Source organism: Lyngbya confervoides BDU141951 (assembly GCF_000817775.3).
GTDB lineage: Bacteria > Cyanobacteriota > Cyanobacteriia > Thermosynechococcales > Thermosynechococcaceae > Lyngbya > Lyngbya confervoides.
Genome location: NZ_JTHE03000009.1, coordinates 1 through 57,022, shown reverse-complemented (window position 1 = coordinate 57,022; position 57,022 = coordinate 1). Strand labels below are relative to the sequence as shown.

The following is a 57,022-nucleotide window of genomic DNA, read 5'->3' as shown; positions in this document are numbered from 1 at the left end:
AAATTGCCGGGTGCTTCCTTTGAATTCTGGATGTAAAATCATTGTTCTAATTGAGGTTAAATGTGGGTTAATTATGTCCCCAGTAAAAATTAGACCGGATCACTTCTTTGCAATTCTTTATCTATTAGCACTAAGGAGCCCAGAGTGCTAGCAGTAAGCTATTTTCGATGGGATTAAAAATACTTTAAACGTTCATGATGAACATTAATTCTGATTGAATTAAGGGGTTGCATGGATGGAGTCTTTTGGAGGCAAATCCCCCTAAAATTCTTGAACTATCTTGTTAGGCTGACATAGGGGCGAAAGGTCCAGTTAATCCGAGGACCGCAGGGTCGAGCGGTTTTGGGTACCGTATGAATCCAGTTGCGCTGACATCCAGGCTGCATGAGCAGTAAATCTCCATGGTGTAGGGCAATCCCCCAAGATTTTGCCCCTTTTTTCCGGCGTTTGAGGCGAAACGTGCGGGTGGCACCTAAGCTCACCGAGGCGATCGCGGGATCTTCTCCCAGTTCCGGCTCGTCATCGGCATGGTAGCCATTGGAGTCGTTGCCGTCGCGGTACAGATTTCCCATCCCCACCTGGTAGGCATAACCGGTGACCACCTCTACCTGCGATCGCAGATCTGCCAAAAAATCTGGCCAGGGTGCAGCCTGCCAGCTGACGGAGTTGGAATAGCCATAGTGATACGCTGTGGAATCACCAAAATAGGATTCAAGCCGAGGTACAGGTCTTTGTTTTCCAAAGATTGTGATTTGCTGCTGCTGCCAGGGCAGATCCAAACTTAGGGTCAGTAGCCGGTCGGCCTGGGCTTTGGGCAAAAAGCCGGGCCAATAGACCAGGGGGGGGACATCCTCTGCCTCAAGGATGGCCGGACTGAACGCCTTGCCTTGAGACAGGGCGAAAAACTCCTCCGGGGTGACGCGGGCTTGGATGCCGGGTTCCCTCAGATCCTCAGAAGAATAATTCTGCCTTCCGGGTCTATCGTTCACTCTCGAATCCAGCTCGTTACCCCACCTGGCTGATCAATGAGTTGAATGCCCTGAGCCTTGAGCTCATCGCGGATTTGGTCGGCGGTGGCAAAATCTTTGCTCTCCCGAGCCGACTGACGTCGGGTAATGAGGGCCTCAATCTCCTCTGCGGAGGGACCCGTCTGGGGCTGCACAGAGGGGATCTCAGGCGGAGCCACCAGTCCCAACACTCCGGCTAACTCCCTCAGGCACAGCCACGTTTGGTACAGATTCTCTGAGGGGGTATCGGTCTGGCCCCCATGCTTGAGAATATTGCCGTTGCGCTTGAGGGTTTTGGCCAACTCGAACAGTACAGCTAATCCCTCGGGGGTATTGAAATCATCGTCCATGGCTCGCCGGAACTGATCGATGGCCTCAGACTCCGCGGGTGCCTTGGGAAGGTCTGGGGGCAGATCGGGCCAGTTCAACTGTGGTCCATGGTTCCAGCCAAAGAGCAGTCCCTCCCGGATCGTGACCCAACTGTGCTGGGCTGCCTGAATTGCTTCATCAGTAAAGTCGAGGGGTTTACGATATTGCGCCTGTAGCACAAATAGACGCAGCGCCATGGGATCAAAGGTCGTGTCGTTCAGAATGGGCAGTGGATTATCCAAAAGCTGACGAATTGTTGTGAAGTTTCCCAGAGATTTAGACATCTTTTCGCCATCCACGTTGACCATCCCGTTATGCATCCAGTAACGGGACAGGGGCTTACCGGTGACGGCCTCTGACTGGGCAATTTCGTTTTCATGGTGGGGAAAGACTAAATCTGCCCCCCCGGTATGGATATCAATGCTGTCCCCAAAGCGATCGCGAACCATGGCTGAACATTCAATATGCCAGCCTGGGCGGCCTTTTCCCCAATCGGATTCCCAGGCAGGTTCATCGGGCTTGGCCGCTTTCCAAAGGGCAAAGTCGAAGGGATCTTGCTTCTTCGACGCCTCCGGGTCGGAGGACTCCACCCGACCGCTGGCTCCAGCTTGCATCTCCTCTAGCTTCCGACCCGAGAGCTTGCCGTAGTCTGTAAACTTGCGCACTGAGTAGTAAACGTCTCCTGCCGCTGCATAGGCCATGCCTTGCTGCTCCAGTTCATGGATCAACCGCTTAATCCCGTCCAAGGTATGGGTGGCGCGCGGATATTCATCGGCCGGAAGAATATTCAGGCGGGCCATGTCCTCGAAGTAGGCCTGAATGTACTTTTCACTGACGGCCTCCATGGTGGAGTGCTCTTCCCTGGCTCGGCGGAGAATCTTATCGTCAATATCGGTAAAATTTTGCACGTAGCGCACCTTATACCCGCGCCACATTAAGTAGCGGCGCACCACATCCCAAACAATGTAGGAGCGGGCATGCCCCAGATGGCAGTAGTCGTACACCGTCACGCCGCAGCAGTACATTTTGACGATGTTGGGCTCTGCGGTGACAAGGGGTTCTTTTTGACGAGACAGAGAATTATAGAGGCGAAGAGACATGGATTCGTCAACGGAGGGGGCAGGAATAGGGTCAGGAACAGGGGCAGCAACAGGGGCAGGAGGGGTTGTATGCAAGTAATCATTTAGGATTTCAACCTGGGCAAGGGCCTTAGGCTGACTTTTATCCGTGGTAAGGAGAATGGTTTTTCCGTTGTTCAGGCGCAGCTGAATCTCAACGGACTTTTTCATCGAGGGGTGCCGAGGCGAATCTAGCTCCGAGGGCGCCCCCGAGCCTAACACCGCCTGGAAATCCTCCAATTGGTCCAGGGACCGACGGCGTTGCCAGAGGGGCAGGATAAAAAAATGATGACTCACAATGGCCTGATAGGAAAGGCGATCGAGCGTCAGCCGCATGGAACGCCCCATCCAGATCATCAGGAAGCAGCCCAGGGCCACCATCAGTGTTGCCGTGGGTAAGGTGTCAGAAACATTACGATAGGTGAGATTGAGGGTTTGAATCCTGGGGTTCCCAAAGTAATTGCGCAAGGTCTGATCGAGGGTATCTAGATCGGAGGTTGTGGTCATGCGGTCGTGCCAGATGCGCACTGCGCGATCGCGCAGCAACAGCCCTACGTTCCGGGCACTGCGTCGCACAGCCTCCACCTGATCGACTTCAAAGGAATCTGACTGGGGGCGCAAAAGCCGAACTTTTACGAGCTCACATTGATTTTGAGCGCGATCGCATCGCAGGGCAACCCGGTCAAAACTTGCCAGGATCCCCCATAGCCCAGGGGCCAAAATCGGTAAGCCGACCAGCCAGAATACCCAACGGTAATTGGGTTTCATCCAGGCCGTAAGTTGATTTTGATTGAGTTCAAAACGGTGAAGAGGCATGGACGCGCAAGGAAAAAGGGTGAGGGAGCGCCTGGGGCTGAGCCTGGGACTGAGCACAAACATCCCCGACCGCAGATGCTCTGGACCTCCAATCCTAACTCAAGCTGATCACAACACGGGATCGCGAAACTCTAGGCCATAATATGATCGGCTCATCATCCTGACATAGGATAGATGGACAATTTTGTTGTTGAGCTTACAGACACCTTTGACTATGACGTCAGCGCCGAGCGCCAGTATGGAAACGGTGAAGCATGGCCTACCGGTCACCATCATTACGGGCTTTTTAGGAAGTGGAAAGACAACGCTCTTGAACCACATTCTCACCAACCAGGAGGGGCTGAAAACAGCCGTTCTAGTGAATGAATTCGGGGAGATTGGCATTGACAATGACCTGTTGATCACCACCGAGGACGACAACATGGTGGAGCTGAGCAATGGCTGCATCTGCTGCACGATCAATAACGATCTGGTGGAGGCGGTGTATAAGGTTTTAGAGCGGGCCGAAAAAATTGACTATCTCGTGGTGGAAACCACAGGACTTGCTGACCCGCTGCCGGTGGCTTTGACCTTCTTGGGAACGGATTTGCGGGATGTGACTCGCTTGGATTCCATCATTACTATGGTCGATGCCGAAAACTTCAGCCTGGATTTATTTAATTCCGAAGCGGCCCAGAGTCAAATTGCCTACGGCGACATTATTCTGCTCAACAAAGCTGATCTGGTCGATACAGCGGATCTGGATTTACTGGAAGTGCGCCTGCGCGAGATGCGCGAGGGGGCCAGAATCATGCGCACGGTGAAGGGGCAGGTTCCGTTGCCCCTGCTGCTCAGTGTGGGGCTGTTTGAGTCGGATCGCTATTTTGCCTCTGCATCGGAGGGCGATCGCCAGGATCACAGCGATTGCGATCATGACCACGGGCACTGCCTGCACGATCACGGTGCAGAGGAGGGCGAGCATCATGATCATGGGCCCGATCATGGGCACAAGCATGAGCATAGCCATGGCCACGGGCACAAGCATGAACAGGTCCATTCCGATCACCTCGCCATTGATGGGTTTACTTCCCTTTCTTTTCAGAGCGATCGCCCCTTTTCCGTGCGCAAATTTCAGCATTTCCTCGATAATCAACTTCCCATTAATGTCTTTCGGGCTAAGGGAATTCTCTGGTTCGATGAAAGTCCGAAGCGCCATGTGTTCCACCTGAGCGGCAAGCGTTTTTCCTTGGAGGACGAGGCCTGGAAGGGAGATCCTAAGAATCAGCTGGTGCTGATCGGCCAAAACCTAGACCATGACAAACTCCGGGCCCAGCTCGATAGCTGCCTGACCCTGCCTAGCAGCAGTCGTGGCCAGGGGTTTGGCGCCTAGCTTGGGCCCCTAGATCTAACCCCTAGCCTGGCCCAAGCTTATGGTTGGGCTCTTTCTCCCGTCTGGCTGCGATGGAACCAAAGGGTAATGCCATCGGCTAGGGCCTTTCCTAGCTGGGTTTGGGCCTTGGAATCGCTAATCCATTCAAACTCCTCGGGATTAATCATGAAGCCCAGCTCCAGCAAAACCGAGGGGGACACCGTCGGGCGCGTCAGGGCTAAATTGTTCCAAAAGACACCGTAGGACTTGCGCCCTAGGCGGTTCACCAGATAGTCATGGATAAACACAGAAAAGTCGTAGGCCTGGGGATGATACCAAAAGGCCCCAATGCCTTGGGTCTTCAGGGCATCTCCATTGTCGGGCAAGGCATTAAAGTGCAGGCTCACCGCTAGATGCGGCTCTCTCTGCTCAATCACGGCCACGCGATCCTGGGGATATAGATCTTCCTCTGCTAGTCGCGTCATGATCACCTCTGCCCCCCGATTTTCTAGCTCCCGCTGCAGCACCTGGGTGACAAAGAGATTTGCGTCTTTTTCTGGGTAGCCGTTGGGACCTCTCGCCCCAAGATCGTTCTCGCTGCCGTGGCCAGCATCTAGCAAAATTTTTGCGCCTTGCAACGATCTGCGATCGCGGCTTAGTTGCGGAGGGTGGCGCAGAGAGAGAATTAAGCTTGTGCCTTCGTAACGAAGCTTATAGCCCCACGCCTGTTCAGCCTTAAGCTGGAAACGATAGGTGGCTTGTTGAGGACTGGGCTGCGACCAGTCTAGACGCTCTATGACCGCATCCGGGGGGACAAAAATGGTATCGGTTTGTGCGGTGGTATTGTGTAGCGTCAGCCTTAGGAATCGATCGCCCTGCTCCACTGAGATGGGAACCGGCGTTTGCAGCGGAAAAACCACCTCGGTCCAGTCTCCTGCGGAGCGAGACTTCAGACTGCGAATGATTGATTGGGTCGGCCCTTGACGGGGAATGGTTTGGGTTTCCGCCTTCTTAATCCAGGCTCCATAGTCCAAACGCCACCAATCTCCTTCTGCCCCTGTGATTCTGGCCTGGGTTCCCTGGGGCAGGGGGGTAAGGCGCGAGTGGTTCGTACTCGGTCCAGTGCGAGCAACGCCCTGGCTTGCCGTGACCTCAACCATCTCGATATTGGCGGGATCAAGAATGGTGATAGATCCATCGCTGACCTGGGCAACCCGATCACCCGTTGCACGGGTCACTTGGAATTGGGGGCTTCCCAGGAATCCTGGATCAGCAAACCCTGTACAGTTTTGGTAAACTCCATTAGCCCTCTGGGGCTGGGGCTGATTGTTGAGGGTCAATACGGCTGAGTTGGGGGGCAACTCCACCGATTCTCCCACCGGCAATAGCTTGATCTGCTGGGATCCAACGGTGACCAGCACCTGGGAGTTGGGCGTAGCGATCGCGCGAAAACAGATGGGTTCATGGGGCATGCGCGCTAGATCCACCGCTGGCTGTAGCGAGTTGTCTAAAAATCCAAACTGTGAGGGAAGCGGGGGGTCGCTGGGCGATCGCGTAATCCGAAGGGTGAGTTGTTGCCCCTGGGCGTCCAGGGTGACGACATTTTCCCCCACCGCCAGAGGAATGCTGGGGGCGAAATGCCCTGAAACACTTCGGTCTTGAATCACGGTCCCGTTCAGCCGCACTGGGCTATCCGGTGGGGCCGTTCCAATGATAAAAATCCGATCGGCGGCCGTTTGATGGTCAGCAGGAGGGTAGACCACCTGCAGCGCATCGTTGGCGTAGGCGGGTAAGCTGGTTAAGGCTGTCAGGGTGAACAGGGCACTGGGGACAACTTTTTTCATGGGCAGACCGAAAACTGAACCTGAAGGGGGGCAAAAGCTAGGATGATTCTAGAAGAATCTGCAGTGGTTTGATCTAGCATCCTTGCGCAAAGACCTCAACCGACCCTAGGGCGATTTCATTCCCCAGGCACCTCCCAGAGAGGCTTTTGATGTCAATGTTTTTGATGTTTCCTGGTTTTGATGTTTCCTGGTTTTGATGTCCACTGTCAGCTCTGGTACCCATCCCCGGTGCCCATGTTGCTTGCAGGACTGGCGATTGCCGCGCAGGAGGTGAATGTCCAGGGAGATCGATCCGCGGTCAACCTGGTGCTTGAGCCCCATCCCCACACCTGGGGGATTTATCGAACTCCCCTTGCTCTTCAGCTTCCTCAGGTTGACCCTGCTGTCCTTTTGGTCGCCTTTCAGTCCTGGATCCAGGCACAGATTCCTGACCAGGCTGCGCAAATCCAGAGTCGAGTAGACAGGGCCAGCGGCTGGATTGACATTCGCGTGGCCGATGTTCTGCAGGAATTTTGCCTGAATCAAGCCCTGCAGCATCCACCTCGTTTGCAGCACTTGACCCTAGCCAGTACTCTCCCCGCCGGGAGGAGCCTCAAGGCAGACCCTTTTTGGGGATTTGAATGGGCCTACGCCCATGCTCGCTGCTGCTCACTCCTGCGCTTGGCTCAGGATCATGAACTGTTCCATCGATGGAGTCGATCGGTTTGCTTCCCCCCGGCGATGAGGGCGCAACCGGACTGCGCAGAGGGACAGATCCTGCGATCGCTGTGCTCCTTCCCCTTACAGTTCCAGCGAACCTACTGTGCCAGCCAGCTGCGGCTTGTTCCCTCCACTGCCTTTTGGCAGCAGCCCCTCGTATTGCCTTGGCCCATTTCGCGCGCCCGTGCCCTAAGCCAAACCTGGCTCAGACTCTTCCAGCAGTTCTATGGCCAATGCCGTCTGTTTGGTCTGTCTGAGCGCGAAACCGAAGATTGGCTCGATTGCCGTATCACCCTGCTTCATCTGCTCCAGCAGGTGCTGAGAGTGATCTTGGTCGATCTACAGCAGCAGCAGGCTCCCGAAATTTTGTAACTGAACCGTTACGATTCATAAATGTTTAGGTCTGAAGCAAGGGCCGGGTTTCGGAATCGTAGTAGTGTGTAGCTATTATGCGTTCGTTCAAAAATTCAGCGATTTAGATCTATGGTTCAACGCGGTTCTAAGGTACGGATCCTTCGTCCGGAGTCCTACTGGTATAACGAAATTGGCACCGTTGCCTCTGTGGATAAAAGCGGGATTAAATATCCAGTGATTGTTCGTTTTGACAAGGTGAACTACAACGGCTACAGCGGGAATGCCGGTGGCGTTAGCACGAACAACTTTGGCTTACATGAGTTGGTCGAAGTTGAAGCGCCGCCAGCGAAAAAATCCTAGCCTCTAGACGGGTTTGCCGATCCGCTTCTGCGGTGCATTTTTACTGTGCAATTGAAAGGTCCCTGCGCTATTAAACGAGCTTTATTGGGGGTTGGCTACGGATAAAAATGATTCGCAGCTTCTAACGTTACTCATTGATTTTAAATTTAGCGTCAATTGCTCTTTGCTCACCCTTGTAAAGAGCAATTGATGTTTTTTATGGACGTTTTTTATGATTGAGGGCCATATCCCCAGGACTCTAACCTTTCATGCCTGAGTTGCCGGAGGTGGAAACGGTTCGCCGTGGCTTGGAAACCGTGACTTTACACCACCCTATTCTTGAAGTGGTTGTTCTTTATCCCCGTTCGATTGGACATCCCACGCCTCAACAGTTTGTTCAGGCGCTCCCCCAAGCTCAAATTCAGCACTGGGATCGCCGGGGAAAGTATCTGCTAGCCCACCTGATTGGGCCAGAGCAAACGCCCCTCGGAGTTCTGGGTGCTCATCTGCGGATGAGTGGGCAGCTGCTTTGGCTGGCTCAAGATGAGCCGCTGCATAAGCACACCCGGGTTCGCTTTCTGATGACTCAGGGACAAGAGCTGAGGTTTGTGGACCAGCGCACCTTTGGTCAACTGTGGTGGGTTCCAAGCCCTTGCCCTCCGGAGTCAATTATCACCGGACTCCAGGGACTCGGACCCGAGCCGTTTTCCGCAGACTTTTCCCTGGATTATCTGTGCCAAGCTCTGTGCGATCGCAGCCGACCCATTAAAACGGCTCTGCTGGATCAAAGGCTAGTGGCTGGGGTTGGTAATATCTATGCTGATGAAGCCTTATTCCACAGCGGAATTCACCCGGCGACCCGCTGTGCTCACCTCCAAAAACAGCAAATCCGGCAACTCTGGAAATCAGTCCGCCATGTTCTTCAGGCTGGGATTAAGGCGGGCGGAACCAGCTTTAGTACCTTTACGGGTGTGACAGGGATCAACGGTAACTATGGCGGAGAAGCCTGGGTGTATGGGCGTAAGGCCCACCCCTGTAAAGTCTGTCACACCCCCATAGAGCAGATTAAGCTGGCGGGGCGCTCGGCTCACTTTTGCCCCACCTGTCAGCGGCAACAGGACCCTTGAAACCTTGCATCTCCAGAGCGGGGGGATCCTTCGGGACAGCTGGGGAGCAAGTGTTCATAAATCTAGTGTTCATAAATCTTAAGTGTATTGACTTGCTGCCCCAACATTGACCACAAGCTGGGACCTTTGCGGAAAAGGGGAAGTTTACGGCCTCGTCATCCTGGGCCAGGTGTCCTAGGATCGGCGGCGGCCATCGCAGGACCCTTGATTTTTAGGGCATCCTGTCCCTGATCCGGCAGACTAACCCTGGAGTATGACTATACTAATGAGGGTGAAAACTAAAGGGGGTGGAAGCACTGCTTTGGTGAAACCAGCCCCCGTTAACCCAATTTGACTACAGAATGACCTCAACCTACGCTCCCGCCCATCAAGATGCCTTAGTGAGTGGCTTTCATGCGCTCTCTGACCCGATTCGTATGCAGATCTTGGAGCATCTGCGACATCAGGAGTTTTGTGTGGGAGAGCTTTGTGAAGAGCTGAACGTGACTCAGTCCAAGCTATCGTTCCACCTGAAGGTTCTCAAGGATGCCGACTTAGTCTATACCCGCCACGAAGGTCGTTGGATTTACTACAGTTTAAATCTGGCACAACTCATCCATCTGGAAGAATATATCGCAGATTTCCGCCGCCATGCCCAAATTTTCCCTCCGCCAAACTCTGAACATTCTGCCTAGGGATGGGGTTTCGGGCCTTCGTGATCCTGAAAATACTGAACTAACGCCTGGGTGAGGCTATCAAGGGTATATTCTTTGGGCTCAACATCGACCCGGCCCAGAAGATCTCGGCAAGTTTTAGAGGTCTGAGGACCGATGGAGGCAATACAGGTGGACTTAAGCCAATCCTGGGCCGACTGATTCCAAACCTGATGGGTCAGGGAATTGAGAAGCTGAACGGTGTGCCGAACCGTTTTGGAGCTGGCAAAGGTGATGGCATCCAAGGGGGTGGTTTGAAGCGAGTCAACCACCGTTGGCGGAATGTGCGTGGGGCATTGTGACTGGTAAGCGGCCACCTCCGTCACCTGGGCACCTTGTGCCTGAAGGGACTGTACCAAAAGATCGCGGCCGCCACTTTCCACCCTGGGGAGCAAAATAGAGTATGCCGAGAGATCTGGTCCGCCTGGAAAATTTGCCGCTAGATCATCTGCAATGAAATTCGGAGGAATGTAGTCTGGGCGAATTCCAAACTGTGTCAGTTGATCGGCTGTTTTGCGTCCCACGACCGCCACTTTCACCTGACCCAAGGCGCGGCTATCGAGCTGCCAATGGGAAAGGCGATGGAAGAAAAACTGCACCGCGTTTGCCGAGGTCAAGATCAGCCAGTGGTAGGTGGCGAGGGCCTCAATGGCCTGATCGAGATCCTCCCAACGAGTGGGAGCCACAATTTCCAGGGCTGGCATTTCGGTGACCTGGGCACCGAGGTTTGTAAGCTGATCTCGAAAGGAACTTGATTGGCCCGCCGCGCGGGTTACCAGGATGTGTCGCCCACGCAGGATCTGGCTGCGCGGGGATGCATCTAAGCAATTGGAAAGCCTTAGCTGCCTGCGCTTTTCTACCACCTTCCCCACCACAATAACGGCGGGGGCAAGGGGGTCTGCGGGAGGAGTGAGGGTGTCCAGGGTTCCGATCCAGCATTCTTGGTGGGGCCAGCTACACCCGCGTATAACTGCCACAGGGGTCTGGGGCGACTTGCCGGCGTTGAGCAATGCCGTGCGCAGGTCTGGCAAGGTTCGCATTCCCATGAGAATAATCTGGGTATCGCTGGCGGCGATCGCCTGCCAGTTCAGTGTAGCTGGGGCGTGGCCGCTCACCAGGGTCACCACCTGACTGGTGTCTGGATCCGTTACCGGAATACCGGCCAATAGGGGAGCCGCCAGCACCGAAGAAATACCAGGCCATACGTAGACAGGGCAGTTTACTGCGTTCAGGGCCTCCACCTCAGTGGCCGTGCGGCCAAAGACAAAGGGATCGCCACTCTTCAGCCGAACCACCCGTTTTCCCTGTTGCGCAATCTCCACCAGCAGACGATTAATGTCAGCCTGTTTCCAGCTAGGCTGTCCTCCCCGTTTCCCCACCCGATGCCGTTGACAATTTTCCTTGGTGAACGTTAATAAAAACGGGTCAACCAGGGCATCATAAATGAGAACTTCAGCCTGCGCGAGAAGTTCTTGACCAACAAGGGTGAGTAATCCTGGGTCTCCAGGGCCAGCCCCCAGAATGTCAACCCTACCGTGAACCTGAGACATAAAACCTGAAACATGGTGTTTGGTGGACATCAGTCAGAGAATAACGCGATTGTGCTCACGCTCAAACGGCTTGTGCATCATCACTCTCGTCGTTTCCCAGAATTAAGGCTATTTTAGTAATTGAAGTCGAGGTGGATAAAAATGCAAGTAAACGTGCGGAAATTGGGTGTGGGGCTACTCCTGGGATTTCTGTCTTTGAGTTTAGGCAGTTGTGAGCTGATCAGTCGGGATAAAGAGTCGGGGGCAACCCCCACCTCCTCCACAATTCCACAGGGGGAAATCCCCGCCGCTGAGGTTACCCAATCTCCCCAGCCCTCCGCGAAAACCACGGCCTTGATTGCTGCCAGTCCCCTGACTCGTCCCACTGACCCCGATGCTCGCGTCAAGGTCATCCAAAAAGGGCGCAGTAACCCCTTTGCCCAGTTGCGGCCTCCGGCCTCGCCCCAGACAGCTCTGGGGGGACGGTCATCCACGTCATTTTCTCAAAACGCCCAGCCGAACGATTCTAACGCGGGTCGCACTGTCAAAGCCCCCACTGGGGGATCAACTTCTAATCAACGCTCCAGGGTGACGTCCCTGCCCAGTCTCTCCGCTCCATCAACCTCTGGAGACAAAAGCACCCTGGTCAAGCTGCCCGATCAGGTCACCCTGCCGCCTCTACCGGAGCCCACTTTGGCCAAGCAAGTTCAGGTCAAAGGGATCATGATGCTGAGTGGACAGCCTAGGGTTATCTTGAAAGCACCCGATGAAAACGTGGTGAGAACGGTGCAAGTGGGCGATCGGCTCTCGAATGGGCAAATTCTGATTACCCATATCGACATGAGCAACCCCCAAGATCCCACCGTGATTTTGCGGGAAGCGGGCCGCACGGTAACCGTTGGGGTTGGAAAAGATCCGGTGGTTCTGGCCTCTGCCCTTGGCTTTTAGCCCGTTCCCCTTGCGAGATTGGTCAGCAGCCTCCATAATCACATCTATCGTGATTGGTGAGATAGGTGCGGCCGTTGGACGCGAGATTTAAAAAAGCGGAAAAACTCAAAAATCTGGGGTTTATTAGTTATTGGCGGGATGGTTTGAGTCGTAGGACTCCGCTACACTTCTTAAGTCTGTTTTGCATTTTTTTGCTTCTGGCGGTTGGTTGTGGTCGGCCCTCTGGTCCAGCTAGTTCTCCCAGCCCCTCCGTCCTGGCCCCAGAGCAGTTGGTCATTGGCATTAACACCTCACGGATTCGAACCCTGGATCCTGCCGATGCCTATGAAATCGTCTCTGGCAATTTACTGTATAACCTGGGCGATCGCCTCTATACCTATGAGCCGGAATCAGGGGAACTTGTGCCGCAATTAGCCAGTGCCCTGCCGACCATTAGTGAGGATGGCTTGATCTATACCATCCCCTTGCGTCAAGGGGTCAAGTTTCACGATGGAGAGCCCTTCAATGCTGAGGCCATGGCGTTTTCCCTCAATCGTTTCATCCAAAACACCGGTAAGCCTTCATTTTTGCTCAGCGATATCATCTTTCAAGATGAGGCAACCCAGGAGTATGGGATTCGAGCAACTGGAGATTATGAGCTAACCCTGGAGCTAAAGCAGCCCTTTGCCGCCTTTACAGATCTGCTGGCTTTTTCGGGGTTGGTGGCAGTTTCTCCCAAGGCCTATCAAGAGGCGGTGGGGGCCAATGAATTTCTGCCCACGGAATTTGTCGGCACGGGTCCTTACCAGCTGGATAGTTTTGGCAACGATCTGATCCGACTGAAGGTCTTCCCTGACTACTGGGGGGAGGCACCCAAGAATCAGGGCATTAACGTTAAACTCTACTCCAGCAGTGCAAATTTGTTTAATGCCTTTCGCACCGGATCGGTGGACATGACCTACCAGTCCCTGGAGCCAGTGCAGATTGAGGCATTAATTAATCAAGCGGAGGCGGGGGATTGGCAAGTGACTGAGGGGCCTGGCAATGTCATTACCTATTTGACCCTCAACCTTCGCGATGAGGATCTCAAGAAAGTGGAGGTTCGCCAAGCCCTTGCGGCCATGATTGATCGCCCGCTGTTAGAAGAGCGAGTGTTTAGAAAGCAGTCGGCTCCTTTGTTTTCTCTCATTCCCACGATTTTTGACGTCAGCGAACCGGTGTTTGAGAAGACCCAAAAGAGCGTGGCAGAGGTGAAGGACTTGCTCAAGCAGGTTGGCTACGACGAGCAAAATCCGCTGACTCTGGATTTCTGGTTCCGCTCCAATGTGAGCAGTAACGGGGCCGCAGCCTCCACCATTAAGGCGGTCATTGACCGAGACTATGCGCCGGTGGTTCAGGTCAATCTCAAAAGTATTGAATCGGCAACCGCCTATGAAAACCTGGATAAGGGAACCTATCCCATCTTTATGCTGGATTGGTACGGAGACTTTTACGACCCCGATAACTATGTGCAGCCGTTTATGGACTGCGAGCAGGGAAACCCTGAACAGGGTTGTGAACAGGGAGCGAGCCAGACCCAGGGATCATTTTTCTTTAATGATCGCGTCAATGAGCTGATTGATCAACAGCGCCAAACCATTGATCCACAGAAGCGTAAAGCAATTTTTAAAGAGCTTCAGGAAATCTTAGTGCAGGAAGTCCCGTTTATTCCCCTCTGGCAAAATAAAGACTATGTCTTTGCTCAAACCAATGTTCAAGGGATTCAGTTGCAACCGACGCAGCAATTCTCCTTTGCTCCTCTAAAGAAATCTTGAGATGTCTCGGCTAAAATCTCTGCAATATTATGTGGTGCTGCGGCTGTTGCTGGCGCCCCTTCAGGTGTTTACCATTGCCACCATTGTGTTTCTTCTGTTGCGAGCCACGCCAGGAGATCCCATTACGGCACTGTTGGGTCCCCGGGTGCCAGAATCAGTGCGAAACCAGCTCAAGGATCAGCTAGGCTTAAACAAGCCGCTGCTGCAACAGTATTTCGACTACATCGGCGATCTGCTCCAGCTGAATTTAGGATCATCCCTGACTAGTCAAGGGACCTCGGTTTGGGAAATTATTCAGTCTTTCTTTCCCGCTACGGCGGAGCTGGCAATATTTAGCATGATTTTCGCCTTGGTGATAGGCGTTTTGGCGGGTATGCTGTCGTCAGCGCGTCCAGGCAGCGGCTTGGATGTGGGGGGGCGACTGTTTGGCATTATTACCTATGCCATACCGCTCTTTTGGTTGGGAATGCTGCTCCAGTTGCTATTCCATGTTCAGCTCGGCTGGTTTCCGGTGGGGAGTCGTTTCCCGGCCACCGCCCTTCCTCCCGACGGGCCGACGGGACTTTACACCTTAGATAGCCTCCTAGCTGGGGACTGGAGTTCTTTTTGGATTTCAGTCCATCACTTGGTCTTGCCCTGCGTTTCGTTGGGGATTGTCCTCAGTGGCATTTTTGAACGTATTGTGCGGGTCAATCTTCGCCAAACCCTTCAGTCTGATTATGTGGAGGCAGCTCGTGCTCGTGGTATTCCAGAGCGGCGGGTGCTGGTGGTCCATGCCTTTAGAAATGCCCTGATTCCAGTGGTCACGGTGTTTGGACTCACCTTTGCTGCCATGCTGGGTGGGGCTGTGCTGACGGAGGTCACCTTTTCCTGGGAGGGATTGGGAGGAGAGCTGTTCAAGGCCATTAAAGGTCGAGATTATCCTACGGTGCAGGGCATTATTGTCTTTTTCTCGATCATTATTGTGATGGCCAGCATCGCCATTGATCTGGTGAATGCCTACATTGATCCCCGTATTCGCTACTAAGGCTCAGAAGTGATAAGGCTCAGAATGATGGGAAGACATTTCGCGGCAAGATAGTCAGCCGGAGAGTTATTCCGTCCAAATCTCCGATGCTAGCGAGGCGATCGCTATGCTACTGATCTTTTAGAAGGGGGGCAGCTTCAGACGAGTAAAGGCTTTTGTGCTCACTGGATCAGCTTCTGGAGAACGGTGTGCGGTGATTTTGGCAATACTGCCGGCTGGGTTCATGCAGACCGAAATTCCGGTGGGAGTGGTGGGAAGCACGGTTCCGGTGGGGCACTCAGCGGGAACAGCGGCCTCGGCAATTTGATCGGCAATGAGCTGGATTGACCAGTGGCTGGGAGGAGCAGATTGGTACTGTCCCGCTTCATCCCAGGCGGGGCCCCAGCGATAGATGGCCTTGGGGCCCTTCCAGGGGGTTGAGGCCGGAGCGACAAAATACACCACGCGCTCATCGCGGGGAAGCTGGGGCATTTTGAGAATCAAGAGGGGGTCGGCGGCGTTTTCAACGTGATGATGGTATTGACTGGCGGCAGGGGGAACAGATTCGAGGGCTTGGGCTTGGTGAATTTCTGCTGACAGGAAGTCTAGGGCCCGCGTCAATTCTTGCTGGGGGTGAAGATGGGTCCTCTCGTGCTGATTGATCTGAGAAACGGTAGACAGCCCCAGACCGCAGAGGATCAAAATGATACTACTGCCGCCCAGGGATAGGAGGACCTCGGGTAGGCTAAACCCCTGGAGATGGGCCAAATGCCGATGAGTCATGATGCTGTGATCAAGTTTGCAGTGGAGAGGCTGAGTCTGCCCCTTATCATAGGCAGGCTGGCGATGGTCGGGTCCCCCCCCTTGGGGCCGCATTCAGAAATGGGCACGGTTTAGTTTGTGCTCTTGCTGAGTGGCTGCGATCCTAGCGTACCCATCTTCTCTAGCGATCGCTCCAGGCATGTGGTAGAACTATCACCGTGCATTTCACTCTTGCCCCATCGCCCTATGGTCCAGTTCCATATCCAGCCGGATAGCGAGATTCCAGCTTCTACCCAGCTGTTCAGTCAAATTTGCTTTGCGATCGCCTCGCGGCAGTTTCCGCCTGGATTTCGTCTGCCCAGTACGCGCCAGCTGGCGATGCAGACAGGTCTCCATCGCAACACTATCAGTAAGGTGTATGAGCGGCTGGAGGAATCTGGGTTTGTCCAGGCCCAGGTAGGATCTGGCATTTACGTGCGCGCCCTTGGGCAGGAACCGGCTCATCCGGAGGCGGGCACCCATCACCTGACGCCCCATGAGCTGATTGAGCAAATGATTGATGGCTTCTTACAGCGCAATTTTAGTTTGCTCGATGTCAAAGAACTCTTTTTAAAGATCCTCGATGAACGGTTCCAGGCCAGTGCGGAAGTTCTGGTCACGGTTCCGAAGCGAGATTGGGGCGCCGGTGAGATTATTGTCCAAGAGCTGCAGCAGGCATTAGGTATCCCCCTGCGGCTGGCGCTGCTGGAAGATTTGCCCCAAATTCTGTCGGATCTCAAAGCTGCTACTCTGGTGACCGTCCGCTATTTTGCTAAGGAAACCGATGCAGCCATTCAGTCCATGGACGCCCAGCGGCCCACCAAGCCAACCTTTCGCATTATTCCCATCGATATTTACAACTACAGCCAGGAACTGAGCTTGATTAAGCAGCTTGATTCTGGAGCCAGACTTGGCCTGGTGAGTTTGAGTTCCGGCACCCTTGGGATTGCTGAGGTGATGATTAGCAGCCTGCGGGGGGATGAAATTTTTGTGATGAGTGCCCCCTGCCACGATCAGCAAAAGCTCAAGGCGGTCATTCGTCAATCCCAGTTAATTATTTCCGATCAGGCCAGTTGTAAAACCCTTCGTCAGACCATTGCGGCCCTTTCTGCGGATCTGATTCGGATCCCCAAGGTTATTTGCTGCGAGAACTACATCGATCCCGACTCCATTCGCCTTCTGCGGTTGGAGTTGGGACTGGAAACGGGGGAGGACACCTCCCCAGACTCGCCAGAACCCTCAACCCTGCAGTCCTAGCGCTGTAATCTTAGCGCCGAAGTTTAACTGTTGAGGAAGGAAGGAGTGTGGGGAACTATCAGTGCCGTGCTGTATTGGCCGCGTCAGTGTCGGGAGAATGTTCCTTGCTTTTCGATGCCTGAATGGGCCGGTGCGCCAGTAGCAACTCCATGGCCTCTAAAAATCCCGCGAGCTCTGCTTTTTCGGTCATCCAGGTGGGCGGGGCGGGGAGATCCAGAAGATAAGGCTTAAGATTAGCGACGCCAACGCTGTGGGGGAAAACCGCTGGATTGAGCAGATCTGCATCATTGAGGCTATCGCCCAGGGTCAAGATTTTTGCAGGGGTAACCGGGGGACTGAAGGCGTGGGCGGTCATCCAAAGCACCCCTCGCTGCTTGGAGGTGGTGGCAGGTTTGATATGGCCTTGAATGCTGCTGTAGGTAAAATCCCATCCCTGAGATCGGCAGCGCTGGGCAATGTGCGCCAGTTGGGCGGAAGACAGCTCCTGAATTTCAAAGGTCCAGTCCGTGATGCGAAAGGCATTGTCAGCGGAGGGCGTTAGCTGGGGAAACTCGCGCTGGATCTGGACAAACAGCTGGGCTAACTCCTGACGATTGCAGGGGGGACAAAGGACGGTTCCCTCCCGATTGCGATCGCAGTAGAGAACGCCACCATTTTCAGCGATCGCCCCGGTGAGGGGAAGATATTCAAACAGCCCTTGCACCCAACCGGCTGATCGCCCCGTGACCACTACAACGGATATCTGAGCTCTGTGAAGCCGCCACAGCATTGCTAGCAGATCCGGATGGAAAAGCCCCTGCTTGGTTAGGGTTCCATCCATGTCCGTGGCGACCAGATCGATAGATTCCAGCCAATCCGCCGCCGCCTGATGCAATTGTTTCATGGGATCGGCGCCGCCGCATCAAGGTATTTAGGCATCGTAGCAGAGAATACAAAATTTTAAGATTCTTTTCCCTAGATTACGAATGATTTGCCCTTAGTCTCGTGATCCATCCCTGGTTTTCCCAGGGAACCTTGGATGTAAGGCATTCCAACCCCAAGCTTTTATGTTTTCATCGCTCTATTTTTCTGTCAGCCTATCGTGAAGATTATTGGACTTACTGCGGTCAAAAATTGGCTCACGGCTTTCGAGGTGAAACAGCCCCAGATTGCCCACCTGATTTGTAGCGTCATTCCGCCGCACTGTCCCTTTGAGCGGACCATTCGCTGCTTCCACTGGACGGTGCGCATTCCCCCCTTGTGTCACCTGAATCCTGTTTATGAAGAGCTGATGGTACTTCGCTTTCGCGCCCTGGAGTACCTTGTGGAGGTTTGTGGAGAGGACATTACTAAATACTGTCATTGAAGACTCTCCCTGCCCCCAATCCCATCCTTGGCCTAAGGACTTTCTCTACCCCTGTGATTCTGAACCTGACCCGAAAATCTCCGGTAGCCTCGCCAAGAAGATCCCCAACCCTGGTATGTTAGGTGGGGAGCTTCAGAACGCATCAACAAACGCATCAACATGGGTCAATCTTATCAGCGTGTTTTGCTGAAATTAAGTGGCGAGGCGCTTATGGGCGACCTCCCCTACGGTATTGATCCCACCATTGTGCAGTCCATTGCCCAGGAGATTGCCGAGGTGCGATCCCAGGGGATGGAGATTGCCATTGTTGTGGGTGGCGGAAATATTTTTCGAGGCGTGAAGGGTGCGGCCGCTGGCATGGATCGTGCCACTGCTGACTACATTGGCATGATCGCCACCGTTATGAATGCCATGACTTTGCAAGATGCCCTAGAGCAGGTTGAGGTTCCCACGCGGGTGCAATCGGCCATTGAAATGAAAGAGCTTGCAGAGCCTTACATCCGCCGCCGCGCAATTCGTCATCTAGAAAAAGGGCGCGTGGTCGTGTTTGGTGCAGGGTCTGGCAACCCCTTTTTTACCACTGATACCACCGCGGCCCTGCGGGCCGCTGAAATTGACGCCGAACTGATTATGAAAGCCACCAAGGTTGATGGTATCTATGACAGCGATCCCAAAATTAATCCCAATGCCAGGCGGTTTCAGTCCTTGACCTATAATCACGTTCTTACCCAAGATCTAAAGGTTATGGACAGTACCGCGATCGCGCTATGTAAGGATAACGATATTCCAATCCTCGTTTTTAACCTCTCGGTGCCTGGCAATATCCGTCGTGCCTTGATGGGCGAATCTATTGGAACATTAGTCGGAGGTTCTTGTGAAGTTTGCTGAGACAGAAGATCACATGCAGAAAGCCGTTGAGGCCACTCAACGCTCCTTTAATACAATTCGGACGGGGCGGGCCAATGCCTCCTTACTCGATCGAATTATGGTGGACTACTACGGAGCACCAACCCCGCTGCGGTCTCTGGCCAACATCGGCACCCCCGATGCCAGTACCTTAAGCATTCAGCCCTTTGATAAGACCTCCCTGTCCGACATTGAGCGAGCCATTTCGATGTCCGATGTGGGGCTGGTTCCCAACAACGATGGCAATATTATTCGACTGAATATTCCTCCCCTGACGGAGGAGCGGCGGAAGGAATTTGTCAAAATGGCCGCGAAACTGGCCGAGGAGGGCAAAGTTTCCATTCGCAACATTCGCCGCGATGCCATCGACACGATTCGGAAAGAGCAAAAGGCCAGCGAAATTTCAGAGGACGAGTCCAAGAATATGCAGGACGAAGTGCAAAAGTTGACCGATAAATACACTGCCAAAATTGACGAGGCCTTGGCTGAAAAGACCGACGAAATTACTAAGGTTTGAAGGACTAACATTTGCGGGAAGGTTTCCGGGGACTTCTGGTGCAGATATGAGGGGGCTGCTGCCATCGCACCGGGGTGATCGGGACTCCTTTCTCCAGTTTGTTGAAGCGGTGATGGCAGCATTTTTGCTAGGGACTCCAATCTATGTACGACTGCATTATTGTGGGGGCTGGTCCGGCGGGCGGGTCAGCCGCCTATCATCTAGCCAAGGGCGGTCATTCCGTCCTGGTCTTAGAAAAGGAATCGCTACCGCGCTATAAACCCTGTGGAGGGGGCGTTTCCCCCATTGTGGGCCAGTGGTTTGATTTTGACTTCTCCCCAGCCATTTCCGTGCGTGCGACTACGATCCGCTACACCTGGCAGATGGAGGACCCCGTTGAGGTGGACTTAAACACGGCTGAACCTATCTGGATGGTGCGGCGAGATATCTTTGATCACTATCTGATTCAGCAAGCTCAGCGTCAGGGAGCTGAACTGCGCGATGCTCAGGAAGTGACGGGGTTGCAGTTTGAGCAGGATCACTGGCAGGTGAAGACCGCCGCCGGTACCTATGGGGCTCGGTTCTTGATTGCTGCCGATGGTGCCAAAGGTCCCCTGGCAAAATGGCTGGGGTTCAAAGCGCGCAAGCGCTGCATTGGCGGCGCTTTAGAGGGGGAAGCCCTGACGCCCGTAACCCAGGAGCACATTGCCCATTTTGAATTTGGCATGGTCCCGAATGGCTATCTATGGAACTTTCCCAAGGCCGATGGGTATTCGATTGGAATTGGGACATTTCAGGGGGGCAGAGCCAATGCGAAGCCGCCGAATCTCCGGGAGATTGTGGCTCGCTACTCCCAGCTGTTTAACGTGGATTTCACCACGATTCATCAGCAGGGGCATCCCCTCTGCCTCTGGAATGGTGACCAGGTTCTGCACACCCAGCAGGCTCTCTTGGCGGGGGAAGCAGCCTGTGTGGTTGATCCCTTCACCGCCGAGGGCATTAGACCCTCTATCTTTTCTGGTATCCGCGCGGCTGAAGCCATCCACGCTGCCCTGGGGGGTGATCTTGAGGCCCTGGATCGCTACAGCCAGGTGATGGCGGAAGAGTGGGGTCGAGATATGCAGTGGGCGCAGCGTCTAGCCGGTGTATTCTATCGTCTGCCGAAGGTGGCCTACGGTATGGGGATTAAGCGACCGTCCGCCACTCGCCGCATCGGTCAGGTGCTGTGCGGCGAACTACGCTATGGGGACGTGGCTGAAAACGCCATTCGCCGACTCACGGGAGGGCTGCTCTCAGGAGTCGGGTAGGCTGTAACCGGATCAGGGCACGGGCTGCTCCAAGATCAGGGCTAAATATCTCCGGGCTAAATATCGAGGCGTTTGAACACCGTTTCTAGATTCTTCAGGTGGTGCTGCGGATCAAAGCAAGTCTCTAGGTCTGCATTACTGAGGATGCCTTGCACCCGCTCATCGGCCTCTAGGAACGCCCGAAAGTTGCCGCCATCCTTGTTCCAGGCTTGGTGGGCGTTTTCTTGGACCACTGCGTAGGCCTCTTCCCGACTCATGCCCTTATCCACCAGCGTCAGCAAGACCCGCTGACTGAAAATAACCCCTCCATAGACATTCATATTTCTCAGCATGTTTTGCGGATAGACCGACAGCTTTTCCACTAGATCGGTCATTTCAACCAGCATGAAATGCAGCAAAATCGTAGCATCGGGAAGAATGACCCGCTCTGCCGAGCTGTGGGAAATATCGCGCTCATGCCAAAGGGCGACATTTTCCAGGGCGGTCATGGCATAGCCTCGGATTAGGCGGGCCAGCCCCGTTAGCCGCTCTGAGCGAATCGGATTCCGCTTGTGGGGCATGGCGGAAGACCCTTTCTGACCCTTAGAGAAAAATTCTTCCACTTCCAGGACGTCGGTGCGCTGCAGGTTGCGAATTTCAACCGCAAAGCGTTCGATGGAGGCTGCAATGACCGCTAGCACCTCTAGGTAATAGGCATGGCGATCGCGCGAGACCACCTGGGTTGAAGCCGTATCCGGCATCAGGGCTAGCTTTTCACAGGCTAGCTCCTCAATGGCCGGGTCAATATTGGCATAGGTGCCCACGGCCCCGGAAATTTGGCCTACGGCAATGTCCTGTTTGGCGTCAGTCAGGCGATCGCGGTTGCGCAGCATTTCCGCCAGCCAGCCAGCCAGCTTAAATCCCCAGGTGATGGGTTCGGCGTGAATCCCGTGGCTGCGGCCCACCATCACCGTAAATTTGTGCTTACGGGCCTGGGTGCGCAGGGCCTCAATGAGTCGGTCAAGGTGCTTGAGCAGAATGTCGGTCGCGGCCACTAGCTGCACCGCCAAAGCGGTATCCAGCATGTCGGAGCTGGTCATGCCCAGGTGAATGTAGCGCCCGGCATCGCCGACATACTCATTAACATTGGTGAGAAAGGCAATGACGTCATGCTTCACTTCAGCTTCAATTTCCAGGACCCGCTGAACGTCAAACTGAGCTTTTTCCTTAATGGTTGCCACCGCCTCGGCTGGGATCTTTCCCAGTTCTGCCTGAGCTTCGCAGACGGCAACCTCAACCTCTAGCCAAGTTTGCAGCTTAAATTCATCCGTCCAGAGATTGCCCATCTCGGGCAGCGTATAACGTTCTATCAATTGACTGCGTCACGTACAACCTTTTATCTTACACTGCTCTAATCCTAAGCCCACCGGAAAATAGCTCAAAATAACAGGCGCCTTGGTTCTGCCTCGGAAGATCGGATCGCCTGCTATTTTCGTTCCGGATGGCAAGCGGGTGCTTCCAGGCTTTCTAGATCATTGAGCTGGGAAATCAGCTGGTAGAGGCGTCCGTGATCGCGCTGGTTGAAGTGGAAAACCAATCTCGGTAAGCTTTCGGTGCGATCAATATCCTGCTTGGGTTGAGGCTCGGATTGGCTCCGTTCCTCCCATAGCGCGTCGCTTTTTTGAATCGCCCCGGAAATTAAAATGTCCTGGAAGTCCTGGTTCAAGCGATCGACCACCGTATCGGAGATGGCACAGTTGAGCCGAATCACAAAGCGATCGCCCACGTAGCGGCTGGAGTGATAAACCCGATAGAAATTCGCAACTTCGTTACAGGCTTGCTCCACGCTATCGGTTACCGAATAGAGGCGATGGTCCTCGGGACTAATGAGCTGCTGCGCCGTCAGATGGGTGCGAATGTAGGTGTCCCAATCCTGCCAGTAGTTCGATCCGGGGGGAGCCACCAGCACTACCGGAATAGGAGGAGACTTGCCCGTTTGTCCCAAGGTCAAACATTCAAAGGCCTCATCCAGTGTCCCAAAGCCTCCTGGAAACACCGCTATGGCATCCGTCTCCCGCAGAAAAAACAGCTTTCGCGTAAAAAAATATTTAAAGTCAATGAGCTTGGCATCGCCCGCAATATAAGGATTCGTGGATTGTTCAAAGGGCAGTTGAATGTTCAACCCAAAGGAATGCTCCGCGGTTGCCCCAGCGTTGCCCGCCTCCATAATTCCTCCCCCAGCCCCGGTCATGACCATGAAACCTCGCTCAATGATGGCTTGGGCGAACTGGACGGCCATCTGGTACGCCTGGCTAGTGGGGGTGAGACGAGAGGACCCAAAGATGGCTACCTTACGGGTGTGGCGATAGGGATGGAAGACCTCAAATCCCCGCGCCATGTCCTGCAGGGCTGCGCTGAGAATTTTCCAGTCCAGTCGGTCTAAATCTTGCTCCGAGAGATCGATCAACGTTTTAAGGGATCGCTGAATGAGTTTGCCATGCTCGTGGTCAGAGAGGTGGGCCATGAGGGTCGCCATTTTCTGACTGAGTTCTGACGCAGCGGTGGACCTGAAGTTCATAAATTTCCTATCTCAGTTTTGCCTATCTCAGTGATGAAGATGTTCTCATTGCCAGACTCTCTCCCCTGCATGGCCGGCGGACTAGATGGCTCAACGCCTATTGCCAGCTTAGCGGCCTGCTGCGCCGGTAGCCAACTGCTGCCGGTTTTTCCTCAGAGTGAGAACCGTGGCGCCAAGGCCCTACCCCATTGTTTTGGGGGACTGTATAATAGAGTCAGTGCATGGGGCTGTCACGGCTTCGACGTGTTAGTGAACGTAGCTTTATGCAGGCCGAGAGTGAGTCTCCTCTCGCTAATCCAAGGCTCAATCATCAATAGATGCAAACAACATCTATCCTTTCGCTCGTAAGGCAGCTCCTGTAGCAGCCTAAAACCCTCTAGGTTTTGAGCATCTGTAGCTCGACTCCGTTAAGAGTTACGGATAACCCCTAACGGATGCGCTCTAGGATAGTTCTGGCTCATCCTAGGGCAAAGACCTTAACCAGAGAGCCTCGCACCCGGGTTAAGGGGTGTTCCTCGCTTTGCGGGATTTGCAGAGCTAAGCCTGTGAAAGAATAAGGCACTAATAGCTAGGGCGGACACGGGTTCGACTCCCGTCAGCTCCACTATGAAGTGATCTCGTTCAGTCGATCTCACCAAAAGATGTCTCAAGACATCCCTCAAACCCGCTCTAGCAGCGGGTTTTTACTTTTAAGAATGGGATGGATCAACAGAGGGCAGGTGGGGAGAGGCCAGGGGCTCATCGGGGTCTTGGGTCATGCCACCAGCTTTGCTGCTGCGGGGACAGGCGCTGGGTATAAAGCGTTAAAACCATCGGATCGGGGGTAGCTGGATACCCAATGAGTTCCACGCTATAGGAGGGATAGCGTTTGGTGGCTAAATCCACAATAAACCGCCGGCCAATGCGGCGCCAGCTGGGTTCCTTGCCTCGCCACTGCAGGCGACAGCAGGGCCAGGGAAGCTGTTCGCGGTCGTATAAACGGCAGCAGGGACCCATAATCCGGTAGCTGAACTGGAAACCGGGACTTTGCACAATGGTTCCGCAGGGGAGGGGATGTTGAAGCGCGGCTGGGCTGTGGGACCCTGGACTGTCCGTTTCCGAAACCATAACGAGGGGCAATAAAGACTCTACTCAACAAAAAATCTACTCAACAAAACCGACACTCTTTGAATGCGTTAGCGGTCCATGGGGCGATCGCGGTGGCCAGGAGGCTGGGCTGATAAAAATTGTGCCACATCTGCGGCGGTGGGGTGGTCCGCGATCGCCCCTAACTGAAGCGTGGTTAAGGCGCCCACTGCGCTGGCATAGCGGACTAAATCCTCGGCCTGTTGCGGGTTGTCGACCAGGGAGGTTTGGAGTTGAGAGAGCCGATGGAGACAGCCTGCCACAAACCCGTCTCCTGCCCCGGTGCTGTCCACACAGGATACGGGAAAGGCGGGCATGGATCCGGTGTTACCCTGCAGCCAGTAGCGACAGCCCTGGGATCCTGCCGTCACGAACACTCCCTGTAGATGGGGGAGATCGGCTGCCATGCTTCCGGGATCCTGGCTACCCCATAGCCAATCGGCTTCTTCACTGGAGAGCTTTAGATAGTCCACCTGGGGTAACAGGGTCTGAAGGATTGCGATCGCGGATGCGGGCTGGGACCAAAACATCGGTCGCCAGTTCACATCTAAAAAGCATTCCACGCCCTGCTGGCGGGCAGTGGCTAGAAGATCTAAGCTGGACTGCCGCCCAGAGGGGGAAGCGAACATTAATGTCCCCAGCACTAGATAGTCTGCCGCTTCCAGGATCTGGCGCGGCACCCGGGAGGCTTGAAACTGCTGATCGGCAAATTCGCGGAAGGCTCCAAACCCTAAAAACTGGCGATCGCCTTCCGGGCTATGCGTCACATAAACCTGACGAGTGGGATAGGTTTGATGGCGTTGGAGGCCTTGGAGATTGACACCATAATGTTCAAGCACTGAGACCAGATGATTCCCGGCTGAATCTGTGCCAATGCACCCTAAAAATGCGCTAGGGGTGCCAAGGCGCTGGAGAGCACAGGCCACATTGGCGGGTGCCCCCCCTGGAAAATCGTGCCAGGCTCGAAGGGCTGAGGGCGCGGCACCGGATTCAGTGGCGAGCCGATCGATCAGGGCTTCTCCCAGGCAGATCACCTGACCCATGGGTGGGGCTACGGTCGCGCTTCGGCAAAGATTTCCGCCAGAATTTCTCCTGCACCCTGGGCCTTGAGCCTATCGGCAAGCTGGATACCCAGATCTTCAGCCTTCGTGGCAGATCCGGTGACCGAGTCACGCAAGAGGCGCTGCCCGTCGAGGCTGGCAACCATTCCCGTTAAGGTTAAATTGTCTCCGGTGAGGGTGGTATTGACCCCAATGGGAACTTGACATCCTCCCTCCAGTTCCCGGAGAAATGAACGTTCGGCCAGACAGCGATAGGCCGTAGGCGGATGCTCTAAGCCCTTAATCAGCTGAAGAATCTCTGGGTCCTCCGTTCGACATTCGATGCCCAGAGCGCCTTGCCCCACGGCATGGAGTGAAACCTCCGGGGGCAGAACCTCATGAATGCGATCGCCAAACCCCAGGCGCTTCAGACCCGCAACGGCCAAAACAATGGCGTCAAATTCCCCAGAATCCAGCTTGGCTAGCCGGGTGTTGAGATTGCCGCGAATATCCTTGAATTCCAGGTGGGGATAGTGGTGACGCAGTTGGGCTAGCCGCCGTAGGGAAGACGTTCCCACAATGGTTCCCTCGGGCAGGGTGGCTAGCTGATACTGCTGAAACGAGGCATGGACCACCAAGGCGTCCGCGGGGTCTTCTCGCTCTGTGATTGCTCCAAGCATCAGTCCCTCTGGAAGATGGGTCGGTAGATCCTTGAGGGAATGGACGGCAAGATCGGAGTCCCGACGCAGCATGGACACCTCAAGCTCCTTAGTGAACAGACCCTTGTCGCCAATTTTGGCCAGGGCCACATCCAGGATGTTGTCGCCCTGGGTACTCATGGTGTCGACCTCAAAGGTAATCTCTGGATAGAGCTTTGCCAGCTCCCCCTGAACCCAGTGGGTCTGAACCAGGGCCAGCTGGCTCTTACGAGAGGCGATCCGAACAGTGCGAGTTGCGGTAGTCATGGAGAATGAAGAAACAATTGAGTGAGTCGATCAATGGAGAACCTGCAGTAGAGACCTGGCGGGAGGCCGGAATTTCAGGTCCACGGTCTGGATCTAGGGGCTGCTAAACCTTCGAGGAAAACTGGTTGGGTTTGGTTGGGAGGTTAAACAGCAGGTGGAGGGACTGCATGGCCCGCTGACGCATTTCAATATCCTGCTGGGCTCGCAACTGCACCATGGGGTCGTGCAGAATTTTGTTCACAATGCCGCGAGTCAAGGCCTCAATGACCTCCTGGTGTTTTTCTCCAAACTCGCTTCCCAGACGCGATAGGGCTTTTTCTAGCTCCTGTTCACGAATGGTTTCAATCTTGCTGCGCAGGCTGCTGATGGTGGGAATGGTCTCTAGCGATCGCCACCAAACGACAAAGGACTCCAACTCCTGCTCTAGCAGGGCTTCGGCCTCCATGGCCATTTGACGCCGACTCTCCTGATTTTGAGCCACGACGGCCTTCAGGTCATCTACGTTAAAGGCCTGCACCTGGGTTAATTCCGCCACATTGCTGTGGACGTTGCGCGGGACTGAGATATCCACCACCATAAATCTCGATTTATGACAAACGACCGGCTCCAAGGTTTGACGGTTGAGAATGGGTTCGGTAGCCCCGGTGCTGGTAAACACCAGATCCGACTCAGACAGGATCACCTGCATTTGCGTCAGAGGTTGCAGAACCAGGGAGGCGTCCTTAAATTGCCGGGCTAGTTCCTCGGCTCGCTTGAGGGATCGATTTAAGATGGTGATCTGGTTGGCTCCCTTACTTAATAGGTGCTGCACCAGCAGCCGCGACATTTTTCCGGCCCCAATGATGGCTACGCGGCATGCGGTTAAATCCTCGCTTTTCATCTGGGCTAGCTCAACGGCAGCGGAGCTGATGGAAACGGCTCCTGTCCCAATGCTGGTTTCGGTTCTCACTCGCTTGCCGGCTGAGATGGCTTGCTTGAGCAGGCGCTCTAGAATGGGACCTGTGCCCTTGTAGCGCTGCCCCATCTTATGGGTTTGCTTAACCTGGGAAAGAATTTGCCCTTCACCCAGCACTAGGCTGTCTAATCCAGAGGCGACCCGCATCAGATGCATCACGGCGTCTTGATGCAGCAGGATAAATAAATGGGGCCGCAACTCGGCCAGGGGCAGGTGACTCCAATCGGCGAGAAACTGGGTAATCTCGCGGATTCCGTGTTCGGTATCTTGAATGATGGTGTAAATTTCAAGGCGATTGCAGGTGCTCAAGACGGCAACTTCTTCCACATGGGAATAGCTGCGCAGCTGGGTGGTGGCCTGTTCCTTGGCGTCATCCGGAATGCTCAGCTTCTCTCGAATCTCGACGGGCGCAGTCTTATGACTTAACCCGATAACTGCAATATTCATCTCTCCTCCCTAACGAAGATGCTGCTTAAATTAATTCTCTAAAAATTCTCTAAAAAACCGGAACCCTTAGCTGATTGAATCGAGCGGTCCCTGAGGGGGGATCACAAAAGCAGCCCAGGGTCAAGCCGCCTTTGGACGCAAAATTCCCCGAAGGGCAAAGGGCTTCGGGGAATGGCTGATTATCTAGTTTAGCTGAAGGGCACGGCCGTCGCGGTCGTCAAACATGTGAATGGTGTCAACAAATCGGGCGGTTCTAGACTGGGTGGAAATAATCAACGACTGGGTTCTGGCACCGCCGGAAAAGAAGCGGACCCCCTTCATAAGGTTTCCATTGGTGATTCCGCAGGCGGCAAATAGAACGGTTTCTCCACAGGCCAGCTCTTCAGCGGAGTAGACGCGATCGGGATCCTGAATACCCATCTCCGCCAGGCGAGCCAGGTTGCTCTCTTTGCTCTCTCCAATCAGTCCGGTTTTGACCACCTCAGGATCGTAGATGAGCTGACCTTGAAAGTGTCCGCCCAGGGCCCGCATGGCCGCTGCAGAAATGACTCCCTCTGGTGCGGCGCCAATTCCCATCAAGGCGTGGATGTTAGTCCCTGAAAACCCACAGGAAATGGCGGCGGAGACATCGCCGTCGGAGATGAGCGCTACCCGAGCACCGGCATCGCGGATTTCTTGAATCAGCTCGTTGTGGCGATCGCGCTTCATGACCACCACCACCAGGTCCTCAATGGCTCGGTCTAAGCACTCAGAGAGGATTTTTAAGTTTTCCGTGGCGGACTTGTTAATATCCACCTTGCCCTTGGCAGCCGGAGGGGCGGCCAGCTTTTTCATATAGAAATCAGGGGCAGCAAATAGGCCGCCTTTCTCGGAAATGGCAAGGACGGCCATTGACCCGTTTTGACCGTAGGCAACGAGATTGGTGCCTTCGCAGGGGTCCACGGCAATGTCGATTTCCACCAGTTCCTCCAGACTGCAGACCTCCGCTGCATTGGGCTGGGAGCAAATCCCCACTTCTTCGCCGATGTAGAGCATGGGGGCATCGTCGCGCTCGCCTTCCCCAATCACGATGCGGCCGCGCATGTGAATTTGGTTCATGCGCTCACGCATTGCCTCAACAGCCACTTGGTCTGCGGTGTTTTTCTCACCTTTTCCCATCCATCGAGCGGAAGCGATCGCCGCTTTCTCGACGACCTCAATAATCTCTAGTCCGATGACATTGTCCACGTGCTCGTTCCTCCCAAGTGCTGATTTTGCCGATCAATTACTCATCTGGATACATTTCAAGCCAAGAGACTAAAATTTGAAAACCTCAAGCCCTTATGAAATGCCGTATTGCGTAAGTTAATTAACAATTTTCAATCCTATCAGACCGGGGAACCCTGAAAATCATCCGTTCACGGAATCCCCCATTATTAATTTTTATGGACCTGAAGGACAAAAACCCGCTGAGGGGGTTAGGGATGTAACGCTTCTGCGGTTCGCCTTAACTCAGGGCTGCCACCACCTGATTGTCCAGCAGGGTTTCTTGGGTGAGCAAATCTTCCACGGTCATTCTTAAGATCCGCTGCGCATCCACTCGAAACAGCACCTTGATGCGATCGCTCCCGGGATAGCCCGGTGGCCTTAAGGGGGCAATCTGACGTCCACCTTCCGTGTCGTTGAGGGGGTGTATCTGAGCCTGGGCAGTGCTGAGGCTGCGGGTCACCAGGCGATCGCCATCAAAAAAGACCTCTGTCCCGCCCAGGTGCTCAGAACCGAGCTCGCCAATCACCAGCTCAATACTGGGCTGACCCTCCGTGGAAGCTCCCAGAATTAGCTCAATGGCCTCTTGCATCGGATAGGGCTGTCCAGCGGGGATAATCGGATGCCAGGCATGGGTATTGTGACGGCGGTCCCAATAGCGCACCCCGTAGCTGTGGTAGAGAAAATCTCGAACTTCTGTGCCCTGAATCAGCTGGAGAGCGCCATGGGCGATGGCATCAAAGGGACGATGGCTGAGCACCTTATCCGCGCTGAAGTACTGTTCAACCCAGTGGCGTACCGCTGGAATTTGACTGCTGCCACCGACCATCAAAACAGCGTCGATGTCTTCGATCTTCAGGCCCTGGCGTTGCGCCCCCTGGATCACCTGTTGTAGACAGCCATCGAGACGGTCGAAAAACTGATGCTGTTGGAGAATTTGCTCAAACTCAGCCCGATCGAGGGATAGATCGTAGCTCTCAAAGGCTTGGTCATCAAAATACACCTCCGTGGCCTGGGTTTGCAGCGAAAGCTGGATCTTAAGGCGCTCTGCAAGGCGAGCCGTTAGGGCGCAAGCCGGCAGATTTTGGGTTTGGACGAAGTGATCCACAATCCAATTATCTAAATCTGACCCGCCTAAATTTTGTCCGGCCTTGGCCAGGACGCGGGCTGTTCTCTGGCGCTGCCCCGAGGATTGGGCAAAGGATTGATCGCCCCACTTGAGGATAAAGCCAAGGGCTGGGGAGGCCTGGCGCGATTGGGGATCTAGCTGCACTAGGGAAAAATCCAGGGTGCCGCCCCCAAAGTCAAGCACCAGCAGGCAATCCTGATGGGCTTTTCCGTACCCCAGGGCGGCGGCGGTGGGCTCATCAATCATCCGCACTTGCTCCACCTCTAGGTGGGAAAACACCGCCCCTAACCAGTGGCGATAGGCTTCAAAACTATCCACGGGCACCGTGACCACCAGGGACTGTTTGGCATCGGGATACTGCTGCTGCAGCTGGGTCATGATCTGATGCAGGTACCACTGCCCGACCTGCTCAAAGGTGATGGATTGATCCTCAAGGATGGGAAGAAAGCCCTGAATGGGGGTGCCGATGCCGCGCTTAAAGGCGCGAAAGAAGCGAGGGTCGTGATGAATATCTAGGCCGCGATCGCGAACCGCCTGCCCGGCTACAACGTGGGGTTGGGCCGCATTTTCTACATAAAGTAGGCTGGGGATTAGGGCTGGATTTTGGCCAAGTTGAGCGCTGAGGTCAGGAAGGCGCAAAATTTCCGATTTTTCTGCCGCTGGATTCCAGCGAGCAATGACGGTGTTACTTGTTCCAAAGTCAAGGGCGTAGCTCACTCTCGTTGCGTCTTAAACCAGCAGGACACCCCTAACCTTAGCAATATTTCCAGCCATATTTCCTCTCTAGAAAGGCAAGGAGATCCTCCAGCCCCCTTACTGCTGTCCGAGGTGGCCGGGAAAAAAATCCAGGCCCAAGGTGGACTTGAGCAAGTAGAGGGCCAATAGAATTCCAGCGGACACCATTAAATTTAAGCCCAACAGTAGCATCAGAGCGGCGATGACATTACCCATGCGACTGGCGGGGCTCCCCGTCTCGGGCCGCTGAAAGCGCCGCCGTTCTGGTCCGACCATGATTACCAGATAGTAGCGGGCTAAAAATAAGTCCACCTGAAACCTTAAGTCCACGATCTTTGGCTGAGGCTTGGGCGGAGAAATTGATTTTTCCAGTAAGATGCGCACGGCTCGAAGCTGTGCCACTGTCAAGCTTCCCCGAATGTCCTCTGGCATCTGGGCCAGATAGCGCTCGGCAATCTGCCGACGAAGACGGGGGGGAGCGGGTTGGAACTCCATAGGCGGATACTGCTAACGACCCTATGCTTAGGAATCCCTTCCTTCCACCCTAAGAAACAATTCTCAGCCAGTAGCCCCAAGCTCCTAAACCAACATTGAGGCTGTAGATCCCCGCCAGGAGGCTTCCCGCCGGTCGGCTGCGCCACTGTTTTGGGGCCTGGGCCAGGAGGACCATCGTGACTAGGGCCATGCTCCAAAGGCCTAGTAGGGATGCGGCCCACACATACCCATGCTGCCAGTGGACGTGGACAGGTTGGGCATAGGTATAGGCTGCCACTCCAATGACGCCTGTAATCCAGGCGTTGACCAGCGGTATGGCGGCTGGGCCTGCCCTTGCCAGGTGAACCAGACAAATAACGGTGCCCGTCCAGCCTAGCCAGGACATTTGGTAGGCCATCATCAGCCATCCTAGCCCCCAAAGACAGATCAGCCGCAGTAGCCAGACCCCCCTAGCTGTTCTGTTGAAGTTGACCCATCGGGGACAGGCGGGGGTGCGTTTAGGATTTAGTCCCATGGATGCTTGGAAACTTTAAGACTTGAGAACTTCAGGGCTTGAGAACTTCAAAATGCTGTTGCTAGGGTTCACCAATCTGGGGGACTTGGCATCAGAGCGTTCAAACTTAGGCGAGTCCTAAGGGGGGCAGGGGTGAGGGCGACCTTTCCAGGAGGGGAAGGACAAAAAAAGCGATCGCCCTTAGATTGGCGATCGCTGCACGAGAATCTCGTTGAATTGGCAACCTTCTCCGGGCTTGCCGGGAGGGGAGGTGCTGAGCCGAAGAGCACCATTCCTAGAGGCGGCTAAACGTCATACATTCGACATTCCTGAGCTTCTGGGTGCGCTTCACAAAAGCGATCGAGGCTGCTTACCTGGGGATGCTGGACACGATGGTGGGCCAGCGCTGCCTGTAACTCTTCTACGATGTCCCACCGCGCCGCACAGGCGGGAGAGGTGTGGCCTTCCAGCGAGCAAACTGAATGGGCATCTTCAATGGCTAGGGATAGAGCCTCTTGATCAACAGCTGAAACCATATTAAACTCCGCTTTCTAGGAAAATGGCTGTATCGGACACTCCTCGAAGCCTGCACCGATCTCGATCAAGGGGGGAGGAGCCTCCTCACCCATTCTGACCAATTTATTGCCCGGATGCGGTTCCAAAATCTGTAATCATTTTGAACTTTTGCCCTGGTCCTCCCCTGGGATCGCCAGCGAAGGTGTTTGATCTCAGGCCATTCTGTGTTAGGTTAATTATCGCCTCAGGCGGGCGTAGTTTAGTGGTAAAACCTCAGCCTTCCAAGCTGATGATGGGGGTTCGATTCCCCCCGCCCGCTTTGATCCTGTGCCGTGAGACGTCCCTGGTTGTCTGTGACAGATTGATCTCATCGATGCCATTAAACCGATGATAAGGGATGGTCGATGTCCCCCTTTCTCCCCTCAACCTTGCTCTAACGACTCTGTTTGTCCCAGCTGCGCCTTAACAGACTGGACCCACTGGCGGGTGCTGTCAATATCCAGACGATAGCTCAAGGGGTGGGCCACCAGCCGAGCTGTACTTTCGTAGAGCACCTCCAGTTCCACCAAACCATTTTCCTTCAGTGTCCTTCCGGAGGACACGAGATCGACAATGGCCTCCGACATTCCGGTAATGGGTCCTAGTTCGACCGAACCGTAGAGGGTAATAATCTCAACGGGCAAATCCAGTTGCCCATAGAAATAGTCATGGGCGCAATGCACAAACTTGGAGGCTACGCGGCTGTGGGGGGGCAGCTGACGCGCGGATCGGTAGGCACTGTTTTGGGGGACCGCCACCGACATGCGGCAGTAGCCAAACTGTAGGTCCACTAGCTGGGCCACGTTGGGCTGTTTCTCCCGGAGCACGTCGTAGCCCACAATCCCAAGCTGGGCCTGACCATACTCCACGTAGACAGGAACATCCTGGGCCCGAACCAGTAGCCCCTGCGCCTGACCCGTGGGATCGGCAATCTGAAGCTGACGATTTCCCGGCGCTAAAAAGGCGCTAAAGTCTAGCCCAATGGATTGAAATAGCTCAATACTCTCCTGGAGTAAAGCCCCCTTGGGCAGCGCAACGGTCAGCATAATGACGTAGAACTCAGTCTAGAAAATTACTCAAGCGTTTCAATTTTGACAGAGCCTTGGTCATTCACCCAAGCAATTTTGCCAATCTCGCGCGCCTTGGCATAGGCCAGGGAGTCCTGGGGCGATCGCGCCATGAGCTCAATCTCCACTCGCTGTTGAGCGCTGCGAAGCTGAGCCGCCTGTTGAAATACCCAGTGGGTAGCAGCGGGGGTTTCAGGAACCACCAGAACGTGGCTTTTGCGAATTTGCGTCGGTAGAACGGCTTTAGTTTGCAAGATGTGGTGGATCTCTTGAATATTCATGGAAAACCCAATGCCGGGGATGGTTTTACCCTCAGGGTGGTAGGAGCTGAGTAATTCGTCGTAGCGTCCACCTTGGGCCAAAACCTTCTGACCATTTTCACTCACCACATCGAACACAATGCCTGTGTAGTAGTCGTAGGTTTGGAGTAAACTCAAGTCCAGGGTCACCTGGGCGTGATTGGTAACCAGAGCAATTAATGCCTCCAGGTTGTGGACAATGGCTGCCTGGGTCTCATCTAGGGGCCATTGATGCAGCTCTCCTAGAACCTGCTCTGGACTGCCCCGTAAATTCATCATCGCCAAAGCCCGCGCCTGCTGTTCAGAATCCAGAGGCAAATCCTTAAGGGCAATCTCGTTCAAGGTGGCCATCGCTTCGCGAACGCCCTGTCGCTGGGTGATCGGAAAGCTGTCTAGGAGCGATCGCGTTAATCGGGCATCCCCGAGTACCAAATGCCAGCGGTCAAGCCCTAACTGCTGCAGGCTCTCGCCCAAAAGCATTAACACCTCTGCGTTAGCCAACAGACCGGGGCTGCCCAGGAGTTCCAGCCCCGCCTGGAAAAACTCATGCTGCCCGGTGGCGTTGCCTACGGGCTGGCGCCGAAAAATATTGGCAACGTAGTAAAGCCGCTGTGGGTAGGTAACCCCAGACATTCGAGTCACTGCCGCTCGGGCAATAGAAGCGGTCAACTCTGGACGGAGCCCCAAATACACGCCTTCCTCGGCATCCCAAACTTGAATGACGGATTCCGGTTTGACCGCGCCCCCTGCCGTTAAGGTTTCCATACGCTCCAGCGTGGGGGTAATGATCCGGTGATACCCCCAGGCCTTAAAGACGTCCCGTAGGCGATCTTCAATCCATCGTTTTTGGGCAACGTCTAGGGGCAGAAGATCTCGTGCTCCCGCGGGCAATTGATACATCATGAATGGAGATTATTTGTTGCGCGATAGAAAACCAAACAAACTGAACTTCTTTCCCGATGAGGTCTGGGATGGCTTTGCCTTGCTCGGGGTGGACTTAGCCGGACGCACCTTTTGAATCTCGTTCAGGCCCGCACGGGCCTCCTTGTTATTGGGATCGGATTTTAACGCTTTGGTGTAGTAAGCGCGCGCCATGGCTGGGGTATTGAGATGCTGACGATAGACATCCCCGATTAGGGTTAAAACCTTTCCATTGGTGGGGTCAATGGGGTTATTGCCTTCCACCACTTCCCGCAGTTCACGCACCGCTTCCACGTAGCAGGCTTTGCGAATTAACTCTTCGGCGCGGCGACAATATTGCTCAATCAGCGCAATATTAACCTCTAGCATTTCCTCCGGTGGTGGCTGATGCTGCACCGGGACATCGGTTTTGCTAACGACGGCACGATCTTCTGGGGGCGGTGGCGGCACCACTTTGGGACGAACTGGAGGAGCCGGAGAAGGTTTGGATGGCTCTCGAGCGGGTTCTTCCCGCCGCATCAAGTAAACCAGATTCAGTTCGCTTAAATCTTCAGTAATTGCAAGATAGTTCTCGAACGACTCAAGCTGACGATGGGATAGCGCCTCGACTGCGGCTTGATAGGAGGGGTCGATCTCCGGAGCCCTCAGCAAGGTAAGGGCAGCTTCGGACACAGGACTGACTTTGGCTCGATTTTGGGCAGATCGCTGACCCACCAGCCTAAGCAGCAGGAAATATTCCTCCAGGTTTTTGTCTTGAGATAGAAATTCGTAGGCCGGATTGACCAGCCGCGATAGCACCATGCTGGCTTGATCTCGATTAATGCTTAGATCCGCGCTATCTGGATGGAGTCGGCGCGCAATCTTGAGATATCGTTTGCGAATGACTTTTCCATCAGCGCCGAGAGGAACTCCTAAAATTGCAAAGTGATCCTGACAATCAAAGGAGGACAGTCCCCGACTTAGCTTGAGTTCTTTGGGTGGCATTCGCGTTTACTGATTTTTACTGAACGGATGGTTTTGTAAGGCGGATAGTTTTGTAAAACAATGAAACTGGATACAAAGCTTTTTAATCAAGGATTCCCCGAGCAGTCCCAATTTGGCAATCAATCGGGAAAGCTTGAGAATCGAATGTTATGAGGACGAAAAATGCTCCTGCCATTTTAACGCCTATTTTGTCAATCCTTGAGTTGGAAATCTAGTAGCGGCATCTGGAGTCTTCCCTGGCGCTGATCTCCCCTGGCGTCATGCTCCCCGGAGAGGTCATGAATCGGGTAGCGTTATGGAGTCTAAATCCAAGGGCTTAACGCGGCTGAGGACCTGACTCATGGCGCGATGCAGCCGCCCATTACTCGCTAAAATCCGACCGGAGGCTAAATCAAAGGGGCTCTGGTCATAGGCCGTGACCTGGCCCCCCGCCTCCTGAACAATGACCACGCCCGCGGCCAGATCCCACGGGGACAAGCCGCGTTCCCAATAGCCGTCAAGGCGCCCGCAGGCTACATAGGCCAAATCAATGGAGGCTGACCCTCCCCGGCGCACTCCCTGGGTCAGGTGCGTAAACTGACAGAACTCAGCATAATTGTTATCTGCTGTTTCGCGTCGGTCGTAGGCAAAGCCGGTCACCAGCAAGCTCTGGGCGAGGGTGGAGGTGTTAGAGACGTGAATGGGTTGCCGATTGAGGGTAGCCCCAAGACCGGTGGCGGCGCGAAACAGTTCCCGATGAAAGGGAACATAGACGACCCCTACCCTGGGAACTTGATCAATTAAAAGGGCCACTGATACTGCAGAAAATGGGTACTGATGGGCATAGTTGGTGGTGCCATCCAGCGGATCGATGGTCCAGAGATAACGGCTGTCGACCTGGCCCCCTTGTCCAGATTCCTCGGCGAGAATACCGTGATTGGGAAAATGCCGCTGGATAACGTTGAGGATTTCTCTCTCAGCGGCGGCATCGGCCTCCGTCACGAGATCTCCCGGTCGACCCTTTTCGCGCACGGTGGTGAGATTACCCCAGTATTGCTCTAGAATACTGCCCCCGGTTAAGGCGGCTTCGGAGGCAATATCAAGGAATTGGGGGTATGAATCGGTCATGGCGGTTCTTGAGGATCAGAGGCTGGGATTTGGCCTTCTCGTGGGAGCTTAGTCTTCGTCGAGGGGAAGCCCTTGGCGCACCCTGCCTTTGCCAAAATATTGTCCAAATTGAAGTTCGTACACTTCGTCCTCGTCCTGGGTTTCGGCCACAAGGTTGGATTCAGGATAGCTGACACAGAGCAGCGCGTAGCCCTGACGCTGGAGGTGGGGAGAAAGGCCCATGGCCTCTGGCTGGTGTAAATGGCCAGAGGACACCCGAACCGCGCAGGTGGTACAGGCGCCATTTCGACAGGAGAAGGGGAGCTGAATGCCCTGCGCTTCTGCGCTTTCTAAGATGTAGCGATCGCTGTCTGCTGTAAATTGATACCTTTGATCGCGGCGGCGATCATAAATTTGAATTTGATAGCTTGAGTTCATGCCAGCGTCTTTCGTAAAAACTATTTCCTTAGCGGTCCGGCTTCTGTTAACATAGCCTAATTGTAAGGCGCAACGAGCGTCCGTTCAGCAGTCATTTTTTGCTTGTCAGAAAAGCGCTGATTCGATTTACGCCCTGGAGAGATGGCCGAGTGGTTGAAGGCGCAGCACTGGAAATGCTGTTTAGGGGCAACCTTAACGAGGGTTCGAATCCCTCTCTCTCCGTTCTTCACCTTCTAATATCACCGCCATGCAAGCGCTATATCGGCATCGCCGTCAGACTCTCCTGGACAAAATCGGGCATGGGACGGTTGTGATCCGCAGCGCCCCCCTGGCGGTGATGCATCATGACGTCGAATATAACTTTCGTCAAGACAGTGATTTCTTCTACTTAACGGGCTTAGACGAACCAGAGTCGGTGGCTTTGCTAGTGGGCAACCACGAAGCGCATCAGTTTGTGTTGTTTGTGCGGCCGAAAAACCCGATCCTGGAAACCTGGACGGGCTATCGCGTAGGAGTGGAGCTAGCCAAGGAACGCTTTGGGGCAGATGCCGTTTACTCCATTGAAGAGTTGGATGAGCATCTGCCCCAGTACCTCGCCTGTGCGGACCGAATCTACTATCATTTGGGACGCGATCGCAGCTTTAATGAGACCCTCTTGCGCCATTGGCAAACCCTGTTGGCGGGCTATCAGCGCAGCGGCACTGGCCCCCTTGCCCTGGAGGATTATGGCCCGTTACTGCATGGTCAGCGCTTGATTAAAGATGATCATGAGCTATCCCAAATTCGAACCGCGGTGGAGATTGCCGTGGAGGCCCACAACCTAGCGCAGGCGCTGACGCAACCTGGGCGATATGAATACGAGATCCAGGCCGAGATGGAAAAGGTATTTCGCGCTCAAGGGGCGATGGGGCCAGCCTACCCCTCTATTGTGGCCGCAGGTGCCAATGCCTGCATCTTGCACTACACCAGCAACAATACCCAGATGCAGGAGGGAGACTTGCTTTTGGTGGATGCTGGTGCGAGCTATGGTTACTACAATTCTGATATCACTCGCACCTTTGCGGTGGGCCAGTCCATGAGCCGCGAACAGCAGGCGCTCTATGAACTAGTGCTGGCCGCCCAGAGGGCGGCCATCGCACAGGTTCAACCGGGCCACCGCTTCAATCAGCCCCATGATCAGGCAGTGCGGGTTCTTACGGAGGGCCTGGTCGATCTGGGTCTGTTAGTGGGCGAAGTGGAGACCTTGATTGAAGAAGAGGCCTACAAGCCCTTCTACATGCATCGCACCAGTCACTGGCTGGGACTGGATGTCCACGATGTGGGTGCCTATAAAGAGGCCTCAGGGGAATGGCGATTGCTGCAAGCGGGGCAACTGCTCACCATTGAACCGGGACTTTACGTTAGTCCCACCATCGAACTGATGGAAGGTCAACCGCCGGTTCCTCCTGACTGGCGGGGCATTGGTATTCGCATTGAAGATGATGTTTTAGTGACTGCCGAGGGCTGTGAGGTGCTGACTGCCGGAGTTCCCAAATAAATCCGTAATTCGATCCTTAATCCAGGGACTAGGAAAAACGAGCCGAAAAAAAGATGACTCCACCGGAGTCATCTTTATAAATCGCATCAATTGCACAGTCATGGCTCTTTTCCACTGGAGAGAGCCATGATTCTAAGCTAAAGGCTTGGGCTTGAGGAGAGTCCCCACTCCTGCTTCAAGAAATGCTTGTACATGGACTCTTTACGAATCATCAATTCATAAAGGCTGACCAGAAATTCTTGAGCTTCTTCATGGGATAGTCCCTTAACCTTTTCCGAAAAGGACCGGAGGTTAAACTCTTGTTCAAGCGAAAGCTGAAAAGACTCTGCCATAGTTGACTCCTAAGTAGATGGTTGCTCCTAGTTGTTACGAATCACATTATTTGATTGACAAAAATGTAATTCTGTAATTTATCTGGTTATAGCAGTGGCAACTAGTAATTTATGCTCATTCTGAACAATTCTGGAAATTTTGAATGAGTGAAAATAATTTGACCTGGCTCCATTAGGATCTGAACTGTTCAGGGAATGAACCTGAATTGTTTTTAAGGTTCCCCAAAGGCATTCTGAGTTTTAAACCTTGTCGAGATTTTGAGAGGGAGAATGCCTCTGTGGGTAGACCAAACGCTCTCTTTGGATTCAATCTGGATCTGCAGCGCCCCTTGGACGGCGTAGGGTGGTTTAGAAGCAAGGGCCGCTTGCTTGCAAGTTCCAGTCAAGGCAACGCAAAGGCTAATAGCTAATATACTAATAGCGAATATAAAGGTATAAAGGGGGCTCTATTCCCCCTTCAGGGAACGCCTTACTCCCTTGGGCGGGCCTTGGGCGGGGATGGTTCGTTTTGCCCCTGCCTTGGAGGGCTAGGTTGCACAATTAATTGTGCTGACTTTCCACGAGAATGACGGTGATGTTGTCTTGACCCCCTTCTTCCTTGGCGGCCTCCACAAGCGTTTCAGAGGCCTCCTCTAGGGGAACAGTGGCGTTGAGATATTTGAGGATCAGATCATCCGAAAGCTCTTCTGTTAAGCCATCGCTGCACAGGAGGAGGCGATCGCCAGCTTGCAGATCGATGGGTTGAATATCAATCCGACTTAAATCCTCTCGGCCCAGGCATTGGGCTAAGACGTGTCGCCAGGGATGTTCACGCGCCTGGTCGGCATCCAGCATCCCGGCACTAATGGCTTGGGCAATCCAGGTGTGATCTTCGGTCAGCTGCACAAGTTCCTCATTTCGATATCGATAGAGGCGTGAGTCTCCCACGTGGGCACACCAAGGCGATTCATTTTCTGGAAAAATGACCACGACCACAGTGGTGCCCATATCGCTACGTTCTGGGTGCTCCTTTTGATTTTCCAGGATGCTTTGGTTGGCCTGGACCAGGGCCTCACGCAAGAGTGCCTCCGGATCCACGGACTCTCCCCAGCTTGTCTCCAAATATTGACGGATGGCCTGGGTGGCAATTTGACTGGCTTCTTGTCCCCCGGCATGGCCTCCCATTCCGTCTGCGACGACCACGAAGCGTCCAGCCGGCTTGTCAATGTGGTAGGCATCTTGATTTGATTTGCGAACTACTCCAGTATCGCTTAACCCGGCGAACAGACGTTCCATGTTTTTCGCTAGAAACTGATTAAGAGGGGACAAAGGTCAGCTTATCCTGTAAAGGTGTTTCGGTGTAGTCATTGCCATGAGAATCACTCACCTCCTCTAGCTTTCCCCATTTCTTCAACAAAATCAGCAGCCAGGACCACTAAAACATGCGCTCATAGCGGTCGATTTTGAGCAGCAGCCGCAGAAAGGCAATCCCACTAATCAAGGCCAGTACACCGGGGATTAGGGCAATCCAAAAGAGCTGATTGACCAGTAAGATGGTGCCTGTGATAGTAAAGCTACCGGTTAGGAGGGCGTAGTTGGTGCCCATGTTGACGGAGCTGAGGCGGCGTAAGACCCGGTCGGTTTCAATCGAACGCACCCGTAAGCGGACATCTCCCTGCTCCAGCTTGTTGAGGGTGTCATCGAGGCGGCTGGGCAGCCCGAGGGCAGAACTGCTGACCTGAACTGCCTGTCGACTCAGCTGATCGAGAAGACCGCTATTTTCTGTATTGGGACTGTTTCCTCCGTTTGTCATAAGTTCTCCTGCAAAGGGTTTCGCAACTTCCATAAAGTTAAAGTCTGGGTCAAGACCTTTTCCAACCCCTTCCAAGGTTGAAAAGGCCCGCATTACAAAGGTAAAGGTGGCGGGAAATCGAAAGGGCTGGCTGTAGGCGATCTCATACAGATCATCACTGATTTGGGCCACGGACTGACTCTCAAAGGGCTGATCCATAAAGTTGTCCAGCATGTACTGAATAGACCTTCGGATAGGGCCTTCGTCTGCAGCCGGGGCAAGGGCACCCAACTCAACCAGTGCATTCATGACCTGTTGGGCATCCTTGCGGGCAATACCAAAAAACGTATTGAGCAGTTTTTCTCGGGTGACGGTGGCAATCTGCCCCATCATCCCGAAGTCGTAAAAGATTAATCCCCCCTGGGGATTTACCGCAATGTTTCCAGGATGGGGATCGGCGTGAAAAAATCCGTTGTGCAACAGCTGTCGCAGGTAAGCTTCAGCGCCGCGGCGGGCCACCAGCTTGCGGTCAATGCCTGCGGCCTCAAGGGCTTCGTAGTGACTAATTTTAATGCCCGGCTTGTAGGAGAGGGTGAGCACTTGAGGGGATGCATAGCGCCAATATACCCGCGGAACATCGACCCAACTGACCTCCCGAAAGTTGCGCCGGAATAAATCTGCATTCTTGCCTTCGTTGAGGTAATCAATCTCTTCATAAAGAATGCGACTGCATTCAGCATAGATGCCTAGCCAATCGCGTCCTGGTCCCCACTTGGGATGGTTTTGAAAATAGTGGGCGATGCCTTTTAGGATGCGCAGGTCAATGTCGAAAAGCTTCTTGAGTCCTGGGCGCTGAATTTTGACGACGACTTCCTCGCCAGAGTGGAGCTGAGCCTTGTGAACCTGTCCCAGGCTGGCTGCGGCTAGGGGAATCGGGTCAAAGCTTTTGAACAGATCTGGGATGGTTCTACCAAAATCCTGCCAAATGATCCGCTCCACCAGATCAAACTTAAAGGCTGGCACCCGATCTTGAAGCTTAGATAGCTCTTCGACATATTCGCTGGGAAACAGATCGGAGCGCGTTGAAAAAAGTTGCCCCGCCTTAATGAAAGTGGGGCCAAGTTCGAGCAAGGTTGTCCGAATCCAGATCGCTTGCTGACGACGACGTCGGGCTTTGTTGCTCTCCGTCATGCCGCCGCGATAGCTCCAGGCTTTGTTCATCAGCCAGCGCGAGGCGGTCAGTCTGAACACAAACAGCCAAATGTCGATGAACCGACGGAGGCGAGAATAGTTCTCTTGGTTCCACCGGTAAGCGTAGCGCTCCACCTTCGGGGGGGCTTGTGCGGGCAGGGAATAGGCGGGGGATTTTAGACTGTCTAATCTCACGACTGGCGGTAGCGTTGCAGGGTTGACCTCAACTGGGCAATTTCAGCCCGCAGCTCATCTAGGGTGGCTTGGAGATCGGCGGGGCTAGCTGCGCCCGGTGTTGAGTCAGGGGCTGAGGATTCCGCATGGCCTGCTCGATCCATGACCTCCTGCGTAAACTGACGCAGGCGATCGCGCTGTTCTGCATCGAATTGCCCCACAGCACTCATTAGATCGGTGAACTTATGCTCTATTCCTTCCGAGAGAACCTCAGCCGTTGCCCGGCCTAGGAAAAAAGCATGAACCAGTGGATTACTCATGAGTTAGAACTTTGACTGAAATGTTGCTGAAAGGCGTTGCAAAAATTATAACTCGGTTGCACAATCCCCCGGCTGATTGGCGGGCACCGATGAAAATAGACCTTCTTCTGCTAACGTATCCATTAGACCTTTTGCGCAGGGATACTCCCAATTAGGGCGAGTCGGTTGGATGCGAGAGGGTGACGTATTTCCAGTTTAGAAGCAGTTCGGAGACAGTATGGCCGAAGTTTTACTATTTAATGCACTCAGAGCTGCGATCGACGAAGAAATGGCCCATGATCCCACGGTGATGATCATGGGAGAAGATGTCGGTCACTACGGGGGATCTTATAAGGTCACCAAGGGCCTGTATAAAAAGTACGGCGATTTACGTGTGCTGGACACCCCAATTGCCGAGAACGGCTTTACCGGAATGGCCGTAGGGGCCGCGATGACCGGTCTCAAGCCCATCATCGAAGGGATGAACATGGGCTTTTTGCTGCTGGCCTTTAATCAAATCGCCAATAACGCCATGCTGCGCTACACCTCCGGGGGGAATTTTAAGGTTCCAATTGTGGTGCGTGGACCTGGTGGGGTGGGGCGTCAGCTTGGTGCGGAGCATTCCCAACGGCTGGAAGCCTATTTCCATGCGGTTCCGGGCCTCAAAATTGTGGCTTGCTCTACGCCCTACAACGCCAAGGGGCTGCTCAAATCTGCCATTCGTGATCCCAACCCGGTGCTCTTTTTCGAGCATGTGCTGCTTTATAACCTGAAGGAAACCCTGCCCGAGGAAGAATATTGGCTGCCCCTGGATAAAGCCGAGGTGGTGCAGTCTGGTGAGGGGGTTACGATTTTGACCTATTCGCGCATGCGGCATCACGTTATTCAGGCGGCTAAAACCTTAGATCAAGCGGGCATCACCCCAGAAATTATTGATTTAATTTCCCTGAAGCCCTTTGACTTTGAAACCATCGGAGCCTCAATTCGTAAAACCCATCGCGTCATGATTGTGGAAGAGTGCATGAAAACGGGAGGCGTGGGTGCGGAGCTGTCGGCTTCAATTATGGAGCGCTTCTTTGATGAACTGGATGCGCCGGTGATGCGGTTGTCCTCCCAAGATATTCCCACGCCCTACAACGGGATGTTGGAGAGTCTAACGATTGTTCAACCTCCCCAAATTGTTGAGGCCGTCAAGCAGATGCTGGCCTTGAAGGTCTAGGCTAAATTAATTGGGCGATTATTGGGGCAACGAATTCAGACGCTATTTAATTGAACAAGCTTGCGTTGCCGATGTCTTGCTTTGCTGAGGTAGGTTCCTGTGATTGGAAAACAGCGTATTATTTTGGGCCTGATTGCTGTCTTGGTGTTGGCGGCTCTGTATGTTTTGCTCCGCTTTCCCGTGCAGCTCGGGTTGGATTTGCGGGGTGGATCTCAGCTGTTGCTTCAGGTGCAGACCACCGAAGAGATTCCGAGCCTGAGCGAAGAAGACTTACAGGGGGTCAAGCAGGTGGTGGAAAACCGCGTCAATGAGTTCGGGGTTTCGGAGACAGTGGTGCAGGTGGCAGGCAATGATAAGATTCTGGTGCAGCTCCCTGGGGTGAATGATCCCAAGGATGCTGAACGCATCCTCAAGACCACGGCTCAGCTGGAGTTTAGAACGGAAGCGGCCAATGGGGATTTAAGAGCCCAAATTCAGGTGCGGGAGCAGGAGCGCTTTGATCTGCTGCGGGCCTTGCAGGAGGCGAGTGCCGCGGGTGACCCAGAGGCGATCGCCCAAGCCCAGGCCAAACTGGAGGCGAAACAAGCCCAGGTCAATGAACTCACCCAGCAGCTCTACGAAAAGACTGGGCTGACCGGAAAATATCTTAAAGAAGCCTTTCCCTCTGCCCGTAACCAAACCTGGGATGTGGCGCTGCGGTTTGATGCTCAAGGTGCGGATTTATTTGCCCAGCTCACCCAAAAAATTGCCGGGACCGGACGCACCCTCGGGATTTTCCTGGATGGGCGACTCATTAGCAGCCCGGTGGTGGGTGCTCAGTACGCCAGTACGGGCATCGTTGGCGGCACGCCGGTCATTGAGGGCAATTTTACCTTTCAGACCGCCAACGAGCTGGCGGTGCAATTGCGCGGCGGGGCACTGCCGCTACCGATTAAGATCGTCGAGAATCGCACCGTTGGGGCAACCCTGGGCCAGGATAGTATCCGCAGCAGCATCGTTGCTGGACTGGTGGGGCTGGGACTGGTGTTGGCGTTTATGGTGGTGTATTACCGCCTCCCTGGGGTTTTTGCCGCAATCTCGCTCTCCCTCTATACCCTCTGGACCTTTGCCATTTTTATGCTGGTGCCTGTCACCTTGACCTTGCCTGGCATTGCAGGTTTTATTTTGAGCATTGGGATGGCCGTTGATGCCAATGTCTTAATTTTTGAGCGCACGCGCGAGGAATTGCGGGCTGGCAAAACCCTCTATCGCTCGGTGGAGTCAGGGTTTAGTCAGGCCTTTTCCAGCATCCTGGATAGTAATTTAACCACCTTGATTGCCTGTGCGGCGCTCTACTGGTTGGGATCAGGATTGGTGAAGGGATTTGCGCTGACGCTGGCAATTGGAATCTGCGTCAGCATGTTTACCGCGGTGACCTGTAGTCGCACCCTCATGCTGTTTGCGGTTCTCAACTTTCCGGGGCTGCGCAATAACATCAAGCTGTTCTATCCTGGCAAAATTGAGCTAGCGTCTCAGTAGTTCTGTGCCCCTGTTCTTCAGCCGTATTGTCTATAATCTATGCACATTTCCCTTACGAAACAGCGCAAGACTTGGTGGGCCATCTCGGGGCTTGCGCTGGTGTTAAGCGTGATCGCCATGGGGGTCAGCTGGGTGCAGTTTCAGGCTCCCCTCAAGCCAGGACTCGATTTTGTAGGGGGAACGCGGCTGCAAATTGAGCGAGACTGCTCCGACCCCCAGGCTTGCGCCCAACCGATTCCCCTGGAGGAGGTGCGATCGGTTTTGTCCTCAAGAAATCTGGGCAACAGCAGTGTGCAGCTGGTGGGGCAGACCGGCCAGACCCTTTCCATTCGCACCCCGCCCTTGGATGAGGCGGCTCGAACTCCCCTACTCGAAGAACTTCGGGGAAAAATTGGCGCCTTTGATGAAGCCAAAACGCAAATTGATACGGTAGGCCCAACCCTCGGAAAAGAACTGCTCAACTCCGGGCTCTTGGCCTTGCTCGTGTCCTCCCTGGGTATTGCTCTGTATCTGACCGTGCGGTTTGAGTTTGACTATGCCCTCTGGGCGATCGCGGCCCTGCTCCACGATGTCACCATTACCCTGGGCCTGTTTGCGATTTTAGGCCTGACCCTTGGGGTTGAGGTGGACAGCTTGTTTATTGTGGCGGTGCTCACGATTATTGGTTTTTCCGTGAACGATACAGTGGTCATCTACGACCGAGTCCGGGAAAATCTGAAGGCTCACTCAGACGGGGCGGTGGCCGAGATTGTGGAAACGTCTGTTAATCAGACCCTGGCCCGTTCCATCAACACCAGTCTAACCACCACCCTGCCGCTGATCGCAATTTTTCTGTTTGGTGGGGCAACCTTAAAGTACTTTGCCCTGGCTTTGATCGTGGGATTCATCTCCGGGAGCTATTCCAGCATTTTCGTAGCCAGCTCGGTTTTTGCTTGGTGGCGGGAACAATCCTCGTGAATTCTGGAGTTGTCAATGATGGGTTGTCAATGATGGGTTGTCAGCGATGGGTCGTCAGCGATGGGTCGTCAACTATTTGAGCTAATTGAACTTGAGAACAACACCCGCCTGTACCGGGAAGTGATGCGCCTGCACCAGATCGGGGTGATTGGGCGCTGGTGCCTGGTGCTATCCCTGTGGTTAACCATTGGCAGTGCTAGCCTTTGGAGCCTGCGAAAAACCTTTGGGTTCATGCTGGATTATTTCACTTGGGCGGCCCTGCGTTACGGTCTGCGCTACCATTTTCTGGCCGCGATGGGCCTCGGGCTTTGCGTGGGCATGACGCTGGCGGTGCTGATGTGGCAAAGCCGCAATATTATTCGCGGCCTACCCCAGATGGAGCAGCGGAAACTGGTTGACCAGGTTCTAAAAATTCGTCGCCAGGGGGATAGTCACCCGCTCTGGTTATGGGTGTGCCAAGGCAAAAAAGCTTGCTAGACCAGTTGGCATGGGTAGGATAATGGCCAGCAGCAGTGCCAGGGAGACCAGACCGAGGAGGTCCCTGGCATCATTGAGCTCACAGACATCATTGAGGGCAGGCTGGCTAACCACGGGCATAAACAGCAGAAAAATTGACCAGAGCAATAGACTCGGTTGGATTAGGGAAAGCAGCAACAGCAGCAGTCGCGACACATGGCCAATCAGCGCGGCCTGGCGCTGGCCAAACATGGCATGAACCATCTGGCCGCCGTCGAGCTGGCCCACGGGCATCAGGTTCAAGGCCGTCACCAGCAGTCCTAACCCACCGGCGATCGCCACTGGATGCAGGTCAATCCGCTGCTCCAGGCCAAGCTGGGCGCCGTAAATCACCTTACAGAATAGAAAAAACAGAAAGGACGCCTTTGGGTCAAAGGCCTGGGTGGGCAATGCTGTCTCACTGGTGGGCACTGGAACCACCTCAGAATGCACGAGTCCCCAAAGGAGAAAGGGCAGGGTTGCCAGCAAGCCCGCCAGTGGACCGGCAATCCCCACATCAAACAGGGTGCGACGATTGGGGATGGGCGATCGCACCTGAATAAAGGCTCCGAAGGTGCCCAGAAAGAAGGGGGAGGGGATGAAGAAGGGCAACGATGCTTTGAGCCGATAGTAGCGCGCCGCCAAAAAGTGACCCATTTCATGGACCCCGAGGATGGCCATCAAGGCCAGGCCATAGGGAAGCCCCTGTTGCAGGAGAGTCGGCGTTTTAATCAGCTGTTGCGGATCCAGGTCTGGCTGGGCCATTGAGAGCCCAGCCAGGGTGGTGGTGAGCAGGGTGGTGACCAAGAGCAGGGCCACGATGGCGTACTGCATTCCCTGAGATTGCCCCTGACGCTGACGTTGGGGATTGGGAACCAGGGCAAAGTAGGGCTGGTCGGGCTGGTTGCTCTGAAACAAAATTAAAAACCTCTCTCCAAACTGGCCCTGGATGTTTTCCCGAATGGTTTGGTAGGCAACGGCTGGATCAGAGCGTAGCTGACCCCGACAGATCACGGCCTGGGGTCGGTAGTCAATTTTTTGTAAATAGTAAATAGACCAGGGGAAGCAGTGCTGCAACTGGCTTTCCTCCTGGGAATCTAGCACTTTTTTGGGCTTGCTGGGTTCCGGGGTAATGCCTGGAGCCTTTTCCTGATCTGGGTTTGCGCTAGGTGTTGGTTTGCGTCCAGCCTGCACCAGCAAAATATAGGACAGGGCGCTAAACACAAAGCTGACCACGAGCAGCCCTTGGGGAAGCGATTGCGAATCGCCGTAGAGCACTGTCCAGATTCCCATGATAAATGCGGGAATCATCAGCACAAACCAAAGGAGCCAAGCCGGAGTTTGGGTGATCGGGGCAACGCGATAGCGGACAATGAGGTATAGGGTAAACCCCAAAACAAACAAGATCCAGTGCATGAAAACTCCCAGCTGTGAGTAAAGAACCTCAACTCGTCCTTGATTCGATCTATGCCTTTTCTCCCAATCGGCACACCCTTGGAGGAACGGCTTACTTTATTGTAAAAAATCACGGGAACATCTTGATTGATTGTCCCCCTTGGGGAGAGAAAACCCAACGGTTTCTCCAGGCCCATGGCGGAGTTGATCGCCTGATTGTGACCCACCGCGGTGGCCTGAGTCCGCAAATTCCAGAGTTACAGGCCCACCTTGACTGCGAAATTGTCATTCACGAGCAGGAAGCCTATCGGGTGAGGCCTCTGGTGGTGCAATCCTTTGGTGAGGATTGCACTTGGGCGGACGGCGATCGCCTGCTTTGGACCCCCGGTCACTCTCCTGGTTCAAGCTGCTATTACTGTGCAGCCCTGGGCGGCATTTTGTTCTCAGGCCGTCATTTGCTGCCCAACGCCCAGGGCCAGCTCGCCCCCCTCAAAACCGCTAAAACCTTTCACTGGCCGCGTCAGCTGCAACAGCTGCAACGGCTCGTCCAAGAGTTTTCCCCTGAAACTTTGCAATACATTTTGCCCGGTGCCAACCTCGGCCTGCTGCGCGGGCGCAAATATATCGAAAACGCCTACCGCCAGATCCAGGCGGCGCAGCAGGCCTTCCTTCTCCTTAAGCGGCCGGGGTCAGGGCGTTTTTGAGGCTAAAGATCTTCTCTAAAATATCGGAGACCACCTTGTCTGGTGTGGAGGCCCCTGAGGTGACTCCCACCACGATGGGGCCCTCCGGTAGCCAGGGATCCTCAACCGTGATCGGCTGCTTTAGCGGTTGATGCTCCACGCGATTGCCCGGACCAATGCGATCGGCGCTGTCAATGTGGTAGGACGGAATTCCGCGCTCAATGGCAATCTCTTGCAAGTGAGTTGTGTTGGAGGAGTTGTAGCCCCCGATGACCACCATTAAATCAACTGACTGCTCCACGAGCTCGAACATGGCATCCTGGCGTTCCTGGGTGGCATCGCAGATGGTATTAAAGCTCAAAAAGTGTTCGTTGATGTGGGCCGGGCCGTATTTCCGAATCATGGTGCGCTCAAAGAGCTTACCAATGTGCTCCGTTTCCCCCTTGAGCATGGTGGTTTGGTTGGCAATCCCCACCCTCAGCAGGTCGGTTTCGGGATCGAAGCCCTCGGAATAGGCGGGGTGAAAGCGTTCAAGGAAGGCTTGTTTTTTCTGTGCCCGTTCCTGGGGCGTCTGACCTGGGTCAAGGATGTAGTCACAGACCTCTTGGGCCTGCGCTAGGTCAAGCACCACCAAATATCGATCGGCAAAGGAACTGGTGGCAATGGTTTCTTCGTGCCGATACTTGCCGTGAATAATGGAGGTGTAGTCGTTTTTCTTGTGTTTTTCAACGCTATTCCACACCTTGGATACCCAGGGACAGGTGGTATCCATGATCACGCATTCCTTCTCCTTGAGCAGCTGCATTTCCTGCACGCTGGCGCCAAAGGCGGGCAGAATGACCACATCGTTCTGGTCGATTTGGGAGAAATCCTTATGGCCCTCGCTATCCACCGCGATGAAATTAATTTGCATCTCCTTGAGCTTCTGGTTCACCGACGGATTGTGGATGATCTCATTGGTAATCCAAATTTGCTCCTGGGGATACTGCCGCCGGGTTTCATAGGCCAGGGCGATGGCGCGCTCAACCCCCCAGCAAAATCCGTAGGCTTGGGCCAGCACAACGGTGACATTGCCACGGGTTAATTTGAAGCCCTGACGTTGAATCTCCTGAATGAGGGTGCTTTCGTATTCCTCAGCAAGCAGTGAAGACACTTCGGCATCATGGCCAAACCCTTTCCTAAAATATTTGTCAGACTGTTGCAGCGATCGCTTAAAGGCTTTTGTGTCCATGGCGTTGTTGTCGGTTAACCGTTGAAATTGAACAGGTGTACAATCCCGCTGCCGCCGTGAAGCTGGCTGGGTGAGGCTTATGTACTGAACTTTACCCTATCCCTGGAGCCAGGTCATCTGGGGCCGCAGGTCCCCGAGGACTGACTGCCCGCTCCCTAGCGAACGCGATCCAGGTTCTGTAGCTGCTCCTTGGCTGCTTGCAGGAGTTGGGACTGCTCTCGCTGGAGAGCCTCAAGCTGGGCGATCACCTCCAGGAGGCGATCGCGCTGGGAACTGGCTGGTGCACTGGACGCTATGGTCCCCGGTGCAATCAAATGCAGTCGCCTGCCAGCGGCTTCCCAGAGGATCTTTGCCAGCCACCATGGCGACTTCAGCAGCCGAATCCAGAGATTTTCCGTGATCTGCACCAGCCCCCGGAGCAGTCCCCAGAGCAGGTAAAGCCCCAGAAACCCCAGAATTAAACTCAGCACGGGGTGATGCAGCAACCAGTGAATCGTGGGGTACAGACTCATCCAGGCTTCGCTGAGCTCTAGAAATGGATTAGTAGAAACAGCTGCCATGGTGATGCACCGAAGGCCCTTGGCCACGGTCTAACTCGATGGGTGATGGTGGGCCTGAATGACGGTGTGGACGTTGCCCCGAGGGGAAAAGTCCCCCTTGACCGTGATCGACCGGGGATGACAGGCGGCTACCAGATCATCCAGGATGACATTAACCACCTCTTCATGGGAAATATAGCGATCGCGGAAACTGTTGATGTACAGCTTCAGGGCCTTGAGTTCCACCACCGTTTGGTCCGGCACGTACTCCACCTGGATCGTGGCAAAGTCTGGATAGCCTGAAAAAGGGCACTTGCAGGTAAATTCGGGCAGCGCCACCTGAATGGTGTATTCTCGCCCCACCCGCGGATTTGGAAAGGTGGTCAGCTTTCCGGCTTCAATCAGGCGTTCGCCATACTTGAGGGGGGCGCTGCCCTCAGGGCGCCCTTGAGTTTCTACCTTTTCTACATTAGATTCCATAGAGTTTAAGGGCAATTCACGGCCCAATCCACAAACAGATCTCGCTAAACTTTACTCATGTTAATGTGCAATCTACTAGGATTGCTCTAGTTCTGTTTCTAGTTCCGTTTTTAGATTGGGTGGTGGGTTCATCCTTGCCACTCAAGCCTTGTGAATCTAAGTTCCTCAATCCCTATGACCGACATGCTTCAGCGCTGCTTTGTCGCCTTCCTGACCTTTCTGTGGACCCTGGCGATCTGCTGTCAACCCGGCTACGCGGCTTCAACCCTAGCGATCATCTCGCCAGGCGCAACGCCTCCGCCCCACAATTTTGTTTCGGATGCCCTGAAGCACATGGGATCGGCCGTGGTTCGGATCGATACGGAGCGACGCATTGCCCGCCCTGCCCTAGACCCGCGCCTGAATGACCCGTTTCTGCGCGAGTTTTTGGGCTTAGATGGGTTTCCTAATGTGCCGCGAGAAGACCTAGTACGTGGCCAGGGATCGGGCTTCATTATTGATGAATCCGGGATCATTTTGACCAATGCCCATGTGGTGAATGGAGCTGATACGGTGTCAGTGACCTTGAAAGATGGGCGCATCTTTGAAGGCGAGGTGCGCGGGGTCGATGATGTTTCGGATTTGGCCGTGGTGAAGGTGGTCCCGGGGAGAGATCCCCTGCCAACGGCGGATTTGGGAGATTCAGATCAGATCCAGGTGGGCGATTGGGCCATTGCCGTGGGCAACCCGGTGGGGTTGGATAATACTGTGACCCTCGGCATTGTGAGCACGCTGCACCGATCCAGCGCAGAAATTGGTATTCCCGATAAGCGCCTGGAGTTTATTCAAACCGACGCGGCCATTAATCCGGGGAATTCTGGGGGACCTTTGTTGAATGAGCAGGGCCAGGTAATTGGCATTAATACCGCCATTCGAGCTGATGCCATGGGAATTGGCTTTGCCATTCCCATTAACAAAGCAAAAAGTTTAAAGGATCGCCTCGTGCGAGGAGAGAAAATTTTACATCCCTACATAGGGCTGCAAATGGCTAACCTGACCCCGAAGCTGGCCCGTCAGAATAACCAAGATCCCAATTCACCGATGATTTTGCCGGAAGTGGAAGGGGTTTTGGTGATGAAGGTTATGCAGGGAACCCCCGCCGAACGGGCTGGAATTCGCTCTGGAGACGTGATTGTGGCCGTGGATAATCAGGAGATTCAGACCGCTGACCAGATGCAAAAGCTGGTGGAGCAATCCCAGGTGGGACAACGGCTGACCCTTTCCCTGCGCCGGGGCGATCGCAGCCAAAGCGTGACAGTTCGTACCGGCGAGCTCTCGGACGCGGTTTAGACCGTGCTGCAAAATGCTTCGGCCCATGGCCATCAACGACAACCTCCTCGTGCCGCTCTCTGGTTGGGAGTGGGGACTGTGGGCCTGTGGCTGCTGGCCCTAGGACTGCGATTTTGGGGACTGGGACGCTTTAACACCCTCGTTTTTGACGAAATTTATTTTGCGAAATTTGCCCAGAACTATCTCACCCAAACGCCGTTTTTTGACGCCCACCCCCCCCTGGGAAAATATTTAATTGCCCTCGGTATTGCCCTAGAAGGCTTTAATCCCTGGGGATTTCGCTGGATGAACGCTCTAGTGGGATCCTGGATTCCGTTAATTGGGATTGGTCTGGCCTTTCAGCTGACCCGTCGAACAGGGGTTGCCTTGCTGTGTGGCTTTCTGCTTTGCCTGGATGGGCTGTTTCTGGTGGAGTCTCGCTATGCCCTTTTAAACATTTACCTGGTTTTTTTCGGCTTAGCCGGTCAGCTTTGCCTGATGCTGGCCATTACTGCTCCAGGCTGGAGACGTCGTGCCTGGATTGTGCTGGCGGGATTACTGTTTGGTGCGACGGTTTCGGTGAAATGGAACGGGTTGGGATTGCTGTTTGGGTTCCATCTGCTGTGGCTAATCGTGGTCGGGGTGGGAGGGTTTCGTCAGATCCTTCAAAAGACAGGCCTCCATAGGTCAAAGGTCAGGGGGCTAGCGGGAGAAAATCCTTCCAAAGAGGCTGCTCTGCCCCTGCAAAATCTGCGTTGCCTCACCTTCTTTGATCTGTTCATTTTGCTGCCTCTGGTGGCTCTGATCGTTTACGGGCTGCAGTGGATTCCGCATCTGATGCAGAATCCCGGCTATAACCTCTGGCGCCTTAACTATGAAATGTTTGCCTATCACTCGCGGGTGGGAAGCGGCGCTGAAACCCATGCCTACTGCTCCACTTGGTACAGCTGGCCCCTGATGCTGCGCCCGGTGAGCTATTTCTTTGAGCGCGCCCTGAGCCTTGCAGAACCGCTGCCAATCCTGGGGCCGACCCTCCCCATGGCCGCTGCTCGCTATTTTTACAGCGTGTATGCCATGGGTAACCCTGTGCTGTGGTGGTTCTCCACCCTGGCACTGCTGTGGGTTTTGGGGAGGGGGCTGATTCAGCTCGGGTGCGCGCTATTCTGGACAGACTCTGCTGTCTCCTCCTTGGCGAGCTGGGTCTATGCCTATCTGGGGGTGAACTACCTGGCGAACCTGTTGCCCTGGGCCGCTATTAGCCGTTGTGCATTTATCTACCACTATCTTCCGGCTAGCTTCTTTGGAACTCTAGCCTTGGGATGGGCCATTGTAGAGCTGCTGCGATCGCGTCACGGCGGTGTTCGACAGCTAGGGTTTGCGGTGCTGGGACTCTGCGTTGGGGGTTTCCTCTTCTGGCTACCCTTCTTTTTGGGACTGCCACTCACCCCAGAGGCTTGGCGATTGCGGCTCTGGTTTGCCAGTTGGATTTAGCCAGTTAGAGGTAGCCAGTTGGATTTAGCAGGCAGGGGGGAGGGGCTGAGGGTGCATAGAAGTGAGGAGGCTTAAAAGGAAAGTTGCTGGGTTAGCAGATTGGCGGCATCCGCCCCCGAGAGGGGCGGTGCATAGAGGAATCCTTGACCAAAGCAACAGTTTAGAGTAGACAGGCAGTGGGTTTGCTGGTAGTTCTCAATTCCCTCAGCCACGATCTCCATCTGTAGGGCTTGGGCCATGGAAATGACGGAACGCACGATGGCCTGGGTTTGAGCGTGGCAATTTAATTTTTGGGTAAAGCTGCGGTCAATCTTGAGTCCGTTCAGGGGGAAAAAGTTGAGATACTGCAGACTAGAGTACCCCACGCCAAAATCATCCAGATAAATATACGCCCCTAGCTCTTGGAGTTGCTGCACCAGCCGCAGGGTTTCTTGATCTCGGTTAAAGATACAGCTTTCGGTTAATTCTAGATTCAGATAGGCAGGGTCGAGCTGAGATCGATGCAAAATGTTTTGGATAGACTTTAACAGATGAGGCTGGGCAAACTGGCGAGCCGAAAGATTGACATTAATGCTGGGCTTTGCTGGGCCTGGCACCATTCCATGCCAGGCACTCATCTGCGCGCAGGCAGTCTGGAGAACCCATTCACCCAAGGCTTGAATCAGGCCCGTTTCCTCAGCAATGGGAATGAATTGATCTGGACTTAATCGGCCTAACTGGGGGTGGTTCCAGCGCACTAATGCCTCAAATCCCTTCACGACTCCCGATTTAAGATTAATAATAGGTTGGTAAAACACTTCAAATTCATCCTGCTTCAGCGCCAAGGGCAACTGCGCTTCCAACTGGGAGGCCTTTAACCGTTGAGCATGGGCCTCCCGGTCAAATACGCGATAGCAGCCTTTTCCCGCAGACTTTGCCTGATACATGGCCAGGTCTGACTGCTGCAGCAGGTCTTCTCCAGTTTTAAAATCTGGGTGACTCAGGGCAATGCCAATGCTGACATCAATGTAGAGCTGGTGACCATTGACGTCAAAGACCTGCTGTAAATCCTGATCGACCCGTTTAGCCGCCGCTTCTGCATCCTCAAGGGTTTGGATATCATCGAGCAGAATGACAAACTCATCGCCCCCTAGACGCGCAACAGTGTCGCCCGGTCTGACCAGACGCGAGAGCCGCTGGGCAACTTGCACCAGAAGCAGATCGCCAATCTGATGGCCAAAGCTATCATTCACGGGTTTAAAGCGATCTAAATCTAAAAACAGCACCGCAAATCGATAGCTGGAATTGCGCTGCATGCGCCCCAGGCAGTGATTGAGCCGATTTAACAGCAAGGCGCGATTGGGAAGTCCAGTGAGGGTATCGTGAAGGGCGTTGCGGGAGAGCAGGGTGGCTTGTCGAGAGCGGCGAATGGACTCTCCGACAATGGTCGTAAATTGGGAGAGAGTTTGCACTTCGCGATCGCCCCAGTACTGGAGATCCTGGTGGGCCTCTAGCCCCAAGACTCCTACTAAAGCGCCTTGGTCCATCAAGGGCTGCAGGAGAATGGATTGGACCGTTTGGACCCCTATCAGGGTTTGAAGCTCCCAGGGTAGCTCAGGGATGGCGCCGACAATGGAGTGCCCCAAACTTAACTCATGCCAGAGCCAGGAATCTGGAGTTTTTAAGGCGTCTTGCACCCAAGGCCTGGGATGACCGGCGCGCTTTAGATAGTGAAACCAGGAAGACAGATGGGCTGAGGGTTTTGCCCACCTCTGGATCGTGGGCTGGTTCACAGCCCCATCTAGGTAGAGTAGATAGGCTACATCGGCTTGGGTAAGCCCGCAAATCTGGGCCAGGGCACGGCTGATGCCTTGATGCAGGTCCGTTGACTCAAATAAACTCCCGATGGCCCGCACCATTCCCTCTAAAAATTGAGCGTAGTGCTGATCGGCTTCAATGGACACAGGGTTAACCACTGCATTCTCCTGAACAATCACCCCCCTATAATTTCCCTAAAAATCAGAAAAACCTTCACGGGATTCAGAACAAACCCCGCCCAGGGAACCGTCATCTCTGGGCGGGGTTTAAAAAACATGCCACCCTGCTCTCAAAGCACCGTAGAGTAAATATCGTTATGGAGCAAAATAGGCACCCCTCATGCAGATTGGGATTGTGGGACTAGGGCTGATCGGCGGATCTTTGGGACTGGATTTGCGAGAAACCGGTCATCGAGTCTATGGTTTGAGTCGATCTTCCCAGAGCTGTGAACTGGCGCAGGCCATGGGCGCTGTGGACGAAGCGGCCACTGTACCAGAGATCCTCAAGAACCTGGATATGGTGGTGCTCTGTACCCCCATTGGTAGCATGGTCAAGGTCTTTCATCACATCCAGCCCTATCTTGCCAGCGAGACCGTTGTCACGGATGTCGGTTCGGTCAAAGCCTCGGTGGTCAATTCCCTTGAGCCGCTGTGGCCAAACTTTCTCGGTGCCCACCCCATGGCCGGTAAGGCAGAGGCGGGAATCCAGGCTGCTCAACGTCATTTATTTTTGAACCGTCCCTTTGTGGTGACGCCTACCCCTCGCACGGATCCGGTGGCCCAAGCGCGAGTTCAAGATCTGGTAGCAGCGGTAGGGGGAACGCTCCACTTCGCGGACCCGCAATCCCATGATCAAGCCGTCGCCCTGATTTCGCACCTGCCGATTTTTGTGAGTGCAGGGCTGTTGACGGGTTGCCTGCAAACGGAGGATTCGGCGGTGCTTACCCTGGCAAAGTCCCTGGCCAGTAC

Annotated in this window: 53 protein-coding genes, 2 tRNA genes and 1 other RNA gene; 25 read left to right on the top strand and 31 right to left on the bottom strand. The window is 54.2% G+C overall.

Annotated features, from left to right (window positions below; genetic code table 11):
• Positions 1-275: 275 nt before the first annotated feature.
• Positions 276-989 carry an alpha-ketoglutarate-dependent dioxygenase AlkB family protein gene (locus QQ91_RS01525; protein ID WP_250833226.1) on the bottom strand — a complete coding sequence of 238 codons (714 nt, stop codon included), beginning with the start codon at positions 987-989 and terminating at the stop codon, positions 276-278.
• Positions 986-2,476, bottom strand: coding sequence for a cysteine--tRNA ligase (gene cysS / locus QQ91_RS01520; RefSeq protein WP_166279199.1), 1,491 nt, complete (start codon positions 2,474-2,476; stop codon positions 986-988). Before cysS ends, QQ91_RS01525 begins: the two co-directional genes overlap by 4 nt.
• A 1,048-nt stretch (positions 2,477-3,524) precedes the next feature.
• Between cysS and QQ91_RS01515 the strand changes: the two genes are divergently transcribed.
• Positions 3,525-4,679 (top strand): CobW family GTP-binding protein, encoded by a 1,155-nt coding sequence (locus tag QQ91_RS01515; protein WP_166279099.1) that lies wholly within the window; start codon positions 3,525-3,527, stop codon positions 4,677-4,679.
• Positions 4,680-4,717: 38 nt separating this feature from the next.
• Here the strand turns inward: QQ91_RS01515 and QQ91_RS01510 are convergent, their stop codons facing one another.
• Entirely contained in the window at positions 4,718-6,502 is a 1,785-nt protein-coding gene (locus QQ91_RS01510; protein ID WP_166279096.1) for an N-acetylmuramoyl-L-alanine amidase, read from the bottom strand.
• A gap of 180 nt (positions 6,503-6,682) precedes the next feature.
• Here QQ91_RS01510 and QQ91_RS01505 point away from each other — a divergent pair, with 180 nt between their 5' ends.
• From QQ91_RS01505 to QQ91_RS01490, 4 genes are all read left to right on the top strand, one after another.
• Positions 6,683-7,573 (top strand): hypothetical protein, encoded by an 891-nt coding sequence (locus tag QQ91_RS01505; RefSeq protein WP_166279093.1) that lies wholly within the window; start codon positions 6,683-6,685, stop codon positions 7,571-7,573.
• Positions 7,574-7,684: 111 nt separating this feature from the next.
• Positions 7,685-7,915 (top strand): photosystem I reaction center subunit IV, encoded by a 231-nt coding sequence (locus QQ91_RS01500; RefSeq protein ID WP_166279090.1) that lies wholly within the window; start codon positions 7,685-7,687, stop codon positions 7,913-7,915.
• A gap of 248 nt (positions 7,916-8,163) precedes the next feature.
• Positions 8,164-9,021 (top strand): DNA-formamidopyrimidine glycosylase, encoded by an 858-nt coding sequence (locus QQ91_RS01495; protein ID WP_166279087.1) that lies wholly within the window; start codon positions 8,164-8,166, stop codon positions 9,019-9,021.
• A gap of 341 nt (positions 9,022-9,362) precedes the next feature.
• Complete coding sequence (locus tag QQ91_RS01490) at positions 9,363-9,695, top strand: ArsR/SmtB family transcription factor (RefSeq protein ID WP_166279084.1); 333 nt, start codon at positions 9,363-9,365, stop codon at positions 9,693-9,695.
• Here QQ91_RS01490 and cobA read toward each other — a convergent pair.
• Positions 9,692-11,263, bottom strand: coding sequence for a uroporphyrinogen-III C-methyltransferase (gene cobA / locus QQ91_RS01485; RefSeq protein WP_166279081.1), 1,572 nt, complete (start codon positions 11,261-11,263; stop codon positions 9,692-9,694). The genes QQ91_RS01490 and cobA overlap by 4 nt on opposite strands.
• 141 nt (positions 11,264-11,404) lie before the next feature.
• Here cobA and QQ91_RS01480 point away from each other — a divergent pair, with 141 nt between their 5' ends.
• The 3 genes from QQ91_RS01480 to QQ91_RS01470 all read left to right on the top strand — a co-directional run bounded on the left by QQ91_RS01480 (position 11,405) and on the right by QQ91_RS01470 (position 15,010).
• Complete coding sequence (locus QQ91_RS01480) at positions 11,405-12,190, top strand: hypothetical protein (protein WP_166279078.1); 786 nt, start codon at positions 11,405-11,407, stop codon at positions 12,188-12,190.
• Between the two features lie 143 nt (positions 12,191-12,333).
• On the top strand, positions 12,334-13,983 hold the full coding sequence (locus QQ91_RS01475) for an ABC transporter substrate-binding protein (protein ID WP_201277267.1): 1,650 nt from the start codon (positions 12,334-12,336) through the stop codon (positions 13,981-13,983).
• Position 13,984: 1 nt separating this feature from the next.
• Positions 13,985-15,010: an ABC transporter permease gene (locus tag QQ91_RS01470; RefSeq protein ID WP_166279075.1), complete on the top strand. Its 1,026-nt coding sequence runs from the start codon at positions 13,985-13,987 to the stop codon at positions 15,008-15,010.
• A 120-nt stretch (positions 15,011-15,130) separates the two neighbouring features.
• Here the strand turns inward: QQ91_RS01470 and QQ91_RS01465 are convergent, their stop codons facing one another.
• Positions 15,131-15,772: a PulJ/GspJ family protein gene (locus QQ91_RS01465; RefSeq protein WP_166279072.1), complete on the bottom strand. Its 642-nt coding sequence runs from the start codon at positions 15,770-15,772 to the stop codon at positions 15,131-15,133.
• Positions 15,773-15,982: 210 nt separating this feature from the next.
• Between QQ91_RS01465 and QQ91_RS01460 the strand changes: the two genes are divergently transcribed.
• On the top strand, positions 15,983-17,047 hold the full coding sequence (locus QQ91_RS01460; protein ID WP_349306848.1) for a GntR family transcriptional regulator: 1,065 nt from the start codon (positions 15,983-15,985) through the stop codon (positions 17,045-17,047).
• Positions 17,048-17,105: 58 nt separating this feature from the next.
• Here the strand turns inward: QQ91_RS01460 and QQ91_RS01455 are convergent, their stop codons facing one another.
• Positions 17,106-17,930 carry an HAD family hydrolase gene (locus QQ91_RS01455; RefSeq protein ID WP_166279069.1) on the bottom strand — a complete coding sequence of 275 codons (825 nt, stop codon included), beginning with the start codon at positions 17,928-17,930 and terminating at the stop codon, positions 17,106-17,108.
• Between the two features lie 198 nt (positions 17,931-18,128).
• On the opposite strand from QQ91_RS01455, the gene QQ91_RS01450 reads away from it, so the two are divergent.
• The 4 genes from QQ91_RS01450 to QQ91_RS01435 all read left to right on the top strand — a co-directional run bounded on the left by QQ91_RS01450 (position 18,129) and on the right by QQ91_RS01435 (position 21,101).
• The gene (locus QQ91_RS01450) at positions 18,129-18,392 is read left to right on the top strand and encodes a Mo-dependent nitrogenase C-terminal domain-containing protein (RefSeq protein WP_250833225.1); all 264 of its coding nucleotides are present in this window, start codon (positions 18,129-18,131) and stop codon (positions 18,390-18,392) included.
• A gap of 159 nt (positions 18,393-18,551) precedes the next feature.
• The gene (pyrH, locus tag QQ91_RS01445; protein ID WP_166279066.1) at positions 18,552-19,280 is read left to right on the top strand and encodes a UMP kinase; all 729 of its coding nucleotides are present in this window, start codon (positions 18,552-18,554) and stop codon (positions 19,278-19,280) included.
• A complete protein-coding gene (gene frr, locus QQ91_RS01440) occupies positions 19,267-19,815 on the top strand; it encodes a ribosome recycling factor (RefSeq protein WP_166279063.1) in 549 nt (182 codons plus the stop codon). The genes pyrH and frr overlap by 14 nt, the downstream gene beginning before the upstream one ends.
• Positions 19,816-19,958: 143 nt before the next feature.
• Positions 19,959-21,101 (top strand): geranylgeranyl reductase family protein, encoded by a 1,143-nt coding sequence (locus QQ91_RS01435; RefSeq protein WP_166279060.1) that lies wholly within the window; start codon positions 19,959-19,961, stop codon positions 21,099-21,101.
• Between the two features lie 56 nt (positions 21,102-21,157).
• Here the strand turns inward: QQ91_RS01435 and purB are convergent, their stop codons facing one another.
• Complete coding sequence (gene purB / locus QQ91_RS01430; protein WP_166279057.1) at positions 21,158-22,453, bottom strand: adenylosuccinate lyase; 1,296 nt, start codon at positions 22,451-22,453, stop codon at positions 21,158-21,160.
• Positions 22,454-22,566: 113 nt separating this feature from the next.
• Positions 22,567-23,658, bottom strand: coding sequence for an LOG family protein (locus QQ91_RS01425; RefSeq protein WP_166279054.1), 1,092 nt, complete (start codon positions 23,656-23,658; stop codon positions 22,567-22,569).
• Positions 23,659-23,881: 223 nt separating this feature from the next.
• Here QQ91_RS01425 and ssrA point away from each other — a divergent pair.
• Positions 23,882-24,265, top strand: a transfer-messenger RNA (tmRNA) gene (ssrA, locus tag QQ91_RS01420).
• A gap of 131 nt (positions 24,266-24,396) precedes the next feature.
• Here the strand turns inward: ssrA and QQ91_RS01415 are convergent.
• The 9 genes from QQ91_RS01415 to QQ91_RS01375 all read right to left on the bottom strand — a co-directional run bounded on the left by QQ91_RS01415 (position 24,397) and on the right by QQ91_RS01375 (position 32,823).
• Positions 24,397-24,765 (bottom strand): DUF8632 family protein, encoded by a 369-nt coding sequence (locus QQ91_RS01415; protein WP_166279051.1) that lies wholly within the window; start codon positions 24,763-24,765, stop codon positions 24,397-24,399.
• Between the two features lie 68 nt (positions 24,766-24,833).
• Positions 24,834-25,826 carry a carbohydrate kinase family protein gene (locus QQ91_RS01410; RefSeq protein ID WP_166279048.1) on the bottom strand — a complete coding sequence of 331 codons (993 nt, stop codon included), beginning with the start codon at positions 25,824-25,826 and terminating at the stop codon, positions 24,834-24,836.
• Positions 25,827-25,834: 8 nt separating this feature from the next.
• Positions 25,835-26,788 (bottom strand): hydroxymethylbilane synthase, encoded by a 954-nt coding sequence (gene hemC / locus QQ91_RS01405; RefSeq protein ID WP_166279045.1) that lies wholly within the window; start codon positions 26,786-26,788, stop codon positions 25,835-25,837.
• Positions 26,789-26,891: 103 nt separating this feature from the next.
• Positions 26,892-28,190: a glutamyl-tRNA reductase gene (locus QQ91_RS01400; protein ID WP_166279042.1), complete on the bottom strand. Its 1,299-nt coding sequence runs from the start codon at positions 28,188-28,190 to the stop codon at positions 26,892-26,894.
• A gap of 183 nt (positions 28,191-28,373) precedes the next feature.
• Positions 28,374-29,417, bottom strand: a complete 1,044-nt coding sequence (gene glpX / locus QQ91_RS01395; RefSeq protein WP_166279039.1) for a class II fructose-bisphosphatase — start codon at positions 29,415-29,417, stop codon at positions 28,374-28,376.
• Between the two features lie 259 nt (positions 29,418-29,676).
• Positions 29,677-31,281: an Hsp70 family protein gene (locus tag QQ91_RS01390; protein ID WP_166279036.1), complete on the bottom strand. Its 1,605-nt coding sequence runs from the start codon at positions 31,279-31,281 to the stop codon at positions 29,677-29,679.
• Positions 31,282-31,377: 96 nt separating this feature from the next.
• Complete coding sequence (locus QQ91_RS01385) at positions 31,378-31,794, bottom strand: hypothetical protein (RefSeq protein WP_166279033.1); 417 nt, start codon at positions 31,792-31,794, stop codon at positions 31,378-31,380.
• Between the two features lie 49 nt (positions 31,795-31,843).
• A complete protein-coding gene (locus QQ91_RS01380; RefSeq protein ID WP_250833224.1) occupies positions 31,844-32,194 on the bottom strand; it encodes a hypothetical protein in 351 nt (116 codons plus the stop codon).
• 398 nt (positions 32,195-32,592) lie between these two features.
• Positions 32,593-32,823, bottom strand: a complete 231-nt coding sequence (locus QQ91_RS01375; protein WP_166279027.1) for a Calvin cycle protein CP12 — start codon at positions 32,821-32,823, stop codon at positions 32,593-32,595.
• Between the two features lie 228 nt (positions 32,824-33,051).
• On the opposite strand from QQ91_RS01375, the gene QQ91_RS01370 reads away from it, so the two are divergent.
• A tRNA-Gly gene (locus QQ91_RS01370) sits at positions 33,052-33,122 on the top strand.
• A gap of 103 nt (positions 33,123-33,225) precedes the next feature.
• On the opposite strand, the gene hisG is transcribed toward QQ91_RS01370, so the two are convergent.
• The 5 genes from hisG to QQ91_RS01345 all read right to left on the bottom strand — a co-directional run bounded on the left by hisG (position 33,226) and on the right by QQ91_RS01345 (position 37,637).
• On the bottom strand, positions 33,226-33,888 hold the full coding sequence (gene hisG / locus QQ91_RS01365; protein WP_166279024.1) for an ATP phosphoribosyltransferase: 663 nt from the start codon (positions 33,886-33,888) through the stop codon (positions 33,226-33,228).
• A 26-nt stretch (positions 33,889-33,914) separates the two neighbouring features.
• Positions 33,915-35,111: an ATP phosphoribosyltransferase regulatory subunit gene (locus QQ91_RS01360; protein ID WP_166279021.1), complete on the bottom strand. Its 1,197-nt coding sequence runs from the start codon at positions 35,109-35,111 to the stop codon at positions 33,915-33,917.
• A gap of 9 nt (positions 35,112-35,120) precedes the next feature.
• Complete coding sequence (locus QQ91_RS01355; RefSeq protein ID WP_166279018.1) at positions 35,121-36,113, bottom strand: J domain-containing protein; 993 nt, start codon at positions 36,111-36,113, stop codon at positions 35,121-35,123.
• A 276-nt stretch (positions 36,114-36,389) separates the two neighbouring features.
• Positions 36,390-37,220, bottom strand: coding sequence for an inositol monophosphatase family protein (locus QQ91_RS01350; protein WP_166279015.1), 831 nt, complete (start codon positions 37,218-37,220; stop codon positions 36,390-36,392).
• Positions 37,221-37,268: 48 nt separating this feature from the next.
• Complete coding sequence (locus tag QQ91_RS01345) at positions 37,269-37,637, bottom strand: 2Fe-2S iron-sulfur cluster-binding protein (RefSeq protein ID WP_166279012.1); 369 nt, start codon at positions 37,635-37,637, stop codon at positions 37,269-37,271.
• A gap of 135 nt (positions 37,638-37,772) precedes the next feature.
• Here QQ91_RS01345 and QQ91_RS01340 point away from each other — a divergent pair.
• Together QQ91_RS01340 and QQ91_RS01335 are read left to right on the top strand one after the other, a co-directional pair.
• Positions 37,773-37,859 (top strand) — tRNA-Ser (locus QQ91_RS01340).
• Positions 37,860-37,884: 25 nt separating this feature from the next.
• Positions 37,885-39,174: an aminopeptidase P N-terminal domain-containing protein gene (locus QQ91_RS01335; RefSeq protein ID WP_166279009.1), complete on the top strand. Its 1,290-nt coding sequence runs from the start codon at positions 37,885-37,887 to the stop codon at positions 39,172-39,174.
• Between the two features lie 137 nt (positions 39,175-39,311).
• Here the strand turns inward: QQ91_RS01335 and QQ91_RS01330 are convergent, their stop codons facing one another.
• From QQ91_RS01330 to QQ91_RS01315, 4 genes are all read right to left on the bottom strand, one after another.
• Positions 39,312-39,506, bottom strand: a complete 195-nt coding sequence (locus tag QQ91_RS01330; RefSeq protein ID WP_166279006.1) for an NblA/ycf18 family protein — start codon at positions 39,504-39,506, stop codon at positions 39,312-39,314.
• A gap of 540 nt (positions 39,507-40,046) precedes the next feature.
• Positions 40,047-40,781 carry a Stp1/IreP family PP2C-type Ser/Thr phosphatase gene (locus QQ91_RS01325; RefSeq protein WP_166279003.1) on the bottom strand — a complete coding sequence of 245 codons (735 nt, stop codon included), beginning with the start codon at positions 40,779-40,781 and terminating at the stop codon, positions 40,047-40,049.
• 139 nt (positions 40,782-40,920) lie between these two features.
• Complete coding sequence (locus QQ91_RS01320; RefSeq protein ID WP_166279187.1) at positions 40,921-42,627, bottom strand: ABC1 kinase family protein; 1,707 nt, start codon at positions 42,625-42,627, stop codon at positions 40,921-40,923.
• A gap of 32 nt (positions 42,628-42,659) precedes the next feature.
• Positions 42,660-42,962, bottom strand: a complete 303-nt coding sequence (locus QQ91_RS01315; protein ID WP_166279000.1) for a DUF6825 family protein — start codon at positions 42,960-42,962, stop codon at positions 42,660-42,662.
• Between the two features lie 217 nt (positions 42,963-43,179).
• Here QQ91_RS01315 and QQ91_RS01310 point away from each other — a divergent pair, with 217 nt between their 5' ends.
• From QQ91_RS01310 to QQ91_RS01295, 4 genes are all read left to right on the top strand, one after another.
• A complete protein-coding gene (locus QQ91_RS01310; RefSeq protein WP_166278997.1) occupies positions 43,180-44,160 on the top strand; it encodes an alpha-ketoacid dehydrogenase subunit beta in 981 nt (326 codons plus the stop codon).
• A 102-nt stretch (positions 44,161-44,262) separates the two neighbouring features.
• Positions 44,263-45,678 (top strand): protein translocase subunit SecD, encoded by a 1,416-nt coding sequence (gene secD / locus QQ91_RS01305; RefSeq protein WP_166279184.1) that lies wholly within the window; start codon positions 44,263-44,265, stop codon positions 45,676-45,678.
• Positions 45,679-45,717: 39 nt separating this feature from the next.
• On the top strand, positions 45,718-46,635 hold the full coding sequence (gene secF / locus QQ91_RS01300) for a protein translocase subunit SecF (protein WP_166278994.1): 918 nt from the start codon (positions 45,718-45,720) through the stop codon (positions 46,633-46,635).
• 60 nt (positions 46,636-46,695) lie between these two features.
• Positions 46,696-47,112: a hypothetical protein gene (locus QQ91_RS01295; RefSeq protein ID WP_166278991.1), complete on the top strand. Its 417-nt coding sequence runs from the start codon at positions 46,696-46,698 to the stop codon at positions 47,110-47,112.
• Here QQ91_RS01295 and QQ91_RS01290 read toward each other — a convergent pair.
• A complete protein-coding gene (locus QQ91_RS01290) occupies positions 47,080-48,546 on the bottom strand; it encodes a site-2 protease family protein (protein WP_166278988.1) in 1,467 nt (488 codons plus the stop codon). The two genes, QQ91_RS01295 and QQ91_RS01290, sit on opposite strands and share 33 nt — an antisense overlap.
• A gap of 14 nt (positions 48,547-48,560) precedes the next feature.
• Between QQ91_RS01290 and QQ91_RS01285 the strand changes: the two genes are divergently transcribed.
• Positions 48,561-49,229 (top strand): MBL fold metallo-hydrolase, encoded by a 669-nt coding sequence (locus QQ91_RS01285; protein ID WP_166278985.1) that lies wholly within the window; start codon positions 48,561-48,563, stop codon positions 49,227-49,229.
• Here QQ91_RS01285 and QQ91_RS01280 read toward each other — a convergent pair.
• The 3 genes from QQ91_RS01280 to queF form a co-directional block, all read right to left on the bottom strand.
• Complete coding sequence (locus tag QQ91_RS01280; RefSeq protein WP_166278982.1) at positions 49,201-50,439, bottom strand: 4-hydroxy-3-methylbut-2-enyl diphosphate reductase; 1,239 nt, start codon at positions 50,437-50,439, stop codon at positions 49,201-49,203. The two genes, QQ91_RS01285 and QQ91_RS01280, sit on opposite strands and share 29 nt — an antisense overlap.
• Positions 50,440-50,594: 155 nt before the next feature.
• Complete coding sequence (locus QQ91_RS01275) at positions 50,595-50,999, bottom strand: hypothetical protein (protein WP_166278979.1); 405 nt, start codon at positions 50,997-50,999, stop codon at positions 50,595-50,597.
• A gap of 30 nt (positions 51,000-51,029) precedes the next feature.
• On the bottom strand, positions 51,030-51,458 hold the full coding sequence (gene queF, locus QQ91_RS01270; protein ID WP_166278976.1) for a preQ(1) synthase: 429 nt from the start codon (positions 51,456-51,458) through the stop codon (positions 51,030-51,032).
• 174 nt (positions 51,459-51,632) lie between these two features.
• Here queF and QQ91_RS01265 point away from each other — a divergent pair, with 174 nt between their 5' ends.
• Complete coding sequence (locus tag QQ91_RS01265) at positions 51,633-52,787, top strand: HhoA/HhoB/HtrA family serine endopeptidase (protein WP_250833223.1); 1,155 nt, start codon at positions 51,633-51,635, stop codon at positions 52,785-52,787.
• A gap of 3 nt (positions 52,788-52,790) precedes the next feature.
• Positions 52,791-54,257, top strand: coding sequence for a dolichyl-phosphate-mannose--protein mannosyltransferase (locus tag QQ91_RS01260; RefSeq protein WP_250833222.1), 1,467 nt, complete (start codon positions 52,791-52,793; stop codon positions 54,255-54,257).
• 71 nt (positions 54,258-54,328) lie between these two features.
• Here the strand turns inward: QQ91_RS01260 and QQ91_RS01255 are convergent, their stop codons facing one another.
• Positions 54,329-56,212, bottom strand: a complete 1,884-nt coding sequence (locus QQ91_RS01255) for a bifunctional diguanylate cyclase/phosphodiesterase (RefSeq protein WP_166278973.1) — start codon at positions 56,210-56,212, stop codon at positions 54,329-54,331.
• 181 nt (positions 56,213-56,393) lie between these two features.
• Between QQ91_RS01255 and QQ91_RS01250 the strand changes: the two genes are divergently transcribed.
• The coding region (locus QQ91_RS01250) for a prephenate dehydrogenase/arogenate dehydrogenase family protein (RefSeq protein WP_166278970.1) at positions 56,394-57,022 on the top strand (629 nt) is incomplete at its 3' end.

Bases quoted from the DNA above. Each gene is read 5' to 3' on its own strand.
- cysS (WP_166279199.1), bottom strand. From the start codon at position 2,476: ATGTCTCTTCGCCTCTATAATTCTCTGTCTCGTCAAAAAGAACCCCTT.
- QQ91_RS01515 (WP_166279099.1), top strand. From the start codon at position 3,525: ATGACGTCAGCGCCGAGCGCCAGTATGGAAACGGTGAAGCATGGCCTA.
- QQ91_RS01510 (WP_166279096.1), bottom strand. From the start codon at position 6,502: ATGAAAAAAGTTGTCCCCAGTGCCCTGTTCACCCTGACAGCCTTAACC.
- QQ91_RS01505 (WP_166279093.1), top strand. From the start codon at position 6,683: ATGTTTCCTGGTTTTGATGTCCACTGTCAGCTCTGGTACCCATCCCCG.
- QQ91_RS01500 (WP_166279090.1), top strand. From the start codon at position 7,685: ATGGTTCAACGCGGTTCTAAGGTACGGATCCTTCGTCCGGAGTCCTAC.
- QQ91_RS01495 (WP_166279087.1), top strand. From the start codon at position 8,164: ATGCCTGAGTTGCCGGAGGTGGAAACGGTTCGCCGTGGCTTGGAAACC.
- QQ91_RS01490 (WP_166279084.1), top strand. From the start codon at position 9,363: ATGACCTCAACCTACGCTCCCGCCCATCAAGATGCCTTAGTGAGTGGC.
- cobA (WP_166279081.1), bottom strand. From the start codon at position 11,263: ATGTCTCAGGTTCACGGTAGGGTTGACATTCTGGGGGCTGGCCCTGGA.
- QQ91_RS01480 (WP_166279078.1), top strand. From the start codon at position 11,405: ATGCAAGTAAACGTGCGGAAATTGGGTGTGGGGCTACTCCTGGGATTT.
- QQ91_RS01470 (WP_166279075.1), top strand. From the start codon at position 13,985: ATGTCTCGGCTAAAATCTCTGCAATATTATGTGGTGCTGCGGCTGTTG.
- QQ91_RS01465 (WP_166279072.1), bottom strand. From the start codon at position 15,772: ATGACTCATCGGCATTTGGCCCATCTCCAGGGGTTTAGCCTACCCGAG.
- QQ91_RS01455 (WP_166279069.1), bottom strand. From the start codon at position 17,930: ATGAAACAATTGCATCAGGCGGCGGCGGATTGGCTGGAATCTATCGAT.
- pyrH (WP_166279066.1), top strand. From the start codon at position 18,552: ATGGGTCAATCTTATCAGCGTGTTTTGCTGAAATTAAGTGGCGAGGCG.
- QQ91_RS01435 (WP_166279060.1), top strand. From the start codon at position 19,959: ATGTACGACTGCATTATTGTGGGGGCTGGTCCGGCGGGCGGGTCAGCC.
- QQ91_RS01425 (WP_166279054.1), bottom strand. From the start codon at position 23,658: ATGAACTTCAGGTCCACCGCTGCGTCAGAACTCAGTCAGAAAATGGCG.
- QQ91_RS01415 (WP_166279051.1), bottom strand. From the start codon at position 24,765: ATGGTTTCGGAAACGGACAGTCCAGGGTCCCACAGCCCAGCCGCGCTT.
- QQ91_RS01410 (WP_166279048.1), bottom strand. From the start codon at position 25,826: ATGGGTCAGGTGATCTGCCTGGGAGAAGCCCTGATCGATCGGCTCGCC.
- hemC (WP_166279045.1), bottom strand. From the start codon at position 26,788: ATGACTACCGCAACTCGCACTGTTCGGATCGCCTCTCGTAAGAGCCAG.
- QQ91_RS01400 (WP_166279042.1), bottom strand. From the start codon at position 28,190: ATGAATATTGCAGTTATCGGGTTAAGTCATAAGACTGCGCCCGTCGAG.
- QQ91_RS01385 (WP_166279033.1), bottom strand. From the start codon at position 31,794: ATGGAGTTCCAACCCGCTCCCCCCCGTCTTCGTCGGCAGATTGCCGAG.
- QQ91_RS01380 (WP_250833224.1), bottom strand. From the start codon at position 32,194: ATGATGGCCTACCAAATGTCCTGGCTAGGCTGGACGGGCACCGTTATT.
- QQ91_RS01375 (WP_166279027.1), bottom strand. From the start codon at position 32,823: ATGGTTTCAGCTGTTGATCAAGAGGCTCTATCCCTAGCCATTGAAGAT.
- hisG (WP_166279024.1), bottom strand. From the start codon at position 33,888: ATGCTGACCGTTGCGCTGCCCAAGGGGGCTTTACTCCAGGAGAGTATT.
- QQ91_RS01360 (WP_166279021.1), bottom strand. From the start codon at position 35,111: ATGATGTATCAATTGCCCGCGGGAGCACGAGATCTTCTGCCCCTAGAC.
- QQ91_RS01355 (WP_166279018.1), bottom strand. From the start codon at position 36,113: ATGCCACCCAAAGAACTCAAGCTAAGTCGGGGACTGTCCTCCTTTGAT.
- QQ91_RS01350 (WP_166279015.1), bottom strand. From the start codon at position 37,220: ATGACCGATTCATACCCCCAATTCCTTGATATTGCCTCCGAAGCCGCC.
- QQ91_RS01345 (WP_166279012.1), bottom strand. From the start codon at position 37,637: ATGAACTCAAGCTATCAAATTCAAATTTATGATCGCCGCCGCGATCAA.
- QQ91_RS01335 (WP_166279009.1), top strand. From the start codon at position 37,885: ATGCAAGCGCTATATCGGCATCGCCGTCAGACTCTCCTGGACAAAATC.
- QQ91_RS01330 (WP_166279006.1), bottom strand. From the start codon at position 39,506: ATGGCAGAGTCTTTTCAGCTTTCGCTTGAACAAGAGTTTAACCTCCGG.
- QQ91_RS01325 (WP_166279003.1), bottom strand. From the start codon at position 40,781: ATGGAACGTCTGTTCGCCGGGTTAAGCGATACTGGAGTAGTTCGCAAA.
- QQ91_RS01315 (WP_166279000.1), bottom strand. From the start codon at position 42,962: ATGAGTAATCCACTGGTTCATGCTTTTTTCCTAGGCCGGGCAACGGCT.
- QQ91_RS01310 (WP_166278997.1), top strand. From the start codon at position 43,180: ATGGCCGAAGTTTTACTATTTAATGCACTCAGAGCTGCGATCGACGAA.
- secF (WP_166278994.1), top strand. From the start codon at position 45,718: ATGCACATTTCCCTTACGAAACAGCGCAAGACTTGGTGGGCCATCTCG.
- QQ91_RS01295 (WP_166278991.1), top strand. From the start codon at position 46,696: ATGGGTCGTCAACTATTTGAGCTAATTGAACTTGAGAACAACACCCGC.
- QQ91_RS01290 (WP_166278988.1), bottom strand. From the start codon at position 48,546: ATGCACTGGATCTTGTTTGTTTTGGGGTTTACCCTATACCTCATTGTC.
- QQ91_RS01280 (WP_166278982.1), bottom strand. From the start codon at position 50,439: ATGGACACAAAAGCCTTTAAGCGATCGCTGCAACAGTCTGACAAATAT.
- QQ91_RS01275 (WP_166278979.1), bottom strand. From the start codon at position 50,999: ATGGCAGCTGTTTCTACTAATCCATTTCTAGAGCTCAGCGAAGCCTGG.
- queF (WP_166278976.1), bottom strand. From the start codon at position 51,458: ATGGAATCTAATGTAGAAAAGGTAGAAACTCAAGGGCGCCCTGAGGGC.
- QQ91_RS01265 (WP_250833223.1), top strand. From the start codon at position 51,633: ATGACCGACATGCTTCAGCGCTGCTTTGTCGCCTTCCTGACCTTTCTG.